Below are 57671 nucleotides of genomic sequence, written 5' to 3'. Positions count from 1 at the left end.
AATGTCTGGAAATTCTCCGGATGCCACCAGCCCGAAGCAACACCTGGTTTAATAGAGTCCTGCTGATGATAGATACTTGCCCCGGCACCATATTCACTGATACCGATCTTATAATCCGGATGCGCCTTATGATTAGCGTCCAGCCATTTTCCCATATCTGAAGGAGAACCGCCATACCAGCCGAAATACTGGTTCCAGGCAATCACATCGGTTATTTTACTGATATCGCTATCGTACGACAGGAAGCTGGCAGCCGTTGTCGGACGCGTCGGATCTTCCTGATGAGCTAATTCATTCAACTCTTTGATATATTCAATCGGATTATCACCATGTGTTTTCAGTTCGTTGAACAATCCCCAGAAACAAATAGACGGGTGATTGTAGTGCTGGCGAATCAATTCTTTCAACTGTTCTTTACCATTTTCGCGGAAAGAAGGCAGATCGTTGAATCCCCTGTCCTGATAACCACCCGGACCAATGAAAGGAATTTCCGCCCAGGCAACGATACCATATTTATCCATCAGATCATAAAAATAAGTAGCCTGCGGATAATGAGCCAGACGAATCGCATTCGTTCCCATCTCGGCAATGATGGCAGCATCTTCTTCATGGTGTTCTTTATACAACGCATTTCCGCGTTCGGCACGGTCCTGATGGCGGCACACACCGTGCAGTTTCAGATGTTCCCCGTTTAGGAAGAAACCTTTTTCTGCATCCACATTATAAAAGCGCAAGCCCAGCGGCTGAGTTACCTTATCTATTTCCTGTCCGTCAGCCAGCAATGTCACTTCCGTACGATACATGAACGGATCTTTCCGCCCATTCCACAAATGAGGATTTTTAATAGAAAATTCCAGTCCTGCGGTATGTATCTGATTCGCATCCACAGTCAGATTTATATCCTGCTGCTGCACAATCTTGTTTCCATCCCAGACTTTCACATTCACCTGTACCGGTTTTGCCGTAGACGAACCATTCGAAACCAAGACTTTAGCTTTCACATCCGCCTGTTCTTTCGTTACATTATTTTGTATCAGATAAACTCCGGGAGAAGCATAATCGGTCAATGAAATATTCACCGGATCGGTAATGATCAGGTTTACATCACGATAAATACCGCCATAGAAATTGAAATCACCGACCAACGGCATGATATCCAGTTGCAAGGCATTATTCACCTTTACCAATATTTTATTCTCGGCACCATACTGTACCTTATCTGTTATTTCAAAAACAAACGCACCGTAGCCACCCCGATGTTCCCCCAGGCAAACTGAATTAACAAAAACCGTTGCGATTGTATTAACGCCTTCAAAACGCAGGAATAAACGCTTTCCTTTCCATTCGGGTTTTACGAAAAGAGTTTTTTCATAGTTACCCATTCCGCGGTAATAATCCTGTTTACCGGATAAGGCGTCGCCGCTATTCCATGTATGAGGCAGATTGACTCTTTGTTCGCTCTTCTTCTGCACCTGATGCGAGAAACGGAACATCCAGTCATTATTCAAAAGTATCTCCTTACGGGATGCATAAGTAAATGTGCTGCAAAGTACCAGCAACAAACCAATAATAATGTGTTTCATGTTATTTATTTCTGATTCCGGTAACAAAGATAAAACGAACTTTTCGATAGGAAAGACACTTTTTGTCTAAGAAAAGGTACTTTTTTGTCCAAATATGCATTTTTATGAATAGCGGACAGTAAAAAAATCATTAGCTTTACATCGAATCTTCATACCGTTCTTCATTACTCATCTATAGTATGTTAGATGATTTTCCACCCTATCTATTTAGTGGCTGATAATTGTCAGCCGTTTGGTCGATAATTATGAGCCAATCGGCCGATAATTATGAACCGTTCGGTTGATGGTTATCAACCATTGATTAGTTGCCGTAGTAATTAGAATTAGTAAGGCTGGTAAATGAAAATGGATAGTAAGAAAACAAAAAAGAGGATGTATCCTTCATATTATACACCCTCAACATATTGCACAACAAAAGTGCACAAAAGTACCGTTCTTTGCACTTTTGTTGTGCAATTATCGTATCTCAGCTCATAAAAGATATATATACGAATAGACTATGATTCAGTAAACCAGGAAGTAAAACCAAAGAGCAACAATAAATAACTAGATACCCAAACATCAATTCGCATATTGTATCCTAAATGGCTCTAGGAAACTCTAATTGATAAATAAATGAGCATATCGCGAAAAATAAAAAGAAAGGATTAAAATAAATCTAATCCTTTCTCATAAATTTTCTATTACAAAAATGTTAATTTAATCATATTATAACTTAAGTTCTAGTAAACGACTATGAAATAATGTCGAAACCCAATTCTGTTTCAAAACATCTATTCATCTCTATTTATTTTCAGAACTTTAGTGTCTAAACGATTTTCATCATTGTAATCTTTTTGTTCTTTCTCTTTAGATGAAAAATTTTTCCGTCTAATATTAACTGTCAAATCGGCATAATAAGTTTTTTCACTCGTATATACCACTACATTTATATATCCTTGACCAGGATAATTCCATGTAATTCTTAAATATTCATCTCCACCAAAAGAGGATCCATTTGTATTCCAACTAATGCTAGTATAATTGGAAGGCAAATTTACTAAACGATACGTTGCTGTCGTTCCTTCTACAACATCCGTAGCACCTTCAATTCTTAGTTGAGCACTTAATGACGCACAACAAAAGATCATAACAGTCATGATCAACAAACAATTCATAAAACACTTCTTGCTCCTCATCGTCTTAGATTTTTAATTAAACATATAATAATATCGTGTTAAATCTAAGCATTTTTTGCTATAATTCAAATGACAATCCAATATTATTTCTCTGCATTAACATCAAATAGCACAAACGAAGACACTTTGATAAACAAGGTTAATATTTCAATAACATTATAACACAGTATAAATATTTATATCTGAATTACATGCTCTGTTCACCGCCACCACTACTATTTCCGCCGCTCTTCTGGTCGTCATTACTGATACCGCGACGAACCTTCTTGATACTTTCTTTTAATGTACCAAAACGATAAGATATACCTATACGAAAATCGCGTGCACTCCATTTATTTACAGAACGCATACTAAATGTCGGATCTGATGTTGTATTATTAAACTCGATCGTCTTCCAGAACGGATTATTTATGTTCAGTGAAATAGTCAGTTTCTTCTTCAAGAAACTCTTATTTGCTGAAAATCCCACATAATAATAGGAAGATCCTTTTCCCTGTAAAGATATCCAAGGAGAAGAGTAGCCTCCATTCACACCCAGTGTAAAGTCTTTCGGTAAAGTAAATTGCGAACCTGCATATACACGTCCGTTAAATCCACTATTAGCTAAATCCATTGCTTCAGAAGCATTAGTTTTCATATCTGTATAGTTTACACCACCATTCAAATAAATACGGAATAAAGGTACCGGATTCCAACTACCATAAACGAACATTCCTACTTGCTGACGTTTTCCTATATTTCCATAAGTACTTTCAGCAATACCGTCATTATTTACAAACGTATAACGTTCAATTGCATTATTTACAAACGTATAGCTAGCACTGGCATTAATATTAATTTTTTGCGAGAACATACTATAATTAAAGTTCACATTATTACTTTTCTCCGAATCTAGATTTGGATTACCATAAGAGATATTTTCTGGATCAGTTGTATTTACATAAGGGTTCAGATACCAGATACCTGGACGTTGAATACGCATATTATAACCAATTCGTAATTGCTGAGACATGTTCAACTGATAAGAAAAAGTGGCATTAGGCACAACATCAAAATAATCTGTACTAAAATTCTGTTCCGGTGCGTTAGCATATTTCACCGACAAGCTAGTTCCTTCTGCACGTACTCCTGCCTTTAATCCAAATTTTGAAAATTTCAAAGCATACCCCAAGTATCCTGAATAAATATGCTGGGTGTGCTTAAAATCGCTATTCGCCTCAGAGCTATCTCTCCAAGCAGAGGATATCTGATCATAAATTTGCCGTAATGTTTCACTATCACTTTGACGGAAAATATATTTTCCTCCAACTTCAAATGTTTGATTTTTTCGAATAGGAGTCGTATAGTCCACTTGGGCTGTATGCTCAGTTGTTGACGCATCATTAATATTCCATTGAGGATAAAGAATAGAATCCGGGAAATTAAACATATTGAATAATTCAGAACGTCCCTCATTATCATTCGGTGAATTACTGAAACGATACGATAACGTTAGTAGTTCGTCTTTTTTACTGGTAGAGTGCTGATAGTCTACATTTAAGTCTGTTGAACCAAAAGTTGATTTAGAACTACTATTACGGTTATAATGATAAGCTTTATCTGGATTTTGGTTTAGCATTTCTACCGAATATTCTGAAAGATTAGTCATATTACCTCTAAAAAGGTTTGCCCCCACACTTATCAGATTCAATGTATCTATTTCATAACTGGCTTCCAAATAACCAAACTGGAATGGCCCCTTACTTTTACTACGTCCGGTTTGATTCATTATACTTTCTTTCCCTTTAATCATATTTTCACGGGTCGAATAGGAATCATTCCACGGCGAATTATTATGATTATAGTTATAATTAGCAGTAAGTCCAAGGCTTCCTATTTTAGCAGAAAGATATCCACCGCCGCCCATACGTCCCAACGTACTGGCATTTGCCCGGACAGTACCGGTATAACCCTGCAATGCATTCTTGGTTGTGATAATATTGATAATACCGCCAATACCTTCAGCATCATATTTTGCCCCCGGATCCGTAATCACTTCAATATTCTTAATAGAACTTGCCGGCATACCTTTCAGGACGTCCGAAGTATTTTCACCACTCAGCAAGTTTGAGGGTTTACCATTCATATAAATTTTATAGTTTGAAGACCCCTTCAACAGGATTTTATCATCCCCATCAACAGTAACCATAGGTACTTTACGGAGCATATCCAACGTATTATTAGTTTGAGCTTCCGGGTCATCCTCTAAGCTGTAAGTGATTTTATCAATTTCAACTTTTACCAATGGTTTTTGGGCAGTGACCGTCACTTCTTTCAATTGCTGGGTGTCATCATTCATAAACAATTTACCCAGATTCAAGCTTTTCTTACCTTCAGACAATGTAAAACGTTTTACGGCAGGAAGCTTTCCTAAAGATTGCATGGACATGATGTATGTACCGGGTTGTTTTAATGTGGTGGTAAACTTTCCATCATCATCACAGGCCAACAGTTTGATCGCTTTCTGGGGCGCATTTGCCAAAGCGATACTCAACGTGGCATAAGGAACTGTTTCATTAGACAGGGAATCAACTACCTGTCCCTTGATCGTGTAATCAGCGGCATTCTGGTTCTGCGCACACAAAGGCACAGTCATCATCAACACCAACACTAAGTAGAGCAGTTTTTCTTTCATCAAATTTAAAGAATTTAGAGGTTATCGATTGATTTATTATATTTATTACTTAAAAAATAGTGTAAACCCGATGCAAATGTATAAGATTCTACGAAACCTTCGTATTTAGCAGGATTAAAGATTTGTAAAAGATGTATTTTGCTGTTCGATTAGATGAATTTGTTTTAAATTTGTAGGAATTACTATTAATAAATATAGATATGAGAAAGATTTCAATCATTTTAACCGCTTTATTATTCATTTCCGTTATGAATGCACAGGATCTTAAAGTCATTAAACTCAATGCCCCGGACAAGGCTCGCGGGACAGCTGTTATGAAAGCATTTTCCGACCGTCATTCCGACCGCGAATATGCTGCGAAAGAACTAAGCGCACAGGATCTTTCAGATTTGTTATGGGCAGCCAACGGCATTAACCGTACAGACGGAAAACGCACGGCCCCGTCGGCTTTGAACAAACAGGACATCGATGTGTATGTTATTATGAAAAATGGTGCCTATCTGTATGACGCAAAAGCACATGCACTGAATCCGATAGCAAAGGGAGATCATCGTGCTGCCGTTGGAGGAGGACAGGATTTTGTTAAAGATGCTCCCGTTTGTCTCGTTCTGGTATCCGATCTTTCCCGTTTCGGTAATGTCGGGGATCACACAAAACTGATGGCGGCAATGGATGCCGGTATCGTTTCACAAAATATAAACTTATGTTGTGCTGGCATAGGATTGTCTACAGTACCGAGAGCAAGCATGGATCAGGCCGCACTGAAGAAAATTCTCAAGCTGACGGACAGCCAGGTATTGATGATGAATAACCCGGTTGGTTATCCGAAATAAATCAGACATTGTCAGATGTGAAACATTTTTCTACTTATACGCCAAAACCTTTTTTCACAAATGAATTGAAGATTATTATGTACATTTGCCGAAAATTTGACAAAATGCCTACAATTTTCATCGCTCTTTTTTGCGTTTACTTTGCAGGGAATATTTATATATTTATCAGAGGGGCACAGACGCTTGTGGCCCAGCCTTTCGGCGTAAAGGTGCTTCTGACAGTTCTATTCTGGAGTTGTGCACTTGCATTCGTAGTCAGTATGCTGGCAAGGAATGTAAAATATCCGGATGTGATGGCACATACCATACATGAGGTGGGAACCGGCTGGCTGGTTTTTACTTTGTATATGGTATTATTCATGGTTGCGTTCGATATATTCAAACTTTTCAACGGGAGTTTTAAATATGGGTTTTACATATCTCTCCTACTGACGCTCAGCCTATTAAGTTACGGCTATTATCATTATCAACATCCGAAGACACAAGTTTTCAACATAGTTATCAACAAGGTTGTCAACAGTAATCAACAACCGCTGAAAGTTGTCGCCATAAGCGACATCCACCTGGGTTACGGCACAAACAAGGCACAGCTGAAGAAATATGTAAGCATGATCAATGCCGAACAACCGGACCTGATCCTGATCGGAGGAGATTTGATAGACAACAGCGTAACACCTCTTTATGCAGAGAATATGCAGGAAGAGCTTTCGCAACTGAAAGCGCCGCAAGGCATTTATATGGTTCCGGGAAACCACGAATATATCAGCGGAATAAAGAAAAGCGTTGATTTTATCCAATCGACCCCGATCAAACTGTTACGCGACACAGTAGTTACATTACCCAACGGGCTTCAGATAGCCGGACGTGACGACCGTCATAATCCGTCACGCTTATCCCTTCAGGCTTTATCGCAAAACATTGATCCGGATAAACCTGTTATTCTTTTGGATCATCAGCCGTATGACCTGCAGGAAACAGAGAAAGCCGGCATAGACCTTCAATTCAGCGGACACACGCATCGGGGACAAATCTGGCCGATGAACCTGCTGACAGACCGCTTGTTCGAGCAAAGTTATGGATACAGACAATGGGGTAACAGCCATATCTATGTATCTTCCGGCTTATCACTCTGGGGACCTCCTTTCCGGATCGGGACGAACAGCGAGATGGTGGTATTCAATATTGCATTCAAATAAAGCCACACAAGGCAAACAGGTATGAAAGTCTTTATTCAATCGATAGTAGCACAATTGTTACTGAATCCCTATATCTTTTGGAGGGGCTATCAGGCAATACCGGCTAAAAAAAGCTGGCGTATTCCTTATACATTATTCTTTATACTGGAACTGGCGATTTACTTCTTCGGATTTTTCTTCCGCAAGGAATTGCCGGATCATATAATGACCACGATCCAATATATCTGCAACACCTGGTATATTGCTTCCGTCTATATCACGCTTTCATTGCTGACGCTGGAAGTGCTCAGACTATCCGACCGTTTCTTCCATTGGTTTCCCCAATGGCTGACACAACATTGGAAACAGGCTAAGTTAACCCTGTTTTTTGTAATTATAGCCGGAGTATCTTGCCTGATGGTGAAAGCCTACCTAACCGTCGCCTACCCGATAGTCAAAGACGTATATGTCACTCTGCCCAAAGGGAGCAGCGACCGCGACAGCCTGACTGTGGTTATGATGAGCGATTTGCATATCGGCGAAGTGATCGGTAAAAAGCTGGTCCAACGCTATGTCGCACTAAGTAACGCCCAACACCCGGATATGGTCGTATTGGTGGGCGACATTATGGATTACGAATCCCGTTTTGCCGAGATGGAACATATAGAAGATGATTTACAGCAACTAAAAGCACCGCTGGGTGTATACGTTGTAAACGGCAACCACGAATACCGCGCCAACCGTTTTGCCAAATATCGCTGGCTGGCAAAAACCGGAGCCGTACATCTGATCGACTCGGTCGTACAACCCGATTCAACCTTCTGCCTGATCGGCAGAGACGATTATATCAATAAAAAACGGCAGGCTTTACATACGTTAATGGCAGATATCGATACCACCAAACCGATTATTGTTCTGGATCATCAACCCTGGTCATTTGCAGAAATGGCCATGAACGGCGTGGATCTGGGACTTCACGGACATACCCATAACGGGCAGTTATGGCCCTATCCCCTGTTAATGAAGCTGATCTATGAATGCCCCTACGGTTATCATAAAAAAGGTCCGACCCAATTTTATGTATCTTCCGGCATAGGCATAGCCGGCCCTCCTTACCGGGTTGGGACTGTATCCGAATTGGTTGTTCTACATATTAAATTCAAATAGAAAGCCGGAAATCCTTTTCACAAAATAAAAAAGGGAATAAACAATTTTGTTTACTCCCTCAATATATCGGTCTTATAGATTCTATCCTACAGTCTTATCAAATACATAAGCTATATCACCTCCTTTGGTCGACGAATCAGCTTTTTCGTCAGCCGGTTTGGTTTCTCCTTCTTCCGGGGTGCTTAATGTCTTGCTATATAATTCAGGGTTGCTCAGAACTTCGATCGCTTTATCCAGTACTTCGTCATCTTTCAGGCTTTCAAGCAGTTCGCCTTTCTGGAAATAATAGCGTTTTACGATCTCCGAAGCCAGTAACTTTTTAATCTGATCCTTATAAAGGTCGAAATCCCGGTCCAGATTTGGAGTTAAGCGGGCTTCCAGTTCAGTGAAAATAGTTGAATCCCTGTCTGTATAGCCTTCTAACTGAGCTACTTCTTTCAGGTTTTTCAAAATCTTTTCACTCTGACGGTCATAAGTGAAATTCTTTTCTTTCGCATAGTTTTTGAATGCTTCAAAATCCTCATCGGAAACAGTAAACTCTTCCACAGAAGGAATTGTCTTATGTTTCTGTGCCCAATCCGTAACAAAGTCCACCAGGACAAAATCGGTCACCAGATAATACATGATAGTCGGCATCTCTTCTTCCTCTATTTCAAACTCCGGACGTACACCGCCACCGTCACGGACAGGACGCCCTTTCGATGTATAGAATACAGATGTCAGGCTATCCGGAATAGCAGCCACACTGCCGTCCGCCTTCCTGTGGGAATAATCCATCTGCTGGATGCAACGGCCGCTGGGGATGTAATATTTACTCATTGTTACTTTCAGACGCCCTTCATAAGGAAGTTCACGGGTAGACTGTACCAAGCCTTTTCCATAAGAACGCTGGCCTACCAATACAGCACGGTCCATATCCTGTAATGCGCCGGAAACAATTTCGGCAGCAGAGGCCGAATTGCCATTGATCAGGACTGCCATCGGCATAACCGTATCAATCGGTTCATTGGATGTACGGTAAGTACGGTCCCACTGGCTAACCTTACCTTTGGTCGATACCACCTCTTTTCCTTTCGGGACAAACATACCAACGATCTGAGTGGCACTTTCCAGCAGACCACCTCCGTTATTCCGTAAATCCAGGATCAATGATTTTATCTGATGGTTCTTCTTTAAATCTTCCAGGGCATTTTTCACTTCCTGTGCGCTCTTATCGGTAAACCCTTTCAGATAGATATACCCGACACCATCGCCGCGAACACCATAATAAGTAACCTGGTCTACCAGGATCTGCTTACGGACCAGTTCCACTTCGCGGGGCTTCTTTTCGTTCGGACGCTGTATCTTCAATACCATTTTTGTATTGGGCACTCCTTTCAGCAGTTCACTGACTTCACTGGATGTTTTATTGCTCGTATCGACTGTATCGATAGCCAGGATACGGTCTCCGGCTTTCAAACCCGCCAAAGCAGCAGGCATACCTTCAAAAGGTTCGATGATATACACTCCCCCATCTTTCCGTTCCCGGATATAAGAACCGATACCGCCATACTCGCCGGTAGTCATTATTTTCAGTTCATCCATATCCTGTTCCGGATAATAGACAGTATAAGGGTCCAGCCCACTCAACATGGCATTGATCCCTCTCCGGACTGTTTTTTCAACATCCACCGAATCCACATAGAACATTTCGACCTCTTTCACCAAAGCATTGAAAATGTCCAGGTTCTTACTTACTTCAAAGCGGTTATCTTTCTGAGCCTGTCCCGGCAAAATACTCCCAGCCAGGAGCAATAAGCAAAACAAACCTATCAATCTTTCTCGTCGTACCTTCTTAAACATAGAATATTTAGTTAATTAACGATGTAAATGTATACATAAAACCCTTTTCAGGATAATATCGCATCTACTTTTAACTTTATTTGTTCCCATTTGTCATCCGGGATCTGAGCCCCGATCACATCTATAATATATCCGGCCAGAAGCGAACCGATCCGGGCCGACTGTTCCAATGTAGCTCCCACAGATTGCCCATACAGGAACCCGGCAGCAAAATGATCGCCTGCTCCGGTTGTATCGACCGGCTTGCCTCCTTCTGCCGGAACGGCAATGACCTGTCCTTTACTTCCCACTAACGCACCTTCCTTACCCAGAGTAACCAAAGAGACCTCTACCATTCCGGAAAGAACCTTTACCGCTTCCTCTGCTTTCAGACCAGTAAAAGCCTCTGCTTCACTTTCATTAGAGAAAAGAATATCGACATATTCAGGAATAATATCATCCAGCAATCCCTTGAATGCATTTACAATATTAAAATTAGAAAGATCGAGAGCCACTTTCAATCCCAGTTTCTTTGCTTTTTGCATGGTAGTACGAACCAACTCTTCGTTTACCAACAAATATCCTTCTATATATATACAATTATACCGGCTAAGGATCTCCTCCTTTATTTCATCCGGCGTAATCGTCGGAGCCGGACCAAGGAATGTACCCATCGTACGTTCACCGTCTTTTGAGATCAATACGGTACAACTGCCCGAAATACCCTCTGTCTTTATAAAATAAGGAGACACATTCGCATCCTGCAACGCCTTTTCATAATATTCACCAACCGCATCCGTACCGATCTTTCCTATAAAACCGGTATTTGCTCCCAGGCAAGCCATTGCACGCATCGTATTACAAACAGAGCCACCCGGAGCCTGGCTTTTCTCCAACCGTTCCTGTGTTTTACGGATAGCGATCATCTGTTCCTGACCGATCATATCCATTGCCCCCTTCTTTATACCCACTTCTGCAAGCACATCATCACTATCTAACCGAAGTAAAACATCTACCAAAGCGTTTCCTAAGCCTATCGTATTCATTTTTTCAAATTTTTTCTGCAAAGATATTGCATATTTCAAAAAGAACCTCTACTTTTGCAGTGCAATTTCAGAAAGGCATACAACAAGCCGCTGAAAGATTGAAAATTCTTCCTTAGCTCAGTTGGTTAGAGCATCTGACTGTTAATCAGAGGGTCCTTGGTTCAAGTCCAAGAGGAAGAGCAAAAGACATCGGGAAAGACTGAAAGACATATTTTCTTCCTTAGCTCAGTTGGTTAGAGCATCTGACTGTTAATCAGAGGGTCCTTGGTTCAAGTCCAAGAGGAAGAGCAAAAAGACATCGGGAAAGACTGAAAGACATATTTTCTTCCTTAGCTCAGTTGGTTAGAGCATCTGACTGTTAATCAGAGGGTCCTTGGTTCAAGTCCAAGAGGAAGAGCGAAAAAGAGATACTTCAGTGAGGTATCTCTTTTTTTATATAGTATCTCCTACCGGAATCGAATAACTAAGTCCGAAAACTATAGCTTTTGCAAAATATCATCCCGATGACACATCACTATATCAATCAATTGTATCCCAAAGAAACTAGTTTTATACATAATATGATCACTTTAATTTATTGCTAAGTCTAATAATTTCTTTATAATCATCTACAGTCAAGTCTTTATCAAAGACATCATAAGGGATATCTGGTGGAAGAAATCCGTCTTCTGTTGGAATGGAATGAGTAAAATAGTTATATCGTGTAGGATACATTATTGATATTTTTGAATTTGGCAATGTATCATACTTTACATCACCACAAAAATCAAAAGGTTGACCTCCTTTTTCTCCAACAATAAAACCCATTTTCCTTTGCTTTATCAGTTCAGTAAAGCCTATAGCTGCAGAATATGTTTTTCTAGATTGAATAACGAGCACTTCCCCATCAAATCCTTTCGATTGTCCGGGAAGTATTATCGGCATACTCAGAATGCCGGTAGTTTTAAAATCCACCAACAGTTTATCGGCCAGTTTCAATTTTCTTTTCACCACAAATCGCTTAAATATATTAATACCACAATCTTTCATTATCTGCTTAGGATCATGTTTAATTTCATTTTTAATAATATCCTCAACCTGGTTGATATTAACCTTCATATTATATATACATTTGTTTTTCCTATAATTTATATGATTGAGAAAATATTCACTAAAGCGACCAATCCCTCCTCCATTTAATCGAATATCTATAAAAAGATATTTAATTCTTTTTTGTTTTATCTTATTGAACGCAGTCGACAAAACCTGAGACAAATGCCGTTCTTCGCTTTCCAAATAACATGTATTATAAAAAAGCACAGCTATAGACTCCTCTGGAAAGAACTTAAAATGATATTTTAGAGGATCTTTTCTAAAAACTGCATTTTTCACTTCTATAGTATCCGTCTCTATTTCACCTGTGCTCTTACTTTGCAACTGAATATGATAGGGAGAATCTATATTATAGAAGGTTAATAAATAATTGGGCAATCGATAATTAGTAGTTAACTCATTAAGCAATGGATTATTTTCCCAACTTAGAGAACTACGAATTTCATTGATAATCACATTTGCATTGACGTTATTTATGGTTAATAATATTTTATCATCTACCAATAAAGAATCGTGATGTATAGAAATATAAGGAAAATAATGTTGACTATACTGTTCTTCCCATATTTGATTAGTCAATATTTGCGTATGTCCATCAGTATATTGATTCAAAGTTAACAACATCCTGTTAAAATCTTTATAAGACAATGGAGCTGTAATTCTATTCATTATAGCATTTTCTAAAGAATCATATTGAAATTGATTATATTTCACATACAAATTAGGATGTTTATTTTTCAATAAATCAAAATAGTAATGAATATCATACTTCATATCTTCTATTATCAAATCTTGAGATTTAAGTAATGGTATATAAAGAATAATGCAGACAATAATATAAATAAACTTATTCATTGAATATTATTTAACAACGACATATAATAATTATCAACTTCCATCTTAGTAAATAATCAATTATTACTAAAATGGAAGCTAACTATAGTTTACTGACCTGCCAATGTTGGCTTAGTCAAGGTTGGAGTCGAAATTGTTGGTAATTCAAGTGATCCCGTAACACAAATTATTCCATTTTCTTTGCACACAGCACCAGGATTCACTTTAGAACATCCACAGTCTCCTACGTTAGCGCTACAATGACAAAAAAGCACATTAACATCATCATTGCCCACCTAACATTTTTTTCCATTTTCATACTATTCAATGTTCTTCACTAAATAGTTCGCTAGTCTCATCGAATTTCATATTCAATTCGATTGCTAACCCTTGTTTTTTCTTTAAGTCATTTTCATTCATAACTAATAAATTTAGAATTACTTATTTAAATAAATAATCATTAATAGAACAATTGAAAATCGTCCGATAATAGGATGATTGTTCTCTGATAAAAAGCCTATCCTCTACCAATTTTTCAATAGTCTGTTCATACAAAGCCGGAATCTGTTTTTCCCAGAATTCAAACACTTGATATTTTTCCTCTCGCGGCAAAAATAACTCTGCCACCAAAAATTTATTATAGAGAAGATCATCTTCCGTCTTATAGGGAAAGCTATTCCGGTATAAATGCCCTGCTCCAACATGTTTCAGTAATCTGCACCTTCCACCTTCCATCCATACCTTTATCGAAATAAACTGTTCATCCAAGCCATAGGCACGTAACCCCTTCAATCCACCCAAATATTTCCAATAAGATTTATTGCTGGCATAAGCTGCCCCTAATAAACAAACAATATCAACTACATTTTCTTCCGGATCAGGATCTTTCGTGTTCCATTTAGCCTGCATATCCCCATTCTCGGAAAGATCTATGTAAGCACCGTATGTTGTAGCCCTATTTGTTTCGATTACATCGTTTCCATCCTCATCTTTTTTAAAAGATATAGATTGGCAACAAAATAATGCCCGCTTATCCTTATGAAGTTCTGCAACAATTAATTCCACCCAATCTGTCTGAAAAAAACGCATATGTCCATCCAATAACAAAAAGAATTCAGTCGGAGAGAGATCGATGCCTTCATCTCTTGATGCAGCGACTCCTTTTCTCTTAGGGTGATGTATATAGGTGGTCGCAAACTCATTCGCAACAATCTCATAATCATAGCCATCCTCTGAAGCATCATTAATCAAGATGATGTTTATTTCATCACCGGCTGTTTCCCGCAAATTCTTTACGGTATTATATATTTCTTCTCCTTCATTTAAGAATGGAATAATTACAGTTAATTCATTCATATAATCAGTTTTCAATAAAATGAGACATCATCTCACAATAATCCTTCAATTCTATTATTTGTTGATTGTAAAGATCATTCAATATACTATTGATTGAGCAGAGCCTCACATATTTCAGATTGTCTCTATTCAACAAATAATTAATTACATCTTTACGTATTATATATGAGTTATTACGCATTTGATCATCAAAGACTACACTGATTTGCTTATCATGTGTCCGATAATAATATAAGATTTGCGGCAGATTGCACAATTTACCTCCTGCTAAAACAATATCTGCCCACAACCTATAATCTTCAGCATATATAAATCGCTTATTATAACGGATATTATGCGTTCGCAGAAAATCTGTCCTGATCACTCCTATGGTAAAGCAATTTACCTTAGTAAAAGCTAATTCTATTTCGTCAGAATCCAAAATCATTGGAATATAGGTGTCCTCACTCGCTCCAAAGCGTTTAAGACCGGCTCCACAAGCCGTTATCTCAGGATTATACTCCAAATAATTATATTGAATCAATAATCTGTCAGGATGCATCTTATCGTCCGCATCCATCCTTGCGATATATTTACCTTTTGCATGGTCCAACCCGGCATTTAAGGAATCTATAAAACCATGAAAATTATTAATCAGAGTTATACGTTCATCGGTATATTTTTGAACTATTTGCACACTATCATCTGTTGAGCCATCATTAATCAAAATCAATTCAAAATCCTGAAAAGACTGATTTAAGACACTCTCTATGGCTTCTCCTATGTAGTATTCTACATTATAGAAAGGCATACAAACAGATATGGCCGGTTCTTTTCTCATAGAATACTTATTTAGAATTGACCGAGAACAATAAAATCAACATGAGTAGACGATGCAAATCTAACAAATATTATTTATGTATTTCATTTTATTCAGGAAAAGTCAAGATCATGGTATATGTTACTTAACATCAAATCAGAATCTTGTTTTTTAAAGCAGTTCTTACCTCTATATCAATTGTATCATCGAACTTGCGTGCATACAAACACGGTGAAGATTCAAGCAAAGGAAAATCGTCAAATCGCAAGACATGCGGGTATTCCGGCCCCTTCTCCCAATCAATGTATCTAAGATTATCATTACATAAAGATTTCTTAAAAAAGGAATTCATCAATATAGTTTGAAAAAACATCTCATCAGGTATGTAGGTATTCCTGTAAAAATCATATAAAGAAGTTCCCGAAACACAATTTTGTTCAATGAACCGGACACAATCATCTGTCAATGACCACCATTGTGATCCCCCATACGGTTCAAAACCAGGAGGATAAACTCTTGTCATTCCCCGTTGCTTTTGAACTTCAACAAGAAAACATGCTCTTTCATATCCCGATTCATCAATAAGCCATTTATAAGTCAGCCTGTCCATACCTTCATTTCCGCTCCAGTTTTGATAAGGCATAGGGAAATAGTTTATAAAATTCAAGCCATTATGCCGTTCAAAATAATCATTAATTACACTATTGGTTTTTAAAGGAAAATCCTGACCACTTAACAAATGGACATAATCGACCTTTACTCCAGTCTTCACGAATAATCTAATCAAACTCATTGTAACCTCAATTTGACTAAAGCCTCCCCAGGAAACTTTTACACGCTCATTACAAAAAAAGACATGATCCGGAATGAAATATTCCTTTTTCACAAAAGGTACAATATCAACTTTATTATCAACATGTACAAAAAAATAGTTACTGCCATCCTGTAACGTGTTAATCAGATCAGCTAACTGAGATGGATTTTTATGGCATAATATGAGATATGCAAATTTCATTACTGATTTTATATGCTGATATACTTTTGTTTTCTAAGTCCACATACCAAAGAAAACATAAATTGGGAATACATGTCAAAAGAGATTGCGGAATCATTCAATTGTTCTTCTAAATAAAGAATAAGTTCCTTGCTAACTCTTTCCATAAGCCTATTTTCTTTCTTTTCAATATGGGACAAAAAATAGGATATCATCTCTCTACTGATTTTCTGTGAAATGCTTACTTGTTGATTTTTATGTACACACGATACTTGCGTTTTGGATATACGGTATTTCAATAAAACCAACGGTATATTAGCCAGCGGTCCGTATTTTGCCAACTCTGTCCAGAATTTATAATCTTCTGCAAAAATATAATTATGATCATAACGTATATGATGATCCACCACTACTCTTCTTCGAATCATGGATGTGGGATTCGCTATAGCGCAAAACAACATAAGTGATGTCAACACCTCATCCGGCAATACTGGTTGTTTTATTATATTTTGTTCATTTCCTATACATGTAAAAAAACTACCGCTAGCTGCTATAGTTGCATGCTTTTCCATAAAATCGAATTGTACCTGCAACCTGTTTGGCATCATTATATCATCGGCATCCATTCGTGCAATATACTTTCCCCGGGATAAATCTATACCATTATTTAAAGTAGTCAGGTAATCGTGCGGGAATATTTCGTACCGAATTCTATCATCCCTATATTCCCGGACAATATCACGACTGCTATCCGTAGAGCCATCGTCTAATATAAGGAACTCGAAATCTTCAAAGGTTTGAGATAATACACTATCTATAGCCTCCTTCAAATATTTCTCTGCATTATATACCGGCATTAATACAGTTACCGAAGGCTTATTAACCCTGTTTGTTTCCGGTTTGCACAATACTTTTATATTATCCATGGCTATTTTTATAAATATTCAGGTTTTTACAAACATACAAATTATTTTCATATGATTTAGAAACTGTTTTGATTTAACAAAAGTGTTTATCAGTAAAACGAAAGAATCATTTGAATTTTATGATTTGTCTCGCTTCTTGTCATATTTGAACTATCCGATTATTGACCGGTTGTACCTGACTCCCCTCTTGAGAGGGGGAAGGGGGTGTGTTATTGTTTCGCCCTATAACTGGCTTTAACACATTTACATTTGCAGTATTAAATATCCCAATAAAAATATAAGTGTATATTTGAAAAGAAGAGTTGCAGTGAACTAACTTTGACACTAGTCTTAAATGACTATGGGCTGAATCAGACTGCAACTCTCTTAATTGGAGAACCTAGCCAGTTAGAATTGTAGGCTCACGACCTAATAAATGTATTAGCTGTTTCTCTTTCATGTTTAATACTGTAAATACAAAGTTATGAATTATTCTCATTTTGTAGGTCTTGATGTAGGGAAAAAAACTTTCGATGCATCCTTAATGTCTGCGGACGAAAAAGAGTTGTCTCACAAGTCTTTTGATAACACTTCAGAAGGGATCCAATCTTTATTAGATTGGATAGCAGGTTATCATCTCTCTTTATCCAAACTCTTGTTCTGTGCTGAAAACATGGGAAGTTATGTCACAGAGTTATCTGTTTCCAGTGCCTCTATGGGTTTTTCCCTAGCTTTGGTTTGCCCGTTGACCATCAAGAAGTCCATAGGCTTGCAACGAGGCAAAAATGACCGCATTGACGCTAAAAGAATAGCGAACTATGCGGTATTACACTATCGAAAACTAGAGTTATACAAATTGCCTGACAAAGACTTGGTGAGACTGCGGGGATGGATTATTATACGTGACAATTTGGTCAAGCAAAAAGTATCAAGCATAAAGTTATTGGAAACATTCTCCCAGATGGCCAAGTTGGCTGATGTGACAGACTCCATTTCTTTTTTGGAAGAGCAGCTCAAGTCGATAAAAGAAAAGATCCTGCAGGTGGAAGAGGCTATGGAGCAACTAATAGCCGCTAGTTGTTCTCTTTGCACAAACTACTTGTTATTAAGAAGTATAAAAGGTGTAGGGATAATCAATGCCATTGTATTACTGTGTGTTACTAACAATTTTCAAAGATTTGACAACCCAAGGAAGTTTGCTTGTTATTGCGGGGTTGCTCCCTTTGAACATACTTCAGGTATTTCCATACGGGGAAAAACGCAGACTTCTCCATTGGCTAACAAAGAAGTAAAAGTGTACCTTACCCGGGCAGCTATTACTGCCATCTCTTGGGATCCGCAGATGAAAGCATATTATAAAAGGAAAATAGCGGAGGGGAAACATAAAGCATCTGTAATCAATGCTGTAAGAGCCAAAATCATAGCAAGGTCTTTTGCTGTGATACGAAGACAGACTCCATTTGTAACATTAGTCGTATAATAAAAAGGCCCTTAATTTCGAAAACATCTTAGGTTTAGGAAGTAGCTATACACTTCTGAAGAGTAATTATGTCTATATACGAACTTACCCAAGGATACGTTAATGTTCGTAAACTTGGGTAAGATTTTATAGATATTGTTTGGAGAGGACTTAGAATTCACCTCCTCTTTTTTTGAAATAGATGGGTTATTACCAGTTCGGATTCTGTGTCAAATCCGGATTGATTTCGATTTCTGTAGCGGGTATTGGCCACAGGTAATCGCGGTTTTCGCGGAATACACGGGTTAGCATACGTTTTCCTGTGATGCCGAATTCATCTCTGTTCAATAGAGTATGGGATAATTTCCAGCGACGCAGGTCACTGTCGCGGATACCTTCGCCAGCCAACTCGAATGCTCTCTCACGGAAAATACGCTGGAATACTTCATCCTTTGTATTGGTGGCCAGATAAGAAGGACCGCTGTTCAGCAGGGCGATTCCGGCACGGGCACGAACTTTGTTGATGTATTCGACAGCCTTTGACTGGTTGCCCGTTTCATTATAACATTCTGCCAACATCAGATAAACATCTGCCAAACGAAGAATCGGGAAGTTAACAGGGGTATGGGCACGGTCGGTAATTTGTCCGTTCCAGTCGCCTTCCGGTACAAATTTTCTCCAGAAATAGGTTTCCCATCCCCCCTTATTGTTTCGCATGAAACCGTTATTTTCGTTTACGGCAACAACGTCACCTTTTTCGTTTTTCGCGAAGATGAAAGTCATCAGACGTTCCTGGTTACGGTTCCATCCCAGATAAGTTGTGTAAGGAGCGATAACGGTGGCCGATAAACGCGGGTCACGCTGTTCGTACATCTCTTTTACTTTTTCCGATTCAGCCGGGATATCCAGTACTTCCGAACCGTCGCTGTTGACCGTGCATCTGAATACACGTTCCTTAACCAGGTTGTCGGAGTTGAAGCCGGGGAATACTTCGTCCCAGTCGAACGGGCGTCCGTCCTTGTATTCATACATGTCGACCAGGTTGGTGGAAGGTACCGTATTGTTCCAGCAACTGCCATAGGAGTTACGGGTTCCGGCATAGAAACATAAAGGCATACCGTAGCTGTTTCCTGTTCCTCCCAGGTTGATGATGGAGAAAATCATTTCGGAACTGGTATGGCCCGTCGGAGTGAATAACTCAGCGAAGTCATCATGTAATGCATGTCCAGCTTGGGATTTTTCCAGGTTTTCGATGGCTTTGTCGTATTGTTTGTCGTACAAGTAAACCTTACCCAACAGGGCCTGGGCTGCTGACAATGTAACACGTCCGTAGTTTGCATCGTTCCATTGGTCGGGAAGTCCGGCGCCTAACGCCTTTTCCAGGTCGGCAAGGATAAATGCACGTGTCTCTTCTGCAGAACTTCTGGGTTTCAGCAGGTTGTTGAACTCTTTTTCCAGGTCGGTCGTTTCGTCGTATATGGGAAGTCCTCCGAAATAGTCCAGCAGGTGGAAATAGATTAATGCACGGAGAAAACGGGCTTCGCCCAACATCTGGTTTTTAGGCACTTCGTCAATAGGAGCCTCTCCGATGTTGCGGATAGCCAGGTTGGCACGCTGAATGGCGTTGTATCCGTTTTGCCATTTGCCGTTCAGGAATCCGGTACGCGGGGTACAGGTTCCCAGCTGAAGGGCTTCATACTGGTCATATCCGGCTGCGACATCGGAGTTGACGTCTATCATAAACATTTTACCGTACAGGTCGGTGTTTTTCAGGGAGGCGTAAACTCCCATCAGACCTTGCTTACACTGGTCTTCCGTCTGCCAGAAAGTACTGGAACTCAACTGGTCGTATGGAGCCCTGTCCAGGTCGTAACAGCCTGTCAATGTAAATAAGACTGCTAAAAAAGACATGATATATTTTTTCATTTTATAATTCTGTTTATTAGTTAGACATTCTGATTAGAAAGTAACATTAATACCGATTACAGCTTGACGCATGGTCGGATAGGTAACGCCGCTTACTTCAGGGTCGTATCCTTTCCACTTCGAGAAAGTAAAGAAGTTTTCCAAACTGCCGTATACTCTGACTCTGTCCATATAGGCAACCTTGGTCCATTGACTGGGCAGGGTATAACCTAATGTGATGTTACGAATTTTCAGGTACGCCTTGCTGGCAACCCAGAAGTCGGAATACTGTTCGTTACGGGTATCGCTATAGTCCAGCAGACGTGGATAACTGGCATCCGTACGGCCTTCGTACCAACGTCCGTCGATAACTTCCTGGTTCATCTGGTAATCCTGGCGGACACCACTTTTATACAGGTTGCTCAGATATACGTCTTTAATGCCGGCTACACCCTGAATCAATGTAGAGAAGTCAATGCCTTTCCAGTTGAATCCCAGGTTCACGCCATACGTGAAGGTCGGGTTCTTGCCATTTCCGATAACGGTACGGTCATCATCGTTTACCAGTCCGTCGCCATTCAGGTCTTTGTACAGGATATCACCTTTTTGAGGAACTCCGTAAGGGAATACGACCTTACCTTCTACTTCCGGGTTATTCAACATCGTTTCAACCAGTGCCAGGTCTGCATCTGTCTGGATGATACGGTCAATTTCGCGGACATACAAAGACCAGATAGGAAGTCCTTCCTTCAACATTCTGGCTCCGTCGTACGAAGGTTCGTCTCCTTTAAATTTATCGACATTGTTTTTGATGTAAGTGAAGTTGAAGCCTACATTATAGTCGAAATCCTTACCGACTCTGTCGGACCAGTTCACAGAGAACTCAACCCCCTTATTGGTTACCTGGGCGGCATTCTGCTTAGGAATTGTCGCGTTACCGTGAACCATTGGAGCCGGAAGGTCAATCAAAATGCCGTCTGTTTTCTTATTGAAGAATTCGAGACTACCGCTCAGGCGATTGCTAAACATATTATAGTCAACCCCCAGGTTGGTGATATAGGTCGTTTCCCAAGACAGATTGGCATTGGCGATGGCAGTTTGAGAAAGTCCCATTGCCACGGCACGGCCTAATACGTAGTTGGTCTGTGCATACAGCGATTGCGAGAGGTAGTTGCCGTCGTTATCTCTGTTGCTTCCCAGGGTGTTGTTACCCAGCGAACCGTAAGAACCGCGTATCTTCAGGTTATCCAGCCAGGTGAAGTCTTTCATGAAGTTTTCTTCCGAAATACGCCAGGCAGCAGAGAACGATGGGAAATAACCCCAGCGATTATCTTTCTGGAAACGGGAAGAACCGTCGGCACGAAGGTTGGCTTCCAATAAGTATTTGTCATCCCAACCCAGGTTGATACGTCCGAAGAAAGAGCGCATCGCCCATTCCGTAACATTACCGGTTGAGGAAGATTCGCCGATAGCTCCTCCGATTACACCCAGTGACGGGTCGAGCAAATCCTTACGGGTGGCACTGAAGTAAGAACGTTTGTATTGTTCCTGACTGGCACCAATCATGATATTTGTGCTCAGGCGGTTATTCAGATAGTTACGTTCGTAGCGGGCGATGGCATCCATGAAATTCCTGTAGGTCTTTTCATTGTAATTATAGATGCTTGTCTGGCCCACACCATCCGTATATAACGTATTCGTCTGGAAATTATACATCGGGACGAAGTTCGGTTTCGAATCCTTTTGTTTGTCATAATAATCATAGGTATAAGAACCCTGGATAGTCAGACCTTTTAACGGAGTCAAAATCGCATACATACGGGTTTTCAGCGTGTTTATTCCGATGTTTCCGCTCACATTCCTTAAACGATTATATGGATTGTTTGTAGCGTTCTGAGGGTCATCTTCATTATTGGCATTGATACCCAACCGGTTCTGGTCGTCCAGATAGGCGATACCCGGGTTTCCACCGGTTAAGCCGTAGGTATAGATATCGTTGATGTTCTCGCTGACCGGAGTTGTATTGGCTGTATATCCGCTCAGGTTTACACCGATTTTCAACCAGTCTTTTACCTGCGAGTCGATATTGGCGCGGAGGCTGAAGCGTTCGTATCCGCAATTTTCCAGGATACCCGGGTTGTTCAGATAATTGAAAGATGTATAATAAGTCACTTTTTCGGAACCTCCGGTTGCTGACAGGCTGTGTTGATGGGAAACACCGGTTTCATACACATCGAAGATGTCGCTGTTAGGATATGCCAGATAGTTCGGAATACCATGCTCATTCAGACCGTTCGGGTCTTTCGACTTCTCACGCCACAAATTTATCACGTTCTGGGAGAAAGGCTCGGGTTTATTGCTGTTGCGCATCCCTTCATTCATATACTCCATGTAGCTGGCATAGTCGGTGACTACGTCGTATGGCTTGTTCAGGCTCTGGAAAGAAACATAACCGGTATAGTCGATTTTCATCCTGCCGGCCTTACCGGACTTGGTGGTAATCAGGATAACACCGTTTGCAGCACGTGAACCGTAGATGGCCGATGAGGCAGCATCCTTCAATACGCTGACTGTTTCCACATCTTGCGGGCTGACGCTGTTCAAATTACCTTCCACACCATCAATAATAACCAGGGGAGAGGAGTTGTTCAATGTTCCCTGTCCGCGTACCTTAATATCCGCATCTCCGTTGTTGGAGGGGATATTGTTGCTGGATGTGATCTGTACCCCCGGTGCAGTTCCTGCCAAAGCCGTAGAGATGTTGGTTAACGGACGGCTTTCAGCCATTTCGCTGACATTTACGGAGGTAACGGAGCCGGACAGGTTCACCTTCTTCTGCGTACCGTAACCTACTACAACGACTTCGTCCAGTGCCTGGGAGTCTTCCGATAATTTAATCCGTAATGATTTCTGGTTATTCACCGGAATCTGTTGTTCCTTGAATCCGATAAATGAAACGACCAGTACGGAATTAGGTGATACTTCCAGGGTAAAGTTACCGTCCATATCGGTAATTGTCCCGTTTGTGGTTCCCTTCTCAACTACATTGGCGCCTGCTATCGGACCGAACTGATCTTCGACTACTCCATTAATAATGTATTTGGCTTGTTGAGGAGAAGCAGCAACAGGGTTCGGTAAGGCTGTACCCGTAGTTCCTGTTGCCGGACTGGCCGTTGCCAATCCTACAGATGCCAGAAGCAGGGTTGCTCCCAGGAACATCTGTTTTGATAAGTAAAAACGATTAAAATCCTTTGTCATAATAACACCAGATTTAGTTAATGATTAATTAATTGTTTACCCGGTTTACTGATTGTTTTTCCGTGAGTTTCAGCCTGGGTATTTGGCAAAAACCACATAGTTCTAATGGAACTACGCTGTTTTTGGAATTTGGAGGGTGAAAGGTTTGAAGATCATGTAGTATATAATAGCTGTAGAAAACGGTGTGGATTTTAGGGTAACTTTTGATGAGGCGCTGATAAATAAAAGGAGAGCGGAGAAAGACAAATCATTAGTATTTGAGTTGCAGATACTGAAAAGATGTTTGGAATGATTAAATCATTACTGTTATTATTATTGAATATCGTTAACATTCTTATCCGGAGGCTAAATATACAAAGGCTTTAAAATAGGGAGATTATCGTTTTTTACAAATAAGCGCTGGACTATTAGTGCATATTAAATGGATAAATTAATACACTCGTTAACATTAATAACATATATATTTGCATCGGTATGATTGGAGTTCCATTAGAACTAAGTTATGCCTTAATATATGTGAAAACAGCTTACTGCAAAAGTGGTATCAAATACCTTAACAGACTAAGACATACCTTTATTTACAATGAAATAAAAAGAACCTTTCGACCTGTTTTAATCTGTGTCCTTGGACGATAAGTGCATATGAAATGGATAAATAGGCGCCTCTGTTATGGACAATCTTTCTACTTTTGTGTTCAAAGCAAATAATAGTACCATGAGAACACAGAAATGTTTAACCTTATTTTGTCTGCTATTCGGAATAATAGCATCAGCAAATGCTTATGTCGAACGTGATCTGCTGCAAAAGGCGGCAGATATACCTGAATTGAAATCCGTTTTATTGATGGACCGGCAATGGGTTCCTTATCCGGATTATACCGATCGCACTGCCTGGGAGCAATTTCTGGGAGATTACAGGAATGATTACATCAAACAAGGAGAAAAACGTTTGGATTATGAATGGAAAGTTGTTAAAGCAACCGACTATATCGAATACGAACGTAGCGGAAACCGGCGGATCATGGAAGATCCTTTCGGCAGTAACAACGGAGCCATAGCCGACCTGGTAATGGCCGAACTGGCAGAAGGAAAGGGCCGCTTTATCAATCAGCTGATCAATGGTGTTTTTCAGTCCTGTGAGATGACTTCCTGGGTATTGTCGGCACATTTGAGCGCACAACATTCAAAACGTTCTTTACCCGATTATAAAGAAGATGTGATCGACCTGACTGCCGGCGACCTGGGTTCCTTATTGTCCTGGACTTATTATTTCTTCCATACCGAATTTGATAAAGTAAATCCTGTTATTTCCGAACGCCTGCGCCATGAGTTACAGAAAAGAATACTGGATACTTATATGAAGGAAGACCGTTTCTGGTGGATGGCCTTCAATTACAAACCCGGGACTTTGGTCAACAACTGGAATCCGTGGTGTAACTTTAATGTACTGCAATGTTTCCTACTGTTGGAAAACGATAAAGAGAAACTGGCGGAAGCCGTTCATCGTACAATGGTCTCGGTCGATAAATTCATCAACTATACTCATTCGGACGGTGCCTGCGAAGAAGGTCCTTCTTATTGGGGACATGCTGCGGGAAAGATGTATGATTATCTGCAATTATTGTACGACGGGACCGGTGGAAAGATCAGTCTGTTCGATCAGCCGGTTATCAAAAATATGGGTGAATATATTGCCCGCTCCTATGTAGGAAACGGTTGGGTGGTTAACTTCGCGGATGCCTCGGCGAAAGGTGGCGGAGATGCCCCGATTATTTTCCGCTACGGAAAGGCGGTAGGCAGTGATGTGATGATGCAGTATGCCGCTTATCTGAACAGCCTGTCAACCAGAAAATCACTTTCTTCCGGGAGAGATATGTTCCGTACCTTACAAAGTCTCCTGTATGCAAAGGAGATGGGAGAGGTGGAACCTTCGTATCAGTCTCCGGCTTATACCTGGTATCCGGAAACGGAATTTTGTTATATGACGAATAAAGCAGGTTTTTTCCTGGCTGCGAAAGGTGGATATAACAATGAAAGCCATAATCATAATGATGCCGGTACTTTCTCTTTGTATTCAAATACGACTCCGGTATTTATCGATGCAGGTGTCGGCACTTATACCCGCCAGACATTCAGTAACGAACGGTATACGATCTGGACAATGCAGAGCAACTACCATAATCTGCCGATGATAAACGGAGTGCCCCAGTCGTTTGGTTCCCGATATAAAGCGACTGCGACTTCTTTCGACCCGAAGCGGATGACTTTTACCGCTAATATTGCTACCGCTTATCCTGAAGAAGCCGGGGTGGACAAATGGGTTCGTTCGTATACATTAAATAAGAATAAGGGCGAAGTGAAGATTCAGGATTCATTTACCCTGAAAGAGTTGAAAGAACCGAATCAAGTCAATTTCCTGACCTGGGGTAAGATCGATGTCTCTTCGGAAGGAATCGTCCGGATAGATGTAAACGGAGAAAAGGTAGAATTGCTGTATGATAAAAATACTTTCACCCCGTCTGTAGAGACAGTCGCGTTGGATGACCCGCGTTTATCCAACGTATGGGGAAAAGAAATCTATCGTCTCTCCTTGAATGCCGGAAAAATGGTGAAATCAGGGACTTATACATTTACAATTAAACAAAACAATAAATAAAAGAAGAATGAAAAATTGGATCGCTTTAGCTTTCTCCGCATTCCTGATCTCTTGCGGGGGAACACCTAAAACATTAGAAAAGAGTTTTATTGACGAGAATATCGATTTCGCCCGTGCACAGCTCGGTAACGAGATAGAAGTCATTGAAGCCAGTGGTAAATGCCTGAATCCTGTGACTTTGAAAAAGGATAGCTCAGTTTATTATTGCGGCTATGGAGACTGGCGCAGTGGGTTCTTCCCTGGCTCGGTGTGGTATCTGTATGAATTGACGGGCGATACGGCATTGCTTCCACTCGCTCAGAAATATACATGGGCCATAGAAGAAGCCAAGAACCTGACCTGGCATCATGACATCGGGTTCATTGTTAATTGCAGCTTCGGTAACGGTTTGCGTCTGACGGCCGATCCGTCTTATAAAGATGTGATGGTACAGGCTGCCAAGTCATTATCAACCCGTTTCCGTGAGGCTCCCCAGGTAATCCAGTCATGGAATGTAGATAAAGGATGGCAGTCGGAACGCGGTTGGGAATGTCCGGTGATTATCGACAATATGATGAACCTGGAGCTGATGTTCGAAGCGACCCGTCTATCCGGTGATTCCTCTTTTTATAACATAGCGATTGCTCATGCAGACCGTACGTTGCAGGAACATTTCCGTCCGGACGGCAGCTGTTACCATGTCATCGATTATAGTCTGAAAGATGGTTCTGTTCGTAACCGTCATACGGCACAAGGATATGCTCATGAATCGGCCTGGAGCCGCGGACAGGCGTGGGCTATTTACGGATTCGTTGTTTGCTACCGTGAAACGGGTGATCGCAAATATCTGGACCAGGCGTTGAAAACATTCAATTTCATGAAGAATCATAAGGCAATGCCGGCTGACCTGATCCCTTATTGGGATATGGATGCACCGAACATTCCGAATGAACCGCGTGATGCTTCTTCAGCTTCCTGTATTGCTTCCGCCTTATATGAAATCAGTACGATGGACGTGGAAGATGCCGCAGCGTATAAGACGTATGCCGACAGTATCATGACTTCGCTGGCCTCTCCGGCTTACCGGGCCGCCCTGGGAACGAACGGAAACTTTCTCCTGATGCATTCCGTAGGCAGTATTCCTCATAACTCGGAAATAGACGTTCCGTTGAACTATGCCGATTACTATTTTATGGAAGCGTTGAAACGTAAGAAGGAGTTAGAGTCGAAATAATATTTTCTTATGAGAAAAGGTATGAAATGGATATGCGGAGCAGCTGTCATTCTAATGATGGCTGCCTGCAATACGAGACCGGCAGATGAATGGCAGTTGGTCTGGGAAGAAAACTTTGACCAAGCAAACGGGTTGGATACGACAAACTGGTCGAAAATTCCCCGTTGGGCACCGGAGTGGGCAAAATACATGTCTGACAGTGAACTCTGTTATGATTTGGTTGACGGTAATCTTGTTTTGAAAGGTTTAATCAATCCGGACCGCTCGACCGATACGGTTCCTTACATTACCGGAGGCATCTATACCAAATATAAGCGTGCTTTCCATGGAGGCCGGTTAGAGATAAAAGCACAGCTGGGATGTGCCACTGGGGCATGGCCGGCTATCTGGTTGAAACCGTTTGAAGAAGCGAAGTATCCCTGGCCGTCGGGCGGCGAGATAGATATCATGGAGCATCTGAATTATGATAGCATTGCTTATCAGACCGTTCATTCTACTTATACGCATAACCTGAATATCAAGAAAGACCCGCCTCAGGGAAGTACCGGGCCTATCGATCCGGCAGGTTATAATGTATATGCCGTAGAAATGTATCCGGATAGCCTCGTTTTCTTTATAAATGATGTACGAAACTTTTCATATCCCCGCATAGAAACCGATAAAGAAGGTCAATTCCCATTTGACAAACCCTATTATCTGTTAATCGATATGCAGCTGGGTGGCCCCTGGGTAGGTCCTGTCGACCCGGAAGATCTTCCGGTCGAGATGAAGGTCGACTGGGTTCGTTATTATCAGAAGAAAAAATAATCGTTGAAGGCAGGCATTAGTCTGCCTTCTTTTTCTTGTATTCCGCCGGTGTCGTATCGAACTGTGCTTTGAAGCAACGGGTGAAATAACGGGGGGAACCAAAACCCAGCATGTCGGAGATCTCGGCAATCTGCAAATCCTGACGGGTTATCAACAAGGTGGCGGCCCGCTTCAATTTACAATTCAGGACGAAATCGTTTGGTGTCATTCCGGTCAGGGCTTTGAACTTGGCATAAAGCGAGCTGCGGCTCAATCCCAGTTCTTTAGCCAGGGTATTCATGTCGAATTCCATATTACTCAGGTTTTCTTCTACGATTCGGTTTACCGTGTCCATAAACTTCTGGTCGATCGGGTTGCTGGCCAGCGATTGTGTATCGAAATCCCTTTGCTCGTTGAACTTCTTTTGCAGGATAATACGGTTGCGCACCAGGTTGTTGCAACGGGCAAGCAGTACTTTGGCATTGAACGGCTTGCTGATATAATCGTCGGCTCCCCGCTGCAAACCTTCTATGCTTTGCTCTGCCGAACCGAGCGCTGTCAACAGGATGACCGGTATATGGCAGATGTCGAAATCGTTCTTGATCTTCAGGCACATTTCGGTTCCCGACATTTCCGGCATCATGATGTCGCTGACGATGATATCCGGCTTTTGGGAACGTGTGATTTCCAGTCCCTCTTTTCCGTTCCGTGCCAGTAAGACATTATAAACCGGCGAAAACAGCGAGTTCAGTATCTGGAGCAGCTCTTCGTTGTCATCGACCAACAGGATCGTGTAGGTGGCATCCGTCTCGGCCAGCGATAATTCGGAGGTACTTTCGGGAATTTCCTGGGTCAGACTTTCCGGCAGTATCTCGTTGCGGATCATCTCTTTCTCCGGTTGTACAAACTGACATTCACCTTCTTTGAAATGGCTTCGGCCCTTCGGCAGATGCACAATGAATATGCTTCCGTATCCCGGCGTACTTTCTACCTGTATTTTTCCATGATGCAACCCGATGATGCTCTTGGTTAGCGACAGGCCGATACCGGTGCTCGGCTGCGATATTCCCGATGAGTTATTTCCTGCCTGGTAGAAACGGTCGAATATCTTGTCGATATCTTCTTTGCTGATACCGATACCGTTGTCTATGATTTTTATGATGATCGCCTGGTCATTCTCTTCGACGACCATTTCGATGGCAGCACCCGGTTTTGAATATTTGAATGCGTTCGACAGCAGGTTGTAGAATACCTTTTGCATCTGTTTCGGGTCGAACCAGCATTCGATATCTTCCGCCCCGGAGGTGAACTGATAAGTTACTGAACGGCTGGAAGCATATTCGTAAAAAGAGAGATAGATCTCTTTCAGGAAAGGGATGATGTTTTGTTCATATACTTTCAGTTTCACATGCCCTTGTTCCAGTTTGCGGAAATCCAGCAACTCACTGATCAGCATCCGCATATTATGCGTGTTCCTGTATATTTTCAGTAGTTTGTTGTAGGTGGATGGGGCCACCGAACTGCTTTGCAGCAAGAGTTCTATCTGCGAAATGATCAGGGTAAGCGGTGTCCGGAACTCATGCGAGATGTTTGAAAAGAACTGTAGTTTAGCCTGGTTCAGTTCCTCGATCCTCTCTTTTTCTTTCCGTTCAAACTCCAATGAAGTTCTGAGCAGCAACTGCGATTGTTTGAAGCGGAAGAAGCCGTAGATCAACCCGCTGCCGACCAGCACGTATAAGAGATAAAATAACGGTGTGGCATAGAGCGGGGAATGGATCGTGATGCCCATCCGGATCGTTTGCGGTTCGATCTTTGTGTCGTATTGTTTCTCACGCACGACCAGGGTATATTTGCCTGGATTGAGGTTCGTGTACTGGATGCTGTTGTCGGTATTGTTGATCCATTTGTTGTCGAAGCCTTCCAGCATGTATTCGTAAGCCGTCTCTTTCAACGTATTGATATAGTTGTTCGAGTTGAACGAGATGATGAGGTTGTTCTGATTGTGGTTCAACTCTATTTCCTGCGTATAAGGCAAAGCATCGGAGAGAACCCGTGAACGGTCGGAAGGATTTACTAATTCATTGTTGATATATAATTCGGAGAAATATAACCGGTAGTCTTTTGCAGGTCGGAACAAGTCCTGTTCGAAGAACGTACTTAAACCGTCTATTCCTCCGACAAAGATTTCGCCATTCGGACTGACCAGCAGGCCGCATCCTTTGTTGATTCCGGAAACAGGAAGTGCGGTGCCCAGTTCTACCACCTTAAATAACTGTTGTTCCGGGTCCAGGAAAGAGAGTCCTTTATCACCGGATATGATCAGATAACCTTGTATCGATTCTTTGATGTCGTAGCAATAGTTGCTCAGGATCATACTGTTTTCGGTAGTATATCCGCTGAAAGTATGGTTCTTCTCATCATACAGATAGAGCCCGGCTCCGAGCGTCCCGAAGAAGATACGTCCTTTTTTGTCCTCATAAATGGCAGATACCGGCTGGTTTCCCAATCCGTTTTCGCCGCAACGGAAGACAGTCCTGTCTTCCTGGTTATTCAGGTTGATCTTGTTGATGACTCTTCCTGTTGTTATCCATATATAATCCTGCGAGTCGATCAGGAAACAATGATTACCGTATTGCTTGCCTCCTTCGAAGGTCTGGGTGATCTTTTCGGTATCGAGATCCATTTTGACGCATCCCCATTGCGTCAGGAGTACCAGGTATTTGTCTTTCCAGATGGCCATCTGATTGATACGGTCGCCGGCTTTTACGGCATACGAAGGGTCTTCGAAATAAGGATTCCGGAACCGTTTCTTCGGGATATCGAATATGGATAGTCCGCCGGTGTGGGTACCGATGTAAAGCTTATTGCGGTTGGCACTGTAGGCAATAGATTTCAGATTGTCATGGGCGATAGAGTTTCTGTCGGGATCGGCCATGAAATAGGTAAATGTTTTCTTTTTCCGGTCGAAGAGGTTCAGTCCGCCGCCTTCGGTGCAGATCCAGATATTATCGTCTTTATCTTCCGTCATATGCCCGACAAAAGGGAAACTGATGCAGTCTTTCCTTGTTTTGTCTGCCGTATAAATCGTGAAAAGGTCCATTTCAGGATTGAAATAGTGGACGCCACCGTAATAAGTACCCAACCAGATGCTTCCCTGCCGGTCTTTGTAAACCGGGAAAACGGAGGAGTGGGCGAGGCTTCCGGGAAGGTTGTCGCGGGTATATACCTGGAAATGATCGTTATAGGGATTATATTTGTTTAGTCCGGTGAAGGTCCCTATCCAAAGGTTACCGGAGTTGTCTTCAACGATTCCCCTTACCTGGTTGCTGGATATATTGTTATCGTTGTGCGGATCGAAGCGGTAGCGTTTGAAATCGCCCGACGGTTCGCGTTTGTAAAGTCCGTTCATGCGGGCGGATATCCATAGGTTCCTATGTGAATCTTCGTATAAGGCATAAATATCTTCACTGGGAATGATATAGGCAAGGGGCTTGTCTTCCTCTTTCATATATAATCCGGAATTGGTCCCTATCCAGCAGCGTTTTTGGGAATCGACCATGATACAGGTTGCATGTTGGTTGGAGAGTTCCAGTTTGAAGCGGAAATGAAGTTCTTCCGTCTGTGTATCCCAGACAAAGATAGAATCGGACGCGTTCACCCAAAGTTGTTCGCCGCTGAAAGCGATCGCATTCACCCATGCTTGTTTCAGGCAGGTAAACTGCTGGGAACGCAGGTTGTATCGTACCAACGAATTATCCGAGTTGAAATAAATATTCCCTTGGTTGTCTCCGGTTATGAAGTCGATGCTGTTACCAACGGTTGTTTCCTTCCCGCTCTCATTCTTTAATGTCGGTTTATGTGAGGTTACGTGAACACCGTCGAATACGCTTAACCCTTCTTCCGTTCCGAACCACATACGGCCCAGTTCATCCTGATAGATAGACATGACAGAGAGTTGCGAAAGTCCTTCTTTCATCCCGATATGTTTGAAATAGATAGGGAAGGCGTAAGACAAGGTATGCAGAAATATGAAAAGGATGATTGATTTTCTCATGGCTTTTACATTATTTGAAGGCGAAGATAATGATAAATTCTGAAACAGCTTTACGTATCAGGTCATATAAAATGGTATCTTTGTAAATCAATGTAACCAATAAACTATTACATATTATGAAAGCAGATTTCAATTATGATGAATTCCCGGGTCGTTTTGCCCATTGTCTCAACGAGAAATGCGTGCGTCGTGATACCTGCCTTCGGCATCAGGTGTGGCTTCGTGTTCCTCAAACGCGCGGAGGTGTATATATTATCAATCCGGGCCACCTTGCATCTCTCACCGGCGAAGAGTGTCCTTTCTTCCTGCTCGACCAACCGCAGCGGTTCGCCAGAGGCATAACCTGCCTGTTCGATGATATCCCTTTGCGAAAAGCCGAGACAATCAAATCACAGCTTATTGCCCATCTGGGACGTAATACCTATTACCGCTGTAAACAAAAGAAGCGCTTGGTCAGGCCGAAAGAGCAGGCATATATCAAAAAGCTGTTCCTTGCCCAAGGCATTACCGAAGAGCCGCAATATGACGAATATATGGAGTATTATGATTTGGATAGAGATTGATTCATAGTCTGTTACGGACTACTGAATGATCTATCCGTATAGATGCAGAAATATCATATATTGTGATACTCAATTCTCATATATTATACGAATGTTGTATCATAATATATGAGAATATGGTATCCTAATATAAGATACAGAAGTTGTCTGGTTGCGGAATGAAAAACAGGTGCGCTTACGTTCTCCGAAAGATCGGATTTCTTGGGTTTTTGTGCTCGAAAATGGGAAAAGCCGTAATAGTATGGATTTTTTGCTTCCGATAAATAATAATATTAATGTACGCGCATGTACATTATATATAAGACATTTAATATTTCTCTAACGGAATAAAGACGGAGATGACTGCGTAGCTATTGAATTATAAAACGTGAAGTGCGAAAAAGGACTGACTAATTTAAAGGTTCCTTTTTTCTAGTCACAAAATTACAACAATCTTTTTAACCACCACTCTTTTTCCCTATATTTTTTTCTTTCTCTATATCCTTTCTTATCAACAGAATAACAAAGTTAGTACAAAATTCGACCTTTCCGGTATGAACTCAAATCATACACTCAAAAATGACGAGAAAAAAGGAACGTTTAAACTCGTCATTTAACATTTGACAGTCTCTGAACGGATCCGTGAAATGGACTTTTATAACACTATTATTAATATTAAATTTATTGATTATGAACAAAAAGTTTTCTACTTTGATGGCTTGTGCATTTATGGCAAGTGCTTTCTCATTGGGGGCTCAAACGCATGCGTTGACTGCTCAGGGAGAAATTCCTTACCGTACACAAGCTGTTTTGTCAGAACAGTTCGATGCCTGCCTGACAGGGGTTAAGGCTATTAATCCGGACTATTATTATCAATTACAGGTTAATGCTAACGGTTCTGTAGTTACAGAGGATCAAAATGATTTGGTTCCTGCTAAGGTCTTGGTACAGGTTCGCGATTATGCAACAGGTAATTTGACTTTGAAAGTGATGGATATCGACAAAGCTCCTCTTACAGGTTCTTTGTGGAGAATCGAAGTAAAAGACAATGGTCTTCGTGGTAAGGAATTTGTTTTTGTAAACAGAGAAACAGGTTATACTATCAATTATGATTGTGCAGACGCTTTTGAACCTACAACTGTTAGTACAACTATCAATGTAGATGCAAATCAGACAACTATTATTAAAGATGATAATAATCGTTGGGAATGGTATTCAGATGATGAACAACCTGATATCTTCGGTCCGAAGAAAGTGTACTCTTATGTACATGAAGGTGATAAAGTAATGGGACTGATTGCCAAAACAGATGGTGATGTTGTTGCTGTAAAGGTGAAAAAATCTTTATTGAATGACGAGATGACCAACATCAACTTCCTGACATTGACAGTTCGTACTGCCGGTGCAAAGGTGTTGACAGCTAAAGATATCAATTCGATGATCGATGCAGAAGGTTCATGGCAGAACAGAACCAGCAATAATGAAGCAATCTTTAATGCTTTTGGTTTGATTGGAACTAAGGCTGCTATCACAAACGAAGATTTGGTTACAGGTGCTTATCTGGCTCAAGAAGTTGCTGCTGTATATCCTGCTTATGCAGCTTGGGATATGGTACAGCCTGCGTCTGGTAAGTTCTTCGGATACAATATTCTGTTGAACAAGAAAACTACCGATAAGTATTTAATGGTGGCAACAGACGAGACACACGAATCTATTCAGAATCCGTCTTTACATGGTGGTCTGAAAGTAATAGATGCTAAGCTTGCACGTGTAAATGAAGAAGCTTGTGATGCATTGTTAGCTCGTTATATCTGGAAAGCAACTTATTATGCAACTAACGATAGTCTGGTACTGGAACCACTGAACGCATCTGTAATTACAACAGCGTTGAAGCAGGCTGGTAAAAAATGGAATCAGACAAAATTGGCTGATGCAACTGCTGATGAATACTACAACACGATTAATGCAGGTTCCACAACAGGAAATAATGTTGATTTGAACGGTGAATTTGCTAAAAAGGCAGAGAAAATTCCGGTTGCATTAACAGCTATGAATGCTACTAATGGCATTGATAGCCGTACAGTTATTACTGTCGGTCAGCCTCAGAATGCAGTAACCAGTGGTCATGATGTAAAGACTGCCAATGGTATTGCTATTGTTGCTGCCGAAAATCATGCTAATCAGCCGTATTGCTATCCGTACGCAAATATGAACGTGAAAGTGAACTTCAATAACACTTATTTGCCTATATTGAACCGTACAACTCAGGCAACAGGTATCTATTATCTGCAACTTTCAACTACTAAGACTAACAGTTCTTTAGATGAAAAACGTTTGAATGGTTCTTATCTGGTTGCTGATTATGCAGGACACTATCGTTACGATGTTTGGGAAGCTGAACAGAACTTCGCTCACATGCCTGCAACACAGTGGGTTGTTGAACAATTGGGCTGCCCGGAAGGTGGAAACCGTTGGGTGAAGATCACAAACCGTGAATTTGCTTCTCAGGCCTTTATGGGTCAGTTGTATACTGCCGGAAAGAATGCAGAAGGCAAAGAATTGGTGTATATCATCAACCATAACTACCAGGGCTTGCGCGGTCATAACAATGTGGCAACTCTAGCTACAAACAATGCATTGAACTGTGCTGATACATTGATTTTCGCCGCTGTTGAAAATCCGACAATCGGCTATCTGAATATTGCTGATGATGTATTAAGAGAGAACAAATATGCTTTCAACCTGATCGAAAAAGACTTTAGCAATCAGTTCCTGTCTGCTAACGATGTAATTGAAAACTTACGTTTGTCTACTACAGCTACAAACTTTGAATTCTTCCGCGTTGCAGCTCCTGCATTCGGTTATAAAGTTGGTGGTGGTACTATCGGTGAAAAATATCTGTACAAAGTAAAAGTAAGCGATGCCAACAAGATTGATAACGATCATGTTTGGGTTGCATACGATAACAACCACAAATTTGTGATTGCTTCTGAAAAAGATATCAATGCCGGTAAAGACGGTTTGAAATGGGCTACATTCGCATTCAAAGAAAACAGCGAAAACGAAGGTGTTGATTGCTTTACATTAGTTCATCACGAACTGGTTCCTGTTGAAGGAGATAGTAAAGTAACTGTTTATCAGCCGGTAGGCGTTCTGTCAAAAGAACTTCAGACTGCTCATACAAAAGCTATCGATCTGTGCCAGAGAGAATACGATGTATTCGATATTATTCCTGATGCAAGACCTCTGTACATGAATATGCGTGGTGACGCTGTAGTTGGCGACAAATATGCAAGCTATATCAACAGCGAAGAAAACTGCATGAAGTTCACTCACACGAAGACTGCTGGTAACTTGTTTGAAAGAAGCTTGCTTGCTGAAGGTTTACTGAACTATCTGGATATTGAAATGCTGTCTGATGCCGGTAGCAGAAAGAATGCAGCTTTGTATGTAGACGAAGTAGCAGCTGCTGTAGACTCTCGTATGCCTCAGTATATGTTTGTTATCAGACCTGATAGCGCAGTTGCTTATACTTGGTGTTCACAACACGGAATCAATTCAACTTGCGAGCATTCAGCTCCTTACGAAGGCTATGTAGCAGGTGAATTCCTGGTTAACTTGAATGACTCTATCCACGCTTCTATCAACAAACTGACAGATGCAAGCAAATTCCATAGCGATAACTATACAAGACTTGCTTTCGTAGAAGCTATCCACCAGGGTGATTTCTTGTATGTTCTGAAAGCTCCGTATACAATCGCAAGCATCAGCGCTGCTGATCCTGCAACGGAAAAGATGTATGTAGTTCCTACTTATCTGGCTGCTGATCAGGAAGGTATTGTTTACGATAAGATCGCTCTTGACGGTGCACACAACAACGTTGCTTTTGCTATCCGTTATGTAGGTGATACTGAAGAAGACGGCATCATGCTTGAATCTTACGACGTAGCAATGGCTGAAGCTGATAAGTCAGAAGCCGGTATCGGTTCTTTCACTGGTGCTTGGGTTACTTTGAACGGAACAGGTGTTCCTGTATTAGGCAAGTTCCATAATGAAAACGGAAACCACGATACTGACGATACAGTAGGTGGAAACAGTACTGCTGTAAAAGACTTTAGCCAGGTTATCAACCAGGCAGCTGTATTCGCTCCGAATGCAACTGAAGGTCCTGCAACAGATACAGAAGAAGTTGAAGTTGAAGTTGCTACTATCAAAGTAATTTCAGGAAATGGTTCTGTTACTGTAATAGGTGCAGAAGGCAAGACAGTTACTATCAGCAACGTCCTTGGCCAGACAATTGCTAACACAGTGGTTACTTCTAACGAAGCAACAATCTCAACTCCTGCAGGTGTAGTATTTGTAGCTGTAGAAGGCGAAGCTGCTGTAAAAGCAATCGTTAAATAAGAAATTATTTATAATCAAATAATTCTAATAGAGTATCACGCAGCGCAATAGCGTTAATTACCCTGTGACAGGTGAACAAGTGATATTTATTAATACTAAAGTAATGAAATAAAGTTCTTCTGTTCTGCCTCTGTGAAGAGTGAAAACAGACAAAAAAGCAAGCCCCGGGGATTCGTCTTCCGGGGCTTTGTGTGTTTATCGAAGCTCTCTGTCGGGAAAGGAGATATCAGGTATGCCCCCAGAGGGCGCTTTTCTTTTGTTTATGATAAAGCAGCCTTCCGTAAATAATGCTTTTGTAATGAATTGTCTCCCTGTATTTGTTTATCTTTGCACGAAATAAGACAGTAAACACTATATGACGAAAGATATAACACCCGAATATGTGCTTGGTGACCTGCGTTATCTGCAATTGCTGGCACGTAGTTTCCCGACTGTTGCAGATGCCAGTACAGAGATCATTAACCTGGAGGCGATCCTGAACTTACCGAAGGGTACGGAGCATTTCCTGTCTGATATTCACGGAGAACATCAGGCGTTCAATCATGTGCTGAAAAATGCCTCCGGTGCGATCAAACGTAAAGTGAATGAGATATTCAGCAATACATTGCGCGATTACGAGAAGAAAGAACTCTGTACGCTGATCTATTACCCGGAACAGAAACTGGAACTGGTCAGCTCGAAGGAACCCGATCTGGACGACTGGTATCTGATCACCTTGAACCAACTGGTGAGGGTGTGCCGTAATGTATCGTCCAAATATACCCGCTCGAAAGTGCGCAAGGCATTACCGAAAGAGTTCTCCTATATCATCCAGGAGCTGTTGCATGAGTCGTCGGTCGAGCCTAACAAGTCGGCCTATGTGGACCAGATCATCAAAACGATCATCTCGACCGGGCGGGCAAACGATTTCATTATCGCCATGTGTAACCTGATACAGCGGCTGACGATTGACCTGCTGCATGTGATCGGCGATATCTACGATCGTGGCCCGGGAGCACATATCATTATGGATACGCTTTGCGACTACCATCATTTCGATATCCAGTGGGGTAACCACGATGTCCTGTGGATGGGGGCGGCCTCGGGCAACTTGGGGAGCATCGCCAATGTGATCCGCATGTGCCTCCGTTTCGGTAACCTGGCAACCCTGGAGGATGGCTATGGCATCAACCTGCTACCTCTGGCTACCTTTGCAATGGATATTTATGGCGACGATCCCTGCGAATTGTTCATGCCGAAGACTAATGGGGCCGACTCGGCTTTCGACGAAAAGACGATCCGCCTGATCTCGCAGATGCACAAGGCAATAACGATCATCCAGTTCAAGCTGGAAGGGGATATTATCCGCCGCCGCCCCGAATTCGATATGGACGACCGCCTGTTGTTACACCATATCGACCTGAAACGCGGGACCATCCATCTGGACGGGAAAGAGTATGAACTGAAAGACAAAAACTGGCCTACCATCAACCCGAAAGACCCGTACGCGCTGTCTATCGAGGAGGAAGACCTGATGCACCGCATGCTCCACTCGTTCGAATGCAGCGAGAAGCTGAAGAAACATATGCGTTGCCTCTTCCGGCATGGCAGTATGTATCAGGTTTGTAACTCCAACCTGCTGTTTCATGCCTCTGTCCCGATGAACGCCGACGGAACGTTGAAGAACATTTGTATCGAAGGGCAGGAATACAAGGGTAAGGCTTTGCTGGATAAGGTCGACCAGTTGATCCGTACCGCTTATTTCGATTCGGACGGCTCTCCGGAGAAGGACTTTGCCCTCGATTACATCTGGTATCTTTGGGGAGGAAAAGACTCTCCTTTGTTCGACAAGAGCAAGATGGCAACCTTCGAACGGGCTTTTATCGATGATAAAGAGGTGCAGAAGGAAGAGAAAGGGGCGTATTATACCCTGCGTGAAGAAGAAAAGGTATGCGATATGATACTGGACGAGTTCGGGGTGACCGGGCCTCACCGCCATATCATCAACGGTCATGTGCCTGTCCGCTCCATCCAGGGAGAAAACCCGATCAAGGCAAACGGCAAGTTGCTGGTTATCGACGGCGGTTTCTCCAGACCTTACCATCCCGAGACCGGTATTGCCGGTTATACGCTGGTTTATCATTCCCGCGGTTTCCAGTTGGTACAGCACGAACCGTTCCTGTCTACCGACCAGGCAATCAAGGAAGGCCGTGATATCCGTTCCACCACGATTGTGGTCGAGTTGAGCTCTCACCGCCAGATGGTGAAAGATACCGATAAAGGCGCCGACCTGCAACGCCAGATTCATGACCTGGAAAAGTTGCTGTATGCCTACCGCAACGGATTTATCAAAGAGAAGGAACGGAGTGAGTATTGAATATAGAAATAATTGAACCTACTTTTCCCTTGATGGAAAAGTAGTCAAAAGATCAAGGCTTAACCGGCTTCACTGCTCCGGTGAAAGACTTCGCTGAAAAATCCGAAACTCGCTTCGCTCAGACAACGGATTTTTTTAACCGCTTCGTCTTCCCCCTACGCGGACGTTCACCCGCTTAGGCCTTTTCAAGGAAGCTGTGCTTCCTCTTAGGATGGCCGATACCGGTACTTATAGAACAAAAACTTGCGGATTTAACAGGTAGTATCGGCAATCTTAAGAGAACGCAAAGCGTTCTATGAAAGGCCTCATCTGGTGAGCGTAAAGCGAAGCATCCGTAGTGAGCGCCCGGAGGCTGTGCTGTTTGAGCGTAGCGAGTTCACAGACGACAGCGAACGTAGGATGCGGAGTAGCGAAGCGGATGCAGCCTTGAACTTTTGGTTACTTTTCTTTCAAGAGAAAAGTAACATTCAAAACTGATAAGATGTGAAACTCTCAAATAGGATAATAACTAAATAGAAATGTTTAAACAAATCGCTTTACCATACTTCCTCTTGCCGCTTCTCCTGGCCCTACTTTTTATGGGAGGCCTGGTGTACGGTGCCGTTTCCATCCCGCTGGAGAGCGTGATCGATATCCTTCTGGGGAAAGACGTGGGCCGGCCCGCCTGGCAGAATATCATCCTGCAATCCCGTTTCCCGCAGGCGGTTACGGCTTTGCTTGCCGGAGCCTCACTGGCTACCAGCGGCCTGTTATTGCAGACTCTGTTCCGTAACCCGCTGGCAGGCCCTTCCATCCTGGGGATCAGCGACGGGGCAAACCTGGGAGTTGCGGCCATCATGCTCTATTTCGGCGGGACGCTCAGTATGGTGACGGAGTTGCCCATCAGCGGCTACCTGGCGGTTATTATCGCAGCCTTTGCCGGTGCCGCCTGTATCCTGGGACTGATCATCTGGTTTTCGGCAAAGGTGAAGAGCAATGTCATGCTGCTGATCATCGGTATCATGATCGGTTACCTGGCCTCTTCCCTGATCTCTGTCCTGAATTACTATGCCTCGACGGATAAGGTACACGCTTTTGTCATGTGGGGCCTTGGCAATTTCTCCGGCGTATCGCTGATGCAACTGCCTTATTTCCTCCTGTTCACGTTGACCGGACTGCTGCTGGCAATCCTCTTGATAAAGCCGTTGAACGCCCTGCTGCTGGGCGAAATGTACGCGGCCAACCTGGGGATCAAGATCAAGCGGACCCGTATTGCCATCCTGTTCTGTACCGGTTTACTGACGGCTACGACGACCGCTTTCTGTGGCCCGATCTCCTTCATCGGACTTGCCGTGCCGCATATCGCCCGTCTGATGCTGGGTTCGTCCAACCATAAGATGCTGGTGCCCGTCACGATGCTTGCCGGTTCCTGTATCGCCCTGTTGTGTAATATACTGATGGTGATGCCCGGAACCAATAATATACTCCCGTTGAATGCCGTAACCCCCATGCTGGGTGCGCCGGTCATTATTTATGTGATTGTGAATCGTAAAAATATCCAATACTTCGACTGATGAATATGCAAGAACCTGTAATAGAAGCCAGCCGCCTCAGTATTGGCTACCTGCTGAAAGGCGGAAAGCGCAAGGTCATCCACGACGACCTGAACCTGCGCCTGCGACCGGGCGAAGTCACCTGCCTTCTCGGACTGAACGGTGCCGGAAAGTCAACGTTGCTGCGCACGCTCTGCGGTTTCCAGCCTCCCTTGAGCGGCGAGATCCGCCTGATGGGAAAACCGTTGTCTTCCTACTCTCAAAGCAACTTTTCACTGACGGTAGGTGTTGTACTGACGGAAAAGACGAATGCGGGCGGCATCACCGTTTACGAACTGGTGTCTTTGGGCCGTCATCCGTACACCGGTTTCTTCGGACAGTTGAAGAAAACCGATAGGGAGATTATCGAACAATCGCTGACGGCAGCCGGCATTGCCCATAAAGCACAAAACTACGTATCCGAACTGAGCGACGGAGAACGGCAGAAGGCCATGATCGCCAAAGCCCTGGCACAACAATGCCCGATCATCCTGCTGGATGAGCCGACGGCTTTCCTCGACGTTACCAGCCGGATCGAGACCATGGTGCTGCTGCATAAGCTGGCCGTAGAACAACATAAAGCGATCCTGCTTTCCACCCACGACCTCGACCTGGCGATCCAGATGGGCGATTGCCTCTGGCTACAGGAAAAAGGCCGTCCGATGGCGTGCGGTACGCCCGAAGACCTGATCCTGAGCGGCGCCTTCGAGTCTTTCTTCGGAAAAGAAGGGATTGTTTTCGATCCGTCAACCGGAAAACTGAATACGAAGGCACCCGTCGAACCGATAGGAGTGGAGGGCGACTTCCTTGTTTCCTATTGGGTAGGCAATGCTATGATCCGTAACGGCTTCCGTCCTTCGGCAGTGAAAGACGGACAGCTCAATATCAACTGCCTCGACGCCCGTCATCTGTCGCTGACCCTGCCCGGAGGGGAGGTGAAGGTGGTATCCGGGGTGGCGGCACTGGTCGAAACGGTAAGGCGGCACTGTGCGGGACGGTAAGGGCGGGGTTCGCACCACCCCGGTGGTGCTGACTGCCTCATCGGGATGGTGTTGACTGCCTCATCAGGATGATGTTGACTACCTCATCCCGGTGGTGTGAATAGCATCATCCCGATGGTGCACTACCAGAACAACAGGGGGAGCTATCCCTGCCCTTACCGGAGAGGGATACCGGACGCCATAAGGGGAGGGAGTAAGCATCGCTTTCCGGGGCATACGATTAATGAAGAACGAAAGTATAACAAGATAAGTGTAGATGAATTATGGCAAATGAAATAATCGGACGGCTGGAGAACGAGAAAGTGAGCCGCCTGCTGTTGCAGTATGCTATCCCGGCGGTGATCGGGACGATGGTAAATGCTTTGTATAATATTGTAGACCGTGTCTTTATCGGTCAGGGAGTCGGTGCGCTGGCTATTGCCGGACTGACGCTGACCTTCCCGATCCTGCTCTTCTTGCAGGCATTCGGTATGCTGGTGGGGGCAGGTGCGGCTACCCGTGTCTCCATCCATCTGGGGCGGAAAGCAAACGAGATGGCGGAAAAGGTCCTGGGAAATGCTTTTACGCTGACATTCATTATTACGATCATCACGGTCGTCCCCTGTATGATCTGGATGGAAGACCTCCTGCTGGCCTTTGGCGGAAGCGAACAAACGATTCCTTATGCCAAAGACTACCTGAATATTGTGGTCCCCGGAACGATCCTGACTTCGCTCAGCTTTGGTTTCAACGCTGTCATGCGTGCATCCGGCTATCCGAAGAAGGCCATGTTTACCATGCTGATCGGAGCGATAGCCAACGTGATACTCGACCCGATCTTTATCTTCTGGCTGGATATGGGTATCCGGGGGGCGGCTATTGCAACGATCATCTCCATGCTGCTCAGTACCCTGTTCGTCATGAACCATTTTATTCAGAAAGACAGCATTGTCCGTTTCCATAAAGGTACTTTCAAACTGGAGGGCCATGTGGTATGGAATATCCTGACGATCGGTGTTTCGCCTTTCGCCATGCAGCTGGCGGGTAGCCTGGTTGTCGTTATCCAGAACTACGCCTTGAAACAATATGGCGGTGACCTGGCTTTGGGGGCCAACGGTATCATCACCAGTGTCGGGATGCTTCTGGTGATGTTGATTATCGGTATTGCGCAGGGGATGCAGCCGATCGTCGGCTTCAACTACGGGGCCGGTCAGCATAAGCGTGTGCAGGATACCTTGTGGCTGGTGATTATCACATCGACCGTTATTATGGGGATCGGTTGTCTGTGCAGTGTCCTGTTTCCGGAAATAATAGCCCGGGCCTTTACCAACGACCCCGAACTGATTGAGGTGACGGCAAACGGTTTGCGCATCAGCCTGCTCGTTTTCGTGGTGGTCGGTTCGCAGATTTCCATCAGCCAGTTTTTTCAGAGTATCGGTATTGCCTGGAAAGCGATGTTCCTGAGCCTGAGCCGTCAGTGTCTTTTCCTGATTCCTGCCCTTCTGACATTTCCGCATGTGTGGGGACTGGACGGGGTGTGGTACGCTTCGCCGTTTTCAGACTTCATTGCGGCCGTAACTGCCTGGGGTTTCCTGTGGTACCATGTTAAAAACATAAAAAGTAAGGGGATAAATTGAACTTACCGGCACGTTATTTGTCTATATATACAAAAAGAGATATATTTGACGCGGATGGCCTGGCTAAGAAAAATGTACATTGATGTTTTAATCCGCGTTATCTGTATCATTCGCGTCAAAAATATCTCAGTATCCGATTAATAATTAAAAAGAATAGAAGTATGAAAAGAGTATTATTATTGCTAGCTGTCCTGCTGTTTAGTGCCGGTTCAGGGACAATGATGGCACAACAGGATAAAGCAGCCGAGAAAGCTGCCAAGAAAGCAGAGAAAGAAGCCCGTAAAGCAGCCGAAGAAGCTGAAAATATGGCATTGTTCGAACAAGCCGTCCAGGCTCTTAACGACAAGGACTTCGTGCTCGAAGCCGATCGTGTGGAATTTAAACGCGGACGTTTTGTTTATGTCACTCCGAGTACCAACTTCGTCTCTATGGATGGCAACCGCGCAACTATCCAGTTGGCATTCAACGGAGCTTACGCAGGTCCTAACGGTATCGGCGGAATCACTGTAGAAGGAAACGCTTCGAATGTGGAAATGAAGACCGATAAGAAAGGCAATATTACTTTCAGTATGATGGTACAAGGCGTAGCCGTTTCGGCAAACGTGACTTTCCGCATGGTGAAAGGCTCCAACAAATGTACGGCCACTGTCAGTCCTAACTTCAACAGCAACCGTATTTCATTTACCGGTACCCTGTATCCGACCGAACAGTCTAACGTGTTTAAGGGACGTTCCATTTAACGTAACAGATAACACAGATAACATAGATCGAGCAGATTGACGCAGATATTTTAATTAATAAATCTGTGTTCATCTGCTCGATCTATGTTATCTGCGTGCTATTTGCATTTTAAACGATCACTCTGCCTGATTACTTCTTTATCTGATCTACCGTGTGGAACAGCATGATCTGTAAAACCGGATTGGCATCGTCATCGAGTGTTTCGATCAGTTTTTTCAATTCGGCATCGCCATGTTTACCTTCGGCTTCCTGTAAGGCGTAGACCTGACGGGTACGTACGGCAATGTTGCTATTCTGTGTTGTGTTCCAGTTGGTGATGTGCGGATAATCGTCCATCAGCGTCCAGTATGAATTGCCCGGATAGTCGGTCATCTTGTAGATCTGGTTGTCTTTCTTGTCATAGATGTAGTAATGCTCGTCGACATACGGCTTATACGAATGGCAACGCAGGATATAGAACATCAGGTAGCGCTCGGTCTCGATCGTCGGATGCACCTGGGCAAAAGTGGTGGGATATTTGCTTTGGTCGATGATACGCGGAATGACCTGCAAGTCTTGCCGGATTTCAAAGATGGTATCATTGCCCAAATTAGCCATAAAGGCCCCTTTAGGGCTCTTTACCAGGCTTCCGTAGGCCAGGCGCCCGTGGCTATCGTGAGGCAGTTGGGTTGGGAAGCGGATCGGTAATTTTTTTACCGTGCTTCCGTCTTCTTTGCGGACGACCGAATAGCGCGGACCTCCCGGATTGTATCTGAAATAATTGAGCAGGAGCGAGTCGTTGAGGATCGTGATCTCTTTCGCTTTGTTGAGGAAGGTACGTTTGAAGTTCCCTTCGAGGTCGTAGACATACGTGCATCCTTTCTTTAGGTTGGCATCCTGAACGAAGATCTCTTTCCGGAGGGTATCGACGGCATAGCTGCTTATATAGCTGTATTCGCCCGGTCCTCTGCCCTTATGGTCGATTTTCCGGACCAGGCTGCCGTCTCTTTTGAATATATAAATAGCCGCTTGCTCTTCTTGTGCGTAGATGAAGTCGTTAGTCAGCAAATATTCGTTGCCCTCGCATGTCCCGATTTGCCTCAGAAGCGTACTGTCGTTGGTCTCCAGTGGTATATACAACGCATCGGAGAGATCGCTCAGGCGGATATTCGTTTCCGGATAATTCTCTTCTACATTAAAAAAGATAGGTTTTTCTCCTTCATACCAGATGGGAGCGGCCGGCTGTATTGTTGTTTCTGCCGTTTCTTCTCCGTTATCCGGTTGTGCGGCGGAATCTTTTTTCGTACCTGAGCAACCGGTTGCCAGGAAAAAAGTAAAAAATAGAAGAGGTAATGTTTTCATGTTGTAGTCTGTTATAAAGTTGGCGTAATATAAGAATAAAGAAGAGTCAGGCAATGCCTATGGCCGTTTTTTATACTTATTCGTCTCGTATATAAAGATATTTTGTAGATTTGTTCTCATTTATTAATTCTATTTATTCAGTAATTATGCAATTATCAATCGACCAAAAAGACATAGACAAATTCATCATGATAGGCGACAAGGTGCTTATCAAGCCGAAGAATCCGCAGAGTCAGACTAAATCAGGCCTTTACCTGCCGCCCACCGTACAGCAGGAGAAGATACAAAGCGGCTATATCATCAAGGTAGGTCCCGGTTTTCCGCTACCTTCGCAGAAGGAAGAGCATGAAGTATGGGAGAAGAAGGAAGACGAAGCCGTCCATTATCTGCCTTTGCAGGCGCACGAAGGCGATCTGGCTGTTTATCTGCAGAATGCCGCCTACGAGATTAAGTTTAACGACGAAAAGTTCCTGATCGTGCCCCATTCGGCGATTTTAATGCTGCTTCGCGACGAAGGATTGTTCGAATAAAGCCTTTTTCTTTGGCAAAATACTAATAGATTCACTTTTTTGATATATTTTTGCAAGCAAATCAACAAAATAAACTATCAACAGTAGCGATTAGAATGAATAAAATTGTAAGTAAAGAACATTTCTCTGCCAATGTCGTGAAGCTGGAAGTGGAGGCTCCTCTGATTGCCCGCTCACGCAAAGCCGGTCACTTTGTGATCGTGAAGGTGGGAGAGAAAGGTGAACGTATCCCTTTAACCATTGCAGGTGCAGATACTCAGAAAGGAACCATCACACTTGTGATTCAGGCTGTAGGCGGTTCATCCAAGAAGATCTGCGATTTGAACGTAGGCGATTATATTACCGACCTGGTAGGTCCGCTGGGACAGGCTACCCATATCGAAAAGGTAGGTACCGTAGTTTGCGCCGGAGGTGGTGTAGGTGTAGCCCCGCTGCTGCCTATCGTTGAGGCTTTTCATAAGGCTGGCAACCGGGTGATCGTTGTTCTGGCAGCCCGTACGAAAGACCTGGTGATTCTGGAAGAACAGATGCGTGCAAACTCAGACGAAGTGATCGTTATGACCGACGACGGCTCATACGGTACCCAGGGACTGGTAACAAACGGCGTAGAAAGTGTCATCAACCGTGAGAAGGTAGACCTTTGTGTAACCATCGGCCCGGCCATCATGATGAAATTCGTTTCAGCCCTTACAAAGAAATATGAGATACCTACTGTCGCTTCGTTGAACACGATCATGGTAGACGGAACCGGCATGTGTGGTGCTTGCCGTATCACGGTAGGCGGAAAGACCAAGTTTGTCTGTGTGGACGGACCGGAGTTCGATGCCCACCAGGTTGATTTCGATGAGATGCTTATGCGTCTGGGTGCTTATAAAGATATTGAAAAGAAATAACCACTGAAACAAATGACAACAGCAGAATTAATTGCAGCCCGCCGTTCCGAACCCTGGAGAGAAGAACTGCGCAAAAGCAAAAAAAATAAAGAACGCACGGATATTCCCCGTGTAGAAATGAATGAACTGGATGCCGAATACCGTAGTCATACCCGCCTGGAAGAGGTAAACCTGGGATTGACGAAGGAACAGGCCATGCAGGAGGCACAACGCTGCCTCGACTGCCCGAATCCGACCTGTATGGAAGGCTGTCCGGTAAGTATCAATATCCCGACGTTTATCAAGAATATCGAACGGGGTGAATTTCTGGAAGCGGCTAGGGTCCTGAAAGAAACCAGTGCCCTGCCTGCCGTTTGCGGCCGTGTATGTCCGCAGGAAAAGCAGTGCGAAAGCAAATGTATCCACTTGAAGATGAAAAAGGCTCCTGTTGCTATCGGTTATCTGGAGCGTTTCGCAGCCGACTACGAACGGGAGAGCGGCAATATCTCCGTACCGGAGGTAGCAGAAAAGAACGGTATCAAGGTCGCCGTAATCGGTTCCGGTCCTGCCGGATTGTCTTTTGCCGGTGATATGGCAAAACGCGGATACGACGTGACGGTGTTCGAGGCGCTGCACGAGATTGGCGGCGTATTGAAATACGGTATTCCCGAATTCCGTTTGCCGAATAAGATTGTAGACGTGGAAATCGAAGGCCTGCGTAAGATGGGAGTGAAGTTCGTCACGAACTGCATCGTCGGAAAGACTATCAGTTATGACGATCTGCATGAAGAAGGCTTCAAAGGCTTCTTTGCAGCCAGCGGTGCCGGTCTGCCTAACTTTATGAATATACCGGGCGAAAACCTGATTGGTGTCATGTCGTCCAACGAATACCTGACACGTGTCAACCTGATGGATGCCGCCAATCCGGAGAGCGATACGCCGGTATTGCAAGGCAAGAAAGTGGCCGTAATCGGTGGTGGTAACACGGCGATGGACTCTGTACGTACAGCCCGCCGCCTGGGAGCCGAACGTGCTATGATTGTTTACCGTCGTAGCGAAGAGGAAATGCCTGCCCGTGTGGAAGAAGTAAAACATGCCAAGGAAGAAGGTGTGGAATTTATGACGCTGCATAATCCTATCGAATATATCGGCGATGAAAGAGGCCGTGTCAAACAGATGCGTTTGCAGAAGATGGAGCTGGGCGAACCGGATGCTTCCGGACGTCGCCGTCCGGTGGCTATCGAAGGAGCCATCGATACCATTGATGTGGACGAGGTAATCGTCAGCGTCGGTGTTTCTCCCAACCCGCTTATCCCGCGTGCCTTCAGCGGTCTGGAAGTAAGCAAATGGGGAACAATCGTAGTCGATCAGGATACCATGCGTTCCGCTTTGCCGGATGTATATGCCGGAGGCGACATCGTTCGTGGTGGTGCAACCGTAATCCTGGCCATGGGCGACGGTCGTAAGGCTGCTGCCGCGATGGATGCCGGCTTACAAGGAAAATAATTCGTATCTGATAAAGATAGGGCCCGGTCTGATTGCAGGCCGGGCTTTTTTATTGTTTGTGAAAAAAACGTCAAAATAACTGTTATAAGCCGAATTTTAAGCGCTTACATCCGAAATGTTATTGGAATGTTGAATTAATTCTTATATTTGCGTCTAATGGATTATTCAGAAAAGACATATAGAGAGGTAAAGAAGATATTTATACGATAGTTATAAATATTGGTGTGTCTATGAAGGAGGGGCTGTGGCAGAAATGCTATGGCCCTTTTTGTTAAATTGTAAGTATGATATTGTTTGCAACTAATTAATAGTTACATTTGCAAAAAGATTAACCAAATGGGGACTAAAGAAAAACTTATAGAACGTTTTAAGGCTTTACCGTCAGATTTCACATTTGATGAATTAGAAAAGCTTTTAAAATGTTTTGGCTATGAAAAATCGAATAAAGGCAAAACGTCTGGTTCGAGGGTGGTTTATAAGAATAAGGATAAACGTCCGATCATGCTGCATAAGCCGCATCCGGGCAATATTATTAAGGCATACGCTATGAAGCAGGTATTAAATGATTTGATTGATGCAGGATTTATTAAATGAAGGAGGCTACGATGAATACATTAACTTATAAAGATTATATCGGCTCTGTTAATTTCAGCGAGAAAGATAATGTCTTCTTTGGAAAGGTAGAAGGCATTAATGCACTTGTGAATTTCGAGGGAGAAAGCGTGAGTGAATTACGGAAGGCTTTTCAAGAGGCTGTAGATGATTATCTGGCATATTGCGAAGAGGAAGGCATTGAGCCTCATAAAAGCTATTCAGGTTCTTTGAATGTGCGTATTTCGCCCGAAATTCATAATAAAATAGCCATGCTGGCTAAACAAGCAGGGATTTCTATAAATGCATTTATAAAAGAAGCATTGGAAAAACAAGTAGCATCTTCGTTCTGACATACGGCCTCGCATTTAGAGCGGGGCTTTTTTATTATCTCTTTTTGCAAAATAAAAAGCCCCGATATTGCAAGCAATACCGAGGCCTTTTGGAAGCGAGCGGAAGACGGGACTCGAACCCGCGACCCTAACCTTGGCAAGGTTATGCTCTACCAACTGAGCTACTTCCGCAATTAAATCAAACTGTACTCGAAGCGGGACTTGAACCCGCACAGCCGCAATGGCCAAAGGATTTTAAGTCCTTCGTGTCTACCGATTCCACCATTCGAGCATCCCTTCTCTTAGAGATGAGCGGAAGACGGGACTCGAACCCGCGACCCTAACCTTGGCAAGGTTATGCTCTACCAACTGAGCTACTTCCGCATTGTTTTCGTTTGCGTGTGCAAAGGTAGACGAAATTTTTGTATTTGCAAACATTTGACTAAAAAAATCTCTTTAGAGGATGATTTTTTTAATACCGGATTAATAATTTGTTCCCCTGCTGAGTGACATCGAATCTCGTTAATGCAAATTCTGACGGGCCATCTGACGGAGTTCCAGTACCATACGCTATTTCGTATTTGGTTCCGCACTTGGGGCATTCTGCCCAGCCGGTATTGTCAGCTTTGACCATTGTATTTTTATTTGCTTCGTGAGGACAGCAGAGGTCATAGGCATAATACTTGGTGTTACCGCTGGAATCGAATCCGCTAACTACCAGTACTCCCGAATATCCGAGTTGCGTACCGTAGTTCTGACCGCTGGTAGATGTTATTTCTTTAAAATTAAGAGCACCTACCAGGTCCTTGTCTTTGTAGGTCAAATCCAGTTCCAGATATACCCGTGCATAAGGAATGTTCGAGACGTTTACCTTATTGCACGACATCGCCAACAGTACTACCAAACAAAAAAATATTCTTTTCATATAATTATGCTAACAGTTCCTTTTCTGCTTCGTTTACTTTACTAAACGAGAAACCGTCAATAATATTTTGCATCAGAGCAGAAATACTATCATTGCATAGATTACCGATACTACCTTCGTGCGTATGGCTGACCGCTTTATTCGGAGTGAATTTGCCCGCTTCTATATTCAGACCGACCTGTTTGTAAGCGTCGCGGAAAGGTACACCCTCCAATACGAGGCGGTTCACCTCTTCTACGCTGAACAGCAAGGCATATTTGTCATCTTCCAGAATATGGTCGTTCACCTTCACTTCGCGCATCATGTGCGTTACCATGCGGATACAATCCTTCAGTTCGTCGAAAGCAGGCAGGAACACCTCTTTGATAATCTGCAAGTCGCGGAAATACCCCGACGGCAGGTTGTTGCATATTAATGTAATCTGCTGCGGAAGGCCCTGTATCTTGTTACATTTTGCGCGCGTCAGTTCGAATACGTCCGGATTCTTCTTATGCGGCATGATGCTCGAACCCGTCGTAAACTGGTCCGGCAATTTGATGAATCCAAAGTTCTGGCTGTTGAACATGCAAGCATCGAAGGCCAGTTTTGAAAGCGTTGCGGCAATGCCCGCCATAGCGAAAGCTACCGTACGTTCCATCTTGCCGCGTCCCATCTGTGCATAGACAACGTTGTAGTCCATCGAGTCGAAGCCCAGCAGGTCGGTTGTCATCTGGCGATTCAGCGGGAAAGACGAACCGTATCCGGCTGCCGAACCCAGCGGGTTACGGTTGCAAACCTTATAGGCTGCCTGCATCATCTGCAAATCATCCGCCAGGCTCTCGGCATACGCCCCGAACCACAGGCCGAACGATGAAGGCATCGCAATCTGTAAATGCGTATACCCCGGCATCAGCACTTCTTTGTAACGGTTACTCTGGCTGATCAGCACCTCGAACAAGCCGTTCGTCAGTTCTACCAACTCCCGGATTTGTGCACGCGTGTACAGTTTCAAATCCAGCAGCACCTGGTCGTTGCGCGAACGTCCGCTATGTATCTTCTTGCCGATATCGCCCAGGCGGCGTGTCAGCATCAGTTCCACCTGCGAATGGACGTCTTCCACGCCCTCTTCGATCACGAACTCACCGCGGTCGGCCACGGCATAGATGTTTTTCAGCTCCGCCAGCAGAACCGTCAGTTCTTCTTTTGCGAGCAACCCGATGCTTTCCAGCATCGTTATATGAGCCATCGAGCCAAGAACGTCGTATTTAGCCAGGTAAAGGTCCATCTCGCGGTCCTTACCTACGGTAAATGTTTCGACTTCCTTGTCTACCTGTACATTTTTTTCCCAAAGTTTCTGAGCCATAATGCGGAGAATTAATAGGGCAGGGAGGCAATCACAGTTGATATTTTGTCGAGAGCGTCCTGCAACGGTTTTGATACCATCGGTTTGATAAACGGGTTCAGATCGGCGCGTATCGTCATTTTCAATCGCGTGTCGGCTTCTTCCACCTGTTTCAGTTGAATCCACAGGAAGAGTGGCACGGGCGAATTGGTAGTAGTAAATTTGATCGTTTTGCTCGGTTCGCGTTCTACGATCTGAAAAGTTATTTTACCTACGGGATCGACAGCGAAACTGCAAGAGTCGCTGTCGAACTCGAAGTCTTTGATTTTATCTTGTGGAATGCGGTCCTTCACCCGTTCCAGGTTGGAAAGGTCGGACAGCATTGCATAGACACGATCCTCGTTATAGGGGATCGTTTTGATCTCACTTACAAATTCTGTCATTCCGGGTCATTTATGATTAAACACCAGGATTCCAGTTTGAGGGATCCTTACGCCATTCTTGGAGGATTGAAATTTCGGATTCGTCGATATAATCCGTGCGTACGGCTTCTTCCAGGACTGCATCGTAATTGCTCAAGGTTGTCAACTGTACTTTTGCATCTTTGAATGCTTCTACAGCAACAGGGAATCCATATGTAAAGATAGCAACCATACCGACCACATCGCAACCGAAATTACGTACTGCTTGTACGGCTTTCAGACTGCTTCCTCCGGTCGATACCAAGTCTTCGATGATGACAACTTTCGAACCCGGTTTCAGTTCACCTTCGATCAGGTTTTCCAGTCCGTGATCTTTTGGGGTAGCACGAATATAAACAAATGGAAGTCCAAGCAAATCGGCTACTAATGCACCCTGTGCAATAGCCCCTGTGGCTACACCTGCGATAGCATCTGCGTTTTCATATTTTTCGCTGATTACGCGTGCCAGTTCCAATTTGATGAAACTACGAACAGCCGGATAAGAAAGCGTCTTTCTGTTATCATTATAAATGGGTGATCTCCAGCCTGAAGCCCAAGTGAACGGATTTGCCGGTTGTAATTTAACGGCTTTAATCTTTAATAATTTTTCTGCAACTAATCTTTCCAGTGTTTTCATACAATCCTACATATATATTTATATCAGTCTGCAAAAGTAGGTAAACAGAATGAGATAACCTTGTAGAACCTGAAAAAAATGAGGGGGTAAAAAGATGTTATTAAAAATAAAAAGGCCACCGGCCAGCCTTCGGGAGGCGTTGACCGGCAGCCTTATCCCTATGGCAGCCGCAGCCGTATCCTAAGGGATAGTTTCAAATACAGGGTGATCCCTTTCCGTGCCAGGCGGAGCAGCAGGGTTGGGATAAGTTTTAGTACCGATAGCCGTTTTATCATCTGTTGACGGTTTGAAATGAAACAAAAAATTAAGCAAAGCAAGAATGAATTCGATGATTCGTTTGAATTTGGACATGGTTGTTTTTGGATTAAATGAATGATTAAACAATAATCTCAACAATCGCCCGTACCGTCTTCTCTATCTGGACCAGGCTTTGGCGGTAGGTTTCGCGGTCGTCGCCGTTTAGTTCGCTGATATACGGGCTGTAGGCTATCTCGCGGGCATAGGCTTCCGGATTGTTGCTGGCCTGCCAGGCGGTACGGTAGTTGTTGCGGATCAGGCGGGCGAAGTCGAGAAAGGAATTTTCGCGGGTGTCGTACCGGCGGAAATCCAGGGAGTAACTGCCGGTGTTCACCGTTGTTTTGCTACCGTGCCAGTACTGGTTACTGCAACCGTAGGCCGTCAGACCGAAATAGTTGTTGCTGCCCGTTGCCAGTTTGCTCATTCCCCATCCGCTTTCGAAGGCAGCCTGTGCCAGTATCACGGTAGGATTCATGTTGAAAGAGGCTCCCGCAGACACGGCGGCCTGCAGGGAGTTCTTGACGAAGCTGATTTGTTGTGCTGTCATACTTTTTAATTGAAGATTGAAAATTAAAAATTACTCAATTTCCGGGCGGTCGCTTCCGCCTTCTTCCGGCGCTTCCGGCTCCTTGCCGATGCGTTCGAGGCTTACTTTTTCGATCATGGCGCGTAGCTTATCGCCGGGGGTGAAGATGATTTTCGGTTTACGGATCATGTTGGCTTGAAAATCTTTTTCTTCGACTGTTCCGGAACTACCGATCGACAACCGGAAATTACCTAGTCTTCCAAGTTGAACAACTTCGTTGCGGAGTAAAGCTTCTTCCATCGCACGAATCAGACCGAGAACAACCAGTGCCACGTCGCCATCGCTCGCTGTGGAACGGTCGGCTATCAATTCACAGATGGAGTCGAAATCCATCATTCCGCTCACCGGAGCGGAGGCGTAATAACGTTTCGCATCCGCTGCCGCTCCTTTGGTAAGGTCTTTTTTCAAGACTAGCTTGTACTTTACTGACATACTGTTAAATGTTTAAGGGTTAGTGTAATAAGAGCTTGTTTCTGAACTACATTGCAAAGATAATACAGGCATTTGCCTTCATGGGAGGCTGTGGGATGGTGCGTAATGTTCAGTATGTATTTTTTATTTGATAAATATTCGTCTTTTGCGGAACAACGTATTGATATAATGCTTGTATTGTGGTGTGTTAATATTATAATTTATAAATAATTATGGAAGATAAAAAAAACAGAAGTTTTTTCCTGGAGGAGAGCCTATGGCGTAACGGGATTCGCCCAACTGTATTTCCCCGGCCACACGCCGGTTGTTGCCTATAAACGTATGTGGGAATGGATACGCACCTCCCGCGAACTGAAAGCCAAGCTGGAGGCCGTAAACTCGAACATATGGTTCGTTACTCCGGTTGCATCTGCTTCGATCTTGATGATGTGCTGTTGCCACCTGAGCAAATTCTTAGCCAGGCTGCGCAACTTGGTTATGTGAAAGCCGGGCATATCAGTCCTTCCCATACGGGAAACAAACTCTTCGTGCTGGTGGACAGCGATCAGGAACATCATCTGCAAGCATTCGAACAGGTGCGGGCGATGATCGAGAAAGACCTTCCCGGTGTAACGGTGGATATCTCCGGCAAGGATGCCAACCGCGGTTGCTTTGCCAGCTATGATCCGGATGCTTTTTATAAAGAGGTGGCCGACGTGTATCGCCGTTACCGCTCGTCGCACGGCAGCAATCCCTGGTGCCCTCCGACGGCTTCCACCGGCCGGAAGAGTCTCACGAGTGTCACGAGTCTCACCCCCATTTCTGAAAATCCGACTGTTGAGGGAGATTCGTCTCTAGGCTTTGATATTGATCCGGATGAAGTCGGTTTGCCTCACTTCGACAGGGCGGTGATCGACCGTTTTCCCGGACTACTTTCGGACGTCCTGAAGGTGGCTGCCGACGATCGGGAATATGTCCTGATGGTCCTCTCTTCGCTGACCGTGCTCAGTACCATCATGCCGGGTGTCAGCGGCATGTTGAAGAAGCAACTTTAATAAGGCGCAGGTACGTGCCGCGGAAGGAAAGAAGCCGGTAGGACTTCCTCCGGAAGAGCCGGTGCCGGTCTGTCAGAAGCGTTTGCATATGAGTGGTTACACGACAACGGCGCGTATGATCGAGCAGTTGGATGTGAACAGTCCTTATGTTTCGTTTTTGTATGAGACAGAACTCGAATCGGTAAACAATACGATTATGCAGGACTTCGGAGGGTATAGTTATGTGTTGAACCAGGCTTTCCAATATGAACGGATCGGCTGTTCATCGAAAACCAACGGGACTTCTTTTATTGAGTTTCCCGAATTGGGTTTTCTGGCAACGGGTACCCCAGGCATGTTGTTGAAGCTGATCCCTTCGGCCGAGAGCGGCCTTTATAGCCGTCTGCTGATTTACCGTATAACCGGCCGTGCCGACTATCAACCGCTTACATCGGTCGACGATACGATGTGCAGCGTGCGTTATTTTGAAAGGCTGGGGCAACGGGTACTTGATATGGCGGTGCATCTGGAGAAGTCTCCGACCTTCGTTGTCTTTTCTGATAAGCAGCGTAAAAGGCTTGACCGTTACTTTGAACGTGAATATAATAATGTACGCGTATTCGGGAACGATGATGTTGCTTCGGTTGTGTTGCGCCATCGCTTGATTATCTTCCGTATAGCGATGACACTGACGGGAATCCGCAAGGGTGAAACGAAGAGTACGGCGGAAGAAATCGAGATTTTGGATGACGATTTCGATATCGCTTTCCATATCGGGACCCGCTGCCTGAGTCATTCGTTGCTGGTGAGCACGTCGTTGAAGCATAGCGATACGGATCAGCGTCATAAGTTGCCGGATGCGCAGGTCGACCTGTTCGATGTGATGCCGGATGAGTTTAAGACGTCGGATATAATCGATGAGGCCGGTGTCCGGGGAATTAGCCGTTCGAGTGTGTTCCGTATGTTGAAAAAAGCACAAGAATATAGCCTTGTCGTTTTAGTATCAACCGGTTACTACCGCAAGACAGAAAAAGGCAAAAATGTCAAAAAATGAAAAATGGGGGTGAGACTCGTGACACTCGTGAGACTCATTAACATTTCACCGGCCTAAAACGGCCTTTTTGGAAACGGATAGTTATCGCCCCGAAAACGAGTAGGCATCGGGATTCTGACGGGTAAGCACCCGTTGGAAGGGTATTGAAGAAAACAGTTTATTCTACTGGGCTCGAAAAGTGCTTGTAAATTATGATTATTAATAGTTAGAGAAGTAGAAAAGACTGACTAAAAAAAAGGTTCCTTTTTTCTCGCCAGCAAAATTACAACATTCTTTTGAACCTCCAATCTTTTTCCAAATATTTTTTTCTTTTCTATATCCTTTCTTATCAATACAATAACGAAGTTAGTACAAAATTCATCCTTTTTTATACGAAAGCAAAAGAAGAGAAAAAACGTGACTAGAAAAAAGGAACGTTTAAACTCGTCATTTAACAATTTATGACATTTTGACGTATCCTCTGTACAGACTTTTATAACACTATTATTAATATTAAATTTATTGATTATGAACAAAAAGTTTTTTACTTTGATGGCTGCCGCCTTGGTGACCGGATCAGTAGCTGCGCAGACTTATGATGCAGGTACTGATTTTGAGTATCGCCTGGGTCAGACTGGCTATACAAACATTGCAGGGAATAAAAACCCGGTACTTGATCCGGCTAACGGTTGGTTGAAGACTGTTACTGGTGCTCCTTGGGTAAAGGATGTAAAACAGGTTGAGGAAGGTCTTTGGTATCAGTTGGAAGTAAATG

At 43.5% G+C, this 57671-nt stretch carries 44 protein-coding genes, 6 tRNA genes and 1 pseudogene (2 of these 51 running past the window's edge); 28 read left to right on the top strand and 23 right to left on the bottom strand.

Features of this window, described 5'->3' with window-relative positions; all coding sequences use genetic code 11:
- The 3 genes from lacZ4 to K6V26_RS18210 all read right to left on the bottom strand — a co-directional run.
- A protein-coding gene (gene lacZ4, locus K6V26_RS18220; protein WP_224263498.1) for a beta-glucuronidase LacZ4 crosses the window boundary here: on the bottom strand, window positions 1–1583 show its 5' portion. It extends 454 nt beyond the left edge of the window; the window shows 1583 of its 2037 coding nt (coding positions 1–1583); its start codon is at window positions 1581–1583; its stop codon lies beyond the left edge, outside the window.
- A 773-nt stretch (window positions 1584–2356) separates the two neighbouring features.
- Window positions 2357–2761 carry a hypothetical protein gene (locus tag K6V26_RS18215; protein ID WP_046145386.1) on the bottom strand — a complete coding sequence of 135 codons (405 nt, stop codon included), beginning with the start codon at window positions 2759–2761 and terminating at the stop codon, window positions 2357–2359.
- Between the two features lie 187 nt (window positions 2762–2948).
- Complete coding sequence (locus K6V26_RS18210; RefSeq protein ID WP_224263497.1) at window positions 2949–5435, bottom strand: outer membrane beta-barrel family protein; 2487 nt, start codon at window positions 5433–5435, stop codon at window positions 2949–2951.
- 200 nt (window positions 5436–5635) lie between these two features.
- Here K6V26_RS18210 and K6V26_RS18205 point away from each other — a divergent pair, with 200 nt between their 5' ends.
- The 3 genes from K6V26_RS18205 to K6V26_RS18195 all read left to right on the top strand — a co-directional run bounded on the left by K6V26_RS18205 (window position 5636) and on the right by K6V26_RS18195 (window position 8610).
- Window positions 5636–6268: a SagB/ThcOx family dehydrogenase gene (locus K6V26_RS18205; protein ID WP_224263496.1), complete on the top strand. Its 633-nt coding sequence runs from the start codon at window positions 5636–5638 to the stop codon at window positions 6266–6268.
- Between the two features lie 104 nt (window positions 6269–6372).
- Window positions 6373–7464, top strand: a complete 1092-nt coding sequence (locus K6V26_RS18200; RefSeq protein ID WP_224263495.1) for a metallophosphoesterase — start codon at window positions 6373–6375, stop codon at window positions 7462–7464.
- A 21-nt stretch (window positions 7465–7485) separates the two neighbouring features.
- On the top strand, window positions 7486–8610 hold the full coding sequence (locus K6V26_RS18195; protein ID WP_224263494.1) for a metallophosphoesterase: 1125 nt from the start codon (window positions 7486–7488) through the stop codon (window positions 8608–8610).
- Window positions 8611–8691: 81 nt separating this feature from the next.
- Here K6V26_RS18195 and K6V26_RS18190 read toward each other — a convergent pair whose 3' ends face one another.
- Both K6V26_RS18190 and K6V26_RS18185 read right to left on the bottom strand, forming a co-directional pair.
- On the bottom strand, window positions 8692–10452 hold the full coding sequence (locus tag K6V26_RS18190; protein WP_224263493.1) for a S41 family peptidase: 1761 nt from the start codon (window positions 10450–10452) through the stop codon (window positions 8692–8694).
- A gap of 47 nt (window positions 10453–10499) precedes the next feature.
- Window positions 10500–11477: an adenosine kinase gene (locus tag K6V26_RS18185; protein ID WP_007655051.1), complete on the bottom strand. Its 978-nt coding sequence runs from the start codon at window positions 11475–11477 to the stop codon at window positions 10500–10502.
- Between the two features lie 106 nt (window positions 11478–11583).
- Here K6V26_RS18185 and K6V26_RS18180 point away from each other — a divergent pair.
- The 3 genes from K6V26_RS18180 to K6V26_RS18170 all read left to right on the top strand — a co-directional run bounded on the left by K6V26_RS18180 (window position 11584) and on the right by K6V26_RS18170 (window position 11874).
- Window positions 11584–11657: transfer RNA gene (locus K6V26_RS18180), tRNA-Asn, on the top strand.
- A 34-nt stretch (window positions 11658–11691) separates the two neighbouring features.
- A tRNA-Asn gene (locus tag K6V26_RS18175) sits at window positions 11692–11765 on the top strand.
- 35 nt (window positions 11766–11800) lie between these two features.
- Window positions 11801–11874 (top strand) — tRNA-Asn (locus K6V26_RS18170).
- 167 nt (window positions 11875–12041) lie between these two features.
- Here the strand turns inward: K6V26_RS18170 and K6V26_RS18165 are convergent.
- The 5 genes from K6V26_RS18165 to K6V26_RS18145 all read right to left on the bottom strand — a co-directional run bounded on the left by K6V26_RS18165 (window position 12042) and on the right by K6V26_RS18145 (window position 17478).
- Entirely contained in the window at window positions 12042–13424 is a 1383-nt protein-coding gene (locus tag K6V26_RS18165; RefSeq protein ID WP_224263492.1) for a S41 family peptidase, read from the bottom strand.
- Window positions 13425–13844: 420 nt separating this feature from the next.
- Entirely contained in the window at window positions 13845–14759 is a 915-nt protein-coding gene (locus tag K6V26_RS18160; RefSeq protein WP_224263491.1) for a glycosyltransferase family 2 protein, read from the bottom strand.
- A gap of 4 nt (window positions 14760–14763) precedes the next feature.
- Window positions 14764–15579: a glycosyltransferase family 2 protein gene (locus K6V26_RS18155; protein WP_224263490.1), complete on the bottom strand. Its 816-nt coding sequence runs from the start codon at window positions 15577–15579 to the stop codon at window positions 14764–14766.
- 130 nt (window positions 15580–15709) lie between these two features.
- Entirely contained in the window at window positions 15710–16573 is an 864-nt protein-coding gene (locus tag K6V26_RS18150) for a beta-1,6-N-acetylglucosaminyltransferase (protein WP_224263489.1), read from the bottom strand.
- A gap of 8 nt (window positions 16574–16581) precedes the next feature.
- Complete coding sequence (locus K6V26_RS18145) at window positions 16582–17478, bottom strand: glycosyltransferase family 2 protein (RefSeq protein ID WP_224263488.1); 897 nt, start codon at window positions 17476–17478, stop codon at window positions 16582–16584.
- A 463-nt stretch (window positions 17479–17941) separates the two neighbouring features.
- Between K6V26_RS18145 and K6V26_RS18140 the strand changes: the two genes are divergently transcribed.
- A complete protein-coding gene (locus tag K6V26_RS18140; protein WP_046145281.1) occupies window positions 17942–18937 on the top strand; it encodes an IS110 family RNA-guided transposase in 996 nt (331 codons plus the stop codon).
- Between the two features lie 189 nt (window positions 18938–19126).
- Here the strand turns inward: K6V26_RS18140 and K6V26_RS18135 are convergent, their stop codons facing one another.
- On the bottom strand, window positions 19127–20842 hold the full coding sequence (locus K6V26_RS18135; RefSeq protein WP_224263487.1) for a RagB/SusD family nutrient uptake outer membrane protein: 1716 nt from the start codon (window positions 20840–20842) through the stop codon (window positions 19127–19129).
- Window positions 20843–20875: 33 nt separating this feature from the next.
- The gene (locus K6V26_RS18130; protein WP_224263486.1) at window positions 20876–24079 is read right to left on the bottom strand and encodes a SusC/RagA family TonB-linked outer membrane protein; all 3204 of its coding nucleotides are present in this window, start codon (window positions 24077–24079) and stop codon (window positions 20876–20878) included.
- Window positions 24080–24794: 715 nt separating this feature from the next.
- Here K6V26_RS18130 and K6V26_RS18125 point away from each other — a divergent pair.
- Genes K6V26_RS18125 through K6V26_RS18115 form a run of 3 tightly spaced genes read left to right on the top strand, consistent with a single transcriptional unit; the run spans window position 24795 to window position 28755 of the window.
- Window positions 24795–26735: a heparinase II/III family protein gene (locus K6V26_RS18125; protein WP_224263485.1), complete on the top strand. Its 1941-nt coding sequence runs from the start codon at window positions 24795–24797 to the stop codon at window positions 26733–26735.
- Window positions 26736–26742: 7 nt separating this feature from the next.
- Window positions 26743–27948 carry a glycoside hydrolase family 88 protein gene (locus K6V26_RS18120; protein ID WP_224263484.1) on the top strand — a complete coding sequence of 402 codons (1206 nt, stop codon included), beginning with the start codon at window positions 26743–26745 and terminating at the stop codon, window positions 27946–27948.
- A 9-nt stretch (window positions 27949–27957) separates the two neighbouring features.
- Window positions 27958–28755 carry a glycoside hydrolase family 16 protein gene (locus tag K6V26_RS18115; protein WP_186959748.1) on the top strand — a complete coding sequence of 266 codons (798 nt, stop codon included), beginning with the start codon at window positions 27958–27960 and terminating at the stop codon, window positions 28753–28755.
- 16 nt (window positions 28756–28771) lie between these two features.
- On the opposite strand, the gene K6V26_RS18110 is transcribed toward K6V26_RS18115, so the two are convergent.
- Window positions 28772–32788 carry a hybrid sensor histidine kinase/response regulator transcription factor gene (locus K6V26_RS18110; protein ID WP_224263483.1) on the bottom strand — a complete coding sequence of 1339 codons (4017 nt, stop codon included), beginning with the start codon at window positions 32786–32788 and terminating at the stop codon, window positions 28772–28774.
- A 116-nt stretch (window positions 32789–32904) separates the two neighbouring features.
- On the opposite strand from K6V26_RS18110, the gene K6V26_RS18105 reads away from it, so the two are divergent.
- The 8 genes from K6V26_RS18105 (at window position 32905) to K6V26_RS18070 (ending at window position 45018) form a co-directional block, all read left to right on the top strand.
- Entirely contained in the window at window positions 32905–33351 is a 447-nt protein-coding gene (locus K6V26_RS18105; RefSeq protein WP_007655016.1) for a DUF6078 family protein, read from the top strand.
- Between the two features lie 669 nt (window positions 33352–34020).
- Complete coding sequence (locus K6V26_RS18100) at window positions 34021–37734, top strand: DUF6383 domain-containing protein (protein WP_224263482.1); 3714 nt, start codon at window positions 34021–34023, stop codon at window positions 37732–37734.
- A gap of 355 nt (window positions 37735–38089) precedes the next feature.
- Entirely contained in the window at window positions 38090–40090 is a 2001-nt protein-coding gene (locus K6V26_RS18095; RefSeq protein ID WP_224263481.1) for a fructose-1,6-bisphosphatase, read from the top strand.
- Between the two features lie 312 nt (window positions 40091–40402).
- Window positions 40403–40567, top strand: coding sequence for a hypothetical protein (locus K6V26_RS18090; protein WP_154278477.1), 165 nt, complete (start codon window positions 40403–40405; stop codon window positions 40565–40567).
- A gap of 41 nt (window positions 40568–40608) precedes the next feature.
- Window positions 40609–41643 (top strand): iron ABC transporter permease, encoded by a 1035-nt coding sequence (locus K6V26_RS18085; protein ID WP_010801948.1) that lies wholly within the window; start codon window positions 40609–40611, stop codon window positions 41641–41643.
- A complete protein-coding gene (locus K6V26_RS18080) occupies window positions 41643–42662 on the top strand; it encodes an ABC transporter ATP-binding protein (RefSeq protein WP_394373096.1) in 1020 nt (339 codons plus the stop codon). Before K6V26_RS18085 ends, K6V26_RS18080 begins: the two co-directional genes overlap by 1 nt.
- A gap of 263 nt (window positions 42663–42925) precedes the next feature.
- Window positions 42926–44278 (top strand): MATE family efflux transporter, encoded by a 1353-nt coding sequence (locus K6V26_RS18075; protein WP_007655003.1) that lies wholly within the window; start codon window positions 42926–42928, stop codon window positions 44276–44278.
- A gap of 161 nt (window positions 44279–44439) precedes the next feature.
- Window positions 44440–45018, top strand: coding sequence for a DUF4251 domain-containing protein (locus tag K6V26_RS18070; RefSeq protein WP_010801951.1), 579 nt, complete (start codon window positions 44440–44442; stop codon window positions 45016–45018).
- A 130-nt stretch (window positions 45019–45148) separates the two neighbouring features.
- Here the strand turns inward: K6V26_RS18070 and K6V26_RS18065 are convergent, their stop codons facing one another.
- Window positions 45149–46360, bottom strand: a complete 1212-nt coding sequence (locus K6V26_RS18065) for a 6-bladed beta-propeller (RefSeq protein WP_224263480.1) — start codon at window positions 46358–46360, stop codon at window positions 45149–45151.
- Between the two features lie 146 nt (window positions 46361–46506).
- Between K6V26_RS18065 and K6V26_RS18060 the strand changes: the two genes are divergently transcribed.
- The 5 genes from K6V26_RS18060 to K6V26_RS18040 all read left to right on the top strand — a co-directional run bounded on the left by K6V26_RS18060 (window position 46507) and on the right by K6V26_RS18040 (window position 50212).
- Entirely contained in the window at window positions 46507–46890 is a 384-nt protein-coding gene (locus tag K6V26_RS18060; RefSeq protein ID WP_007654999.1) for a co-chaperone GroES, read from the top strand.
- A 95-nt stretch (window positions 46891–46985) separates the two neighbouring features.
- The gene (locus K6V26_RS18055) at window positions 46986–47783 is read left to right on the top strand and encodes a sulfide/dihydroorotate dehydrogenase-like FAD/NAD-binding protein (RefSeq protein WP_010801953.1); all 798 of its coding nucleotides are present in this window, start codon (window positions 46986–46988) and stop codon (window positions 47781–47783) included.
- 12 nt (window positions 47784–47795) lie between these two features.
- Window positions 47796–49268 (top strand): NADPH-dependent glutamate synthase, encoded by a 1473-nt coding sequence (gene gltA / locus K6V26_RS18050; protein WP_010801954.1) that lies wholly within the window; start codon window positions 47796–47798, stop codon window positions 49266–49268.
- 336 nt (window positions 49269–49604) lie between these two features.
- Window positions 49605–49862, top strand: coding sequence for a type II toxin-antitoxin system HicA family toxin (locus K6V26_RS18045; protein ID WP_224263479.1), 258 nt, complete (start codon window positions 49605–49607; stop codon window positions 49860–49862).
- Between the two features lie 11 nt (window positions 49863–49873).
- Window positions 49874–50212, top strand: coding sequence for a type II toxin-antitoxin system HicB family antitoxin (locus tag K6V26_RS18040; protein ID WP_007654992.1), 339 nt, complete (start codon window positions 49874–49876; stop codon window positions 50210–50212).
- A 98-nt stretch (window positions 50213–50310) separates the two neighbouring features.
- Here the strand turns inward: K6V26_RS18040 and K6V26_RS18035 are convergent.
- The 9 genes from K6V26_RS18035 to K6V26_RS17995 all read right to left on the bottom strand — a co-directional run bounded on the left by K6V26_RS18035 (window position 50311) and on the right by K6V26_RS17995 (window position 54850).
- Window positions 50311–50383, bottom strand: a tRNA-Gly gene (locus tag K6V26_RS18035).
- A 15-nt stretch (window positions 50384–50398) separates the two neighbouring features.
- Window positions 50399–50483: transfer RNA gene (locus K6V26_RS18030), tRNA-Leu, on the bottom strand.
- A 19-nt stretch (window positions 50484–50502) separates the two neighbouring features.
- Window positions 50503–50575 (bottom strand) — tRNA-Gly (locus K6V26_RS18025).
- 88 nt (window positions 50576–50663) lie between these two features.
- On the bottom strand, window positions 50664–51116 hold the full coding sequence (locus K6V26_RS18020; RefSeq protein ID WP_224263478.1) for a Rieske (2Fe-2S) protein: 453 nt from the start codon (window positions 51114–51116) through the stop codon (window positions 50664–50666).
- A gap of 4 nt (window positions 51117–51120) precedes the next feature.
- Window positions 51121–52458 carry an argininosuccinate lyase gene (argH, locus tag K6V26_RS18015; protein WP_007654988.1) on the bottom strand — a complete coding sequence of 446 codons (1338 nt, stop codon included), beginning with the start codon at window positions 52456–52458 and terminating at the stop codon, window positions 51121–51123.
- An 11-nt stretch (window positions 52459–52469) separates the two neighbouring features.
- Window positions 52470–52880, bottom strand: coding sequence for an SRPBCC family protein (locus tag K6V26_RS18010; RefSeq protein WP_048315099.1), 411 nt, complete (start codon window positions 52878–52880; stop codon window positions 52470–52472).
- Between the two features lie 16 nt (window positions 52881–52896).
- Window positions 52897–53535: an orotate phosphoribosyltransferase gene (pyrE, locus tag K6V26_RS18005; RefSeq protein ID WP_007654984.1), complete on the bottom strand. Its 639-nt coding sequence runs from the start codon at window positions 53533–53535 to the stop codon at window positions 52897–52899.
- 376 nt (window positions 53536–53911) lie between these two features.
- Complete coding sequence (locus tag K6V26_RS18000; RefSeq protein ID WP_048315101.1) at window positions 53912–54379, bottom strand: glucosaminidase domain-containing protein; 468 nt, start codon at window positions 54377–54379, stop codon at window positions 53912–53914.
- A gap of 30 nt (window positions 54380–54409) precedes the next feature.
- Window positions 54410–54850: an HU family DNA-binding protein gene (locus K6V26_RS17995; RefSeq protein WP_048315103.1), complete on the bottom strand. Its 441-nt coding sequence runs from the start codon at window positions 54848–54850 to the stop codon at window positions 54410–54412.
- Between the two features lie 219 nt (window positions 54851–55069).
- Here K6V26_RS17995 and K6V26_RS28645 point away from each other — a divergent pair.
- The 5 genes and pseudogenes from K6V26_RS28645 to K6V26_RS17975 form a co-directional block, all read left to right on the top strand.
- Window positions 55070–55168: pseudogene (locus tag K6V26_RS28645) on the top strand (DUF4248 domain-containing protein); the annotation flags it as partial.
- Window positions 55169–55171: 3 nt separating this feature from the next.
- Window positions 55172–55333 carry a hypothetical protein gene (locus K6V26_RS28575; protein ID WP_262905192.1) on the top strand — a complete coding sequence of 54 codons (162 nt, stop codon included), beginning with the start codon at window positions 55172–55174 and terminating at the stop codon, window positions 55331–55333.
- Complete coding sequence (locus K6V26_RS17985) at window positions 55258–55884, top strand: BT4734/BF3469 family protein (protein ID WP_262905184.1); 627 nt, start codon at window positions 55258–55260, stop codon at window positions 55882–55884. The genes K6V26_RS28575 and K6V26_RS17985 overlap by 76 nt, the downstream gene beginning before the upstream one ends.
- 88 nt (window positions 55885–55972) lie before the next feature.
- Window positions 55973–56917, top strand: coding sequence for a DUF3987 domain-containing protein (locus K6V26_RS17980; RefSeq protein ID WP_394373095.1), 945 nt, complete (start codon window positions 55973–55975; stop codon window positions 56915–56917).
- A 507-nt stretch (window positions 56918–57424) separates the two neighbouring features.
- Window positions 57425–57671, top strand: partial view of a DUF6383 domain-containing protein gene (locus K6V26_RS17975; protein ID WP_224263476.1) — the start only. Its footprint extends 3176 nt past the window's final position; only the first 247 of its 3423 coding nucleotides appear in the window; it begins with the start codon at window positions 57425–57427; the stop codon falls past the right edge of the window.

Source organism: Parabacteroides goldsteinii, assembly GCF_020091425.1.
GTDB lineage: Bacteria > Bacteroidota > Bacteroidia > Bacteroidales > Tannerellaceae > Parabacteroides > Parabacteroides goldsteinii.
This window is presented reverse-complemented; position numbering and strand designations above follow the sequence as displayed.

What these genes read in the sequence shown, in the direction of transcription:
- K6V26_RS18215 (WP_046145386.1), bottom strand. Translation starts at nt 2,761, where the DNA reads ATGAGGAGCAAGAAGTGTTTTATGAATTGTTTGTTGATCATGACTGTT.
- K6V26_RS18210 (WP_224263497.1), bottom strand. Translation starts at nt 5,435, where the DNA reads ATGAAAGAAAAACTGCTCTACTTAGTGTTGGTGTTGATGATGACTGTG.
- K6V26_RS18205 (WP_224263496.1), top strand. Translation starts at nt 5,636, where the DNA reads ATGAGAAAGATTTCAATCATTTTAACCGCTTTATTATTCATTTCCGTT.
- K6V26_RS18200 (WP_224263495.1), top strand. Translation starts at nt 6,373, where the DNA reads ATGCCTACAATTTTCATCGCTCTTTTTTGCGTTTACTTTGCAGGGAAT.
- K6V26_RS18195 (WP_224263494.1), top strand. Translation starts at nt 7,486, where the DNA reads ATGAAAGTCTTTATTCAATCGATAGTAGCACAATTGTTACTGAATCCC.
- K6V26_RS18190 (WP_224263493.1), bottom strand. Translation starts at nt 10,452, where the DNA reads ATGTTTAAGAAGGTACGACGAGAAAGATTGATAGGTTTGTTTTGCTTA.
- K6V26_RS18185 (WP_007655051.1), bottom strand. Translation starts at nt 11,477, where the DNA reads ATGAATACGATAGGCTTAGGAAACGCTTTGGTAGATGTTTTACTTCGG.
- K6V26_RS18165 (WP_224263492.1), bottom strand. Translation starts at nt 13,424, where the DNA reads ATGAATAAGTTTATTTATATTATTGTCTGCATTATTCTTTATATACCA.
- K6V26_RS18160 (WP_224263491.1), bottom strand. Translation starts at nt 14,759, where the DNA reads ATGAATGAATTAACTGTAATTATTCCATTCTTAAATGAAGGAGAAGAA.
- K6V26_RS18155 (WP_224263490.1), bottom strand. Translation starts at nt 15,579, where the DNA reads ATGAGAAAAGAACCGGCCATATCTGTTTGTATGCCTTTCTATAATGTA.
- K6V26_RS18150 (WP_224263489.1), bottom strand. Translation starts at nt 16,573, where the DNA reads ATGAAATTTGCATATCTCATATTATGCCATAAAAATCCATCTCAGTTA.
- K6V26_RS18145 (WP_224263488.1), bottom strand. Translation starts at nt 17,478, where the DNA reads ATGGATAATATAAAAGTATTGTGCAAACCGGAAACAAACAGGGTTAAT.
- K6V26_RS18140 (WP_046145281.1), top strand. Translation starts at nt 17,942, where the DNA reads ATGAATTATTCTCATTTTGTAGGTCTTGATGTAGGGAAAAAAACTTTC.
- K6V26_RS18135 (WP_224263487.1), bottom strand. Translation starts at nt 20,842, where the DNA reads ATGAAAAAATATATCATGTCTTTTTTAGCAGTCTTATTTACATTGACA.
- K6V26_RS18130 (WP_224263486.1), bottom strand. Translation starts at nt 24,079, where the DNA reads ATGACAAAGGATTTTAATCGTTTTTACTTATCAAAACAGATGTTCCTG.
- K6V26_RS18125 (WP_224263485.1), top strand. Translation starts at nt 24,795, where the DNA reads ATGAGAACACAGAAATGTTTAACCTTATTTTGTCTGCTATTCGGAATA.
- K6V26_RS18120 (WP_224263484.1), top strand. Translation starts at nt 26,743, where the DNA reads ATGAAAAATTGGATCGCTTTAGCTTTCTCCGCATTCCTGATCTCTTGC.
- K6V26_RS18115 (WP_186959748.1), top strand. Translation starts at nt 27,958, where the DNA reads ATGAGAAAAGGTATGAAATGGATATGCGGAGCAGCTGTCATTCTAATG.
- K6V26_RS18110 (WP_224263483.1), bottom strand. Translation starts at nt 32,788, where the DNA reads ATGAGAAAATCAATCATCCTTTTCATATTTCTGCATACCTTGTCTTAC.
- K6V26_RS18105 (WP_007655016.1), top strand. Translation starts at nt 32,905, where the DNA reads ATGAAAGCAGATTTCAATTATGATGAATTCCCGGGTCGTTTTGCCCAT.
- K6V26_RS18100 (WP_224263482.1), top strand. Translation starts at nt 34,021, where the DNA reads ATGAACAAAAAGTTTTCTACTTTGATGGCTTGTGCATTTATGGCAAGT.
- K6V26_RS18095 (WP_224263481.1), top strand. Translation starts at nt 38,090, where the DNA reads ATGACGAAAGATATAACACCCGAATATGTGCTTGGTGACCTGCGTTAT.
- K6V26_RS18085 (WP_010801948.1), top strand. Translation starts at nt 40,609, where the DNA reads ATGTTTAAACAAATCGCTTTACCATACTTCCTCTTGCCGCTTCTCCTG.
- K6V26_RS18080 (WP_394373096.1), top strand. Translation starts at nt 41,643, where the DNA reads ATGAATATGCAAGAACCTGTAATAGAAGCCAGCCGCCTCAGTATTGGC.
- K6V26_RS18075 (WP_007655003.1), top strand. Translation starts at nt 42,926, where the DNA reads ATGGCAAATGAAATAATCGGACGGCTGGAGAACGAGAAAGTGAGCCGC.
- K6V26_RS18070 (WP_010801951.1), top strand. Translation starts at nt 44,440, where the DNA reads ATGAAAAGAGTATTATTATTGCTAGCTGTCCTGCTGTTTAGTGCCGGT.
- K6V26_RS18065 (WP_224263480.1), bottom strand. Translation starts at nt 46,360, where the DNA reads ATGAAAACATTACCTCTTCTATTTTTTACTTTTTTCCTGGCAACCGGT.
- K6V26_RS18060 (WP_007654999.1), top strand. Translation starts at nt 46,507, where the DNA reads ATGCAATTATCAATCGACCAAAAAGACATAGACAAATTCATCATGATA.
- K6V26_RS18055 (WP_010801953.1), top strand. Translation starts at nt 46,986, where the DNA reads ATGAATAAAATTGTAAGTAAAGAACATTTCTCTGCCAATGTCGTGAAG.
- gltA (WP_010801954.1), top strand. Translation starts at nt 47,796, where the DNA reads ATGACAACAGCAGAATTAATTGCAGCCCGCCGTTCCGAACCCTGGAGA.
- K6V26_RS18045 (WP_224263479.1), top strand. Translation starts at nt 49,605, where the DNA reads ATGGGGACTAAAGAAAAACTTATAGAACGTTTTAAGGCTTTACCGTCA.
- K6V26_RS18040 (WP_007654992.1), top strand. Translation starts at nt 49,874, where the DNA reads ATGAATACATTAACTTATAAAGATTATATCGGCTCTGTTAATTTCAGC.
- K6V26_RS18020 (WP_224263478.1), bottom strand. Translation starts at nt 51,116, where the DNA reads ATGAAAAGAATATTTTTTTGTTTGGTAGTACTGTTGGCGATGTCGTGC.
- argH (WP_007654988.1), bottom strand. Translation starts at nt 52,458, where the DNA reads ATGGCTCAGAAACTTTGGGAAAAAAATGTACAGGTAGACAAGGAAGTC.
- K6V26_RS18010 (WP_048315099.1), bottom strand. Translation starts at nt 52,880, where the DNA reads ATGACAGAATTTGTAAGTGAGATCAAAACGATCCCCTATAACGAGGAT.
- pyrE (WP_007654984.1), bottom strand. Translation starts at nt 53,535, where the DNA reads ATGAAAACACTGGAAAGATTAGTTGCAGAAAAATTATTAAAGATTAAA.
- K6V26_RS18000 (WP_048315101.1), bottom strand. Translation starts at nt 54,379, where the DNA reads ATGACAGCACAACAAATCAGCTTCGTCAAGAACTCCCTGCAGGCCGCC.
- K6V26_RS17995 (WP_048315103.1), bottom strand. Translation starts at nt 54,850, where the DNA reads ATGTCAGTAAAGTACAAGCTAGTCTTGAAAAAAGACCTTACCAAAGGA.
- K6V26_RS28575 (WP_262905192.1), top strand. Translation starts at nt 55,172, where the DNA reads ATGTGGGAATGGATACGCACCTCCCGCGAACTGAAAGCCAAGCTGGAG.
- K6V26_RS17980 (WP_394373095.1), top strand. Translation starts at nt 55,973, where the DNA reads ATGAGTGGTTACACGACAACGGCGCGTATGATCGAGCAGTTGGATGTG.